Origin of the sequence: Peribacillus muralis (assembly GCF_001439925.1) — a bacterium.
GTDB classification, from domain to species: Bacteria; Bacillota; Bacilli; order Bacillales; family DSM-1321; genus Peribacillus; species Peribacillus muralis.
Genome location: NZ_LMBV01000004.1, coordinates 325,271 through 382,941, shown reverse-complemented (window position 1 = coordinate 382,941; position 57,671 = coordinate 325,271). Strand labels below are relative to the sequence as shown.

Sequence of the window (57,671 nt, the reverse complement as noted above, 5' to 3'; positions counted from 1 at the left end):
AGTAATGGTAGATGGAACGGTGGAAATGGGATTTGCTGAACATCATGTGATAATCATAGGTGCGTTAGGACTTGTTTCAGCAATCCTATACGCGCTGCCACAAACATCCATACTTGGTGCCATTCTTTTAACAGGTTTTTTTGGTGGGGTAATCGCTTCTCATATTCGTTTAGATAATCCTCTGATTTCACATACCTTATTTCCTGTTTATTTTGCAGTATTAACTTGGGGAGGTATTTATCTTAGAGATGAAAGGTTACAGACTATCTTTCCTATCAAGCGAAATAGGCCGACCATTGATAGAAATGACTCCAACGATATGAATATGAGTTGAAGTAGTTATATTTTTATATTTGGAATTAGCAATAAAACTTATGAAGATCTCCTTACTTCAAGTAAATGAAATGTGGAATGAGGAAAGTACGGTCTAATTTTTAAAATTAAAAAACAGTAGGCAAACTCCATTTTAAACGAGTTTGTCCACTGTCTCAAGCAAACCTTAGTTCTCTTTTGGATGGGGAACATTGGCCCCATAAAAAATTTCATCCATTTCGGTTTGGAGCCTTGCAATGATTTCCTGCCGTTCCTCTGAATTTAGTTTTTCCTCCGTATACCCGAATAAGTAATTATTGATATCGAACCTTTTCAGCTTACATTTTGTATGGAATATATTTTCCTGGTATACATTCACATCAATCATGTCAAATAGTCCCTTCACTTCTTCAGGAATATAGTTTTGAATCGAATTGATATCATGGTCAATGAACAATTTCCGGCCGTCTTTATCTCTTGTAAACCCTCTTACCCGATAATCGATGGTGATGATGTCGGTGTCGAAGGAATGGATAAGATAATTAAGGGCTTTAAGAGGGGATATCTCACCACAGGTTGAAACATCGATATCAGCTCTGAAGGTGCTTATGCCTTCATTAGGATGAAATTCAGGGTATGTATGTACTGTAATGTGGCTTTTGTCCAGCTGCATGACGACATTATCAGGTAATGGACCAGGTGATTCCTCATAAGAACCAGTGGGCACCTCGACGACAGGTCCTTCTGAAACAAGAATGGTAACACTGGCTCCCTGAGGTACATAATCCTGCTTGGCCGTGTTTAATACATGCGCCCCGATTAAATCCGCCACGTTATGTAAAATTTTCGAAAGCCTTTCTGCATTGTATTGCTCGTCGATATAATCCAGGTATGCTTCTCTCTCTTCCCGGGTTTTTGTATAGCAGATATCATACATATTAAAACTTAATGACTTCGTGAGATTATTGAAGCCGTGTAGTTCGATTCGTTGCTCTGGTGTCAGTTTCATGATCGATTCCCCTTATATATTTTTTTCCACTTCCCTTATAGTTACCCTTTTCCGTAAATATAAAACGGAACCAACCACTGCTTGAGTTGTACTGGATCGATGATCATGATGAACCACCCCGATTCCAAAGGGAAGGGACCCATGCATTAGCTGCACCGGTCCCTTTTTTCTGCTTTGTTTTATATCAAGCAGTATGAATCTTTTTCTTTTTTATCGGTGAAAGAGCTCGCTCGATCCACCCGAGCAATAGATCCGCAAGTATGGCCATCAATGCCGTCGGAATCGCACCTGCCAGTATGATTGCCGTCCCATTGGAAGCATTCGTTCCTCTGACGATGATATCGCCCAGGCCGCCTGCGCCAACGAAGGTACCGACTGCGGTGACCCCGATTGCAACGACAAGTGCTGTACGTAAACCAGCCATGATGACCGATAATGATAAAGGCAGCTCGACCATTCTTAGTAGCTGGAATTTGGTCATTCCCATTGCCTTGCCAGATTCTAAATAGGCATGGTCTATACTTGTAATTCCGACATATGTATTTCTTAGAATTGGAAGTAGCGAATACAAAAACAAAGACAAAATGACGGTATTTGAACCTAACCCCATAACCAGCATAAGCAGAGCAAGCATAGCCAGTGCTGGTGTAGTTTGTATCACATTCGTTATCGAAAATACCCATGTACTCAATTTCTTATGCTTAGCGATGAAAATCCCTATCGGGATGGCAACGATGGCGGCAAATAATACACCGTAAGCGGACATTAAAAAGTGACGATAAAACTCAGTAAGCACATACATCCAATTTTGCGAATAATACGTTACCAGCTGTTGTAAGGTTTCCATTCATTAGCACCTCCCGTTATTCAAAGTAGTGATGCGCTTTAAGGAATTCCGATGCCACGACCGATGGTTCCTTTAAGTTTCCATCCACTTCGTAGTTCAGCTCCTGCATCGTTTCCGTAGTAATTTCACCAATTAACTTGTTAAGCTCGTCTTCTATTGCCGGGTATCGCTTCAATAATGCTTCGGTAACCACAGGCGAACAGTCATAAGGAGGAAAATATTGTTTGTCATCTTCTAAAAGCTTCAAGTCATTAACCTTAATCCGGCCATCTGAAGAGTAGGCAAGGACAACATCCATCTGCCCACTTTTAACGGCATCGTATACGAGACCAATTTGCATTGGGTATGTTTCGCCGAATTCCAAGCCATATGTATCGACGAATCCTTTATATCCATCTCCCTTTCTCTTCAACCAAGCGCTATCGACACCCAATCTAAGTTCACCGGCATCCTTTTTTAAATCGGATATTTTCTCATAGCCGTTTTTCTCCGCCAATTCATTTGAAATCGTAAAGGCATATGTGTTATCGAATCCATAAGAATCGAAGAATTTAAATCCATATTGTTTCTTGAATTCCCTTTGTACAATTTTCAATGCTTTTTCTGGGTCTTTTTCTATTTTCTGTCCCAGAACACTTGTTAAGTCCGTACCTGTATATCGCGTTGCCGCTATATCGATATCACCTGTTTCCATCGCTTTTTGCTGAACGAAATTCGAGCCTAAGTTTTTAATGATTTTCGTATCGAGGTCCGTATTCCGCTCCAGCAATTGAGCAATCATGTTTGCGATGATTTCTGATTCGGTCAGACTTTGAGCACCGATCTTAACCGTAGTTTCTGACGATGACCCCAAACCAGGCAAGGAGCAGCCGCTGATGAATAATGTACAAGCTATCAGGGCGATTATCATTGAACTTCTTTTTTTATTATGCATGGTATTCCTCCTCAAGCAACTTCCTTCATACCCTTTAATCCTTTTGGAACGACTTTTCGTTCGATGATCGAGAACACATAATCGACGAGTATCGCCATGATAATGACTGGCACTGCACCAGCGATGATATATTCTGTTTGGTATAAATTCAAACCGATGAAAATGTAATCTCCAAGTCCTCCGCCTCCTATGAAGGAAGCCAATGTGGCCCAGCCAATTAAATAGACGGAAGCGGTGCGAATCCCCGCCATGATGACGGATAGTGCAAGCGGAAATTCAACGAGCTTAATTCGTTCCCAGCTGGTCATCCCGATGCCACGCCCGGATTCGAGCAAATTTTCATTTACTCCTTTAATGCCCGTGTATGTATTTCGGAGTATAGGTAAAACAGAATAGAAAAATAATGCAATAATGGCGGGTGTTTTCCCTACTCCGAGGAACGGAATGAAAAAGGCTAGCACTGCAAGACTCGGCAATGTCTGCATAATATTAGCAATCCCAATTATGAAGGAAGCGCTCCTTTTCATTCGAGTCAACATAATGCCAAGTGGGACGGCAACAATTATTCCAAGAAACACGGCGATCAAGGATATGTATAAATGTTCCCATGCCTTAAAAATCAATTCTTGCCAGTTCGTTTGTAAAAAATCGAACAAAGTTTCCATCTTATACACCTCCTAAAACATTTCAACCATTTCAGCTATTTGACTTTCTTCCTCCCCCCAGATGCTGTCATATACGATGTCGACTAATGTTGCCCTAGTGACAATTCCGACCAAATGGTTATGGTGGTCAACCACCGGCACGTATTTGAATCCCCGTTTCAATATCTTCTGAACGGAATCACGGATTAAAGAATCTTGATTCACCGAATAAACTTCTGTATTGATCACTTCACTGATGAATGTTGCTTTTTTACGGTATTCACTGATCGTTTCTATATCCACGTACCCCTTCAAGGCATTTTGCTCATCGACAACCAGTAAGGAATCCACCCTTTTCTCACGCATGATCTTGATGGCATCGGTAAGGGACTTATCCTCTGTGATGGAAATCGGATTACGACTCATGATTTGTAGCACTAACTCAAGATGCGGTCTTGTTTGAAGCAATCGGTCTTTACCGATGAATTCTTCGACGAATTCGTTCACTGGATTTCTGAGAATTTCATCCGGTGTCCCCACTTGAACGATTTCCCCAGCCTTCAAAATGACGATCCGATCCGCTAACTTAATCGCTTCATCCATATCATGAGTAACGAAAACAATGGTTTTGTTCAACGTCCGTTGAAGATGTTTAAATTCCTCCTGCAGGGCATCGCGGGTAATCGGGTCGAGTGCACCAAAAGGTTCATCCATTAAAATAAGCGGCGGATTGGATGCAAGTGCCCGTAGTACGCCAATTCTTTGCTGCTGACCGCCGCTCAATTCGTGTGGATACCTATCTAAATATTCAGGACCCATATCGACAAGCTGAAGCAATTCAAGCGCCCGTTCTTTTTTTTCCTCTTCCTTCCACTTAAGCAGTTTTGGAACGAGAGTGATATTTTCTAGAATCGTCATGTGAGGGAAAAGTCCGATTTGCTGAATAACGTATCCGATCTCCCTTCGTAACTGAACCGGATCTTTATCCATTATATTTTCCCCATTAATCAGGATCTGCCCTTCCGATGGTTCAATTAGACGGTTAATCATTTTCATGGTCGTCGTCTTACCACAGCCACTTGGACCAATGAAGCAGATGAACTCCCCTTTTTTTATGTCCAATGAAATATTATTTACAGCCTTTTTTCCTCCTTTGTAGATTTTCGATACTTTTTCGATTTTTAACATAACAAGCACCTCCATTTTTCGTACAATTACAAATTTTACAAAAATATTACCTTTTTATATGCACAGTCTGTTATACCCACAGAATAAAGGCTATAAACCTTTATATTAAATAAAACTAGTTCGTTGTAATTATATTGAAAAAATGGTATAAAAAAACCACCTTATTTTCATTAAGGCAGTTAATATATTTATATATTAAAAGATGGAAATTTTTATTGTTACGTATAGGTGTCCGGATCCAAGATGTACCTGCATGCACTTTTCAGATATTCGCTTTGACATCAAAGTTCTCCCATTCAAATGTTTACAGATACCCCTTAATTTATTTAAAATCTATTTAAGAGCATGTTGATAACTGCTTAAATGCTTTGCTTAGGATTTTATATCTTATATTCTGTCGAGGTTTTTGTTAAAATACAATTTTCCTTACTTTGACATGAAGTCGCTTCTTTTTTCATGAAATCCCCTTTGATTTGACTTAATGTAGTCTGCACTAACCACTAAAGAGGTAAATGATACCATTCACAGATGGTTATAAAAAAAGCCGAATTCCAAATGTGGAATTCAGCCGTATTGATGTATTGGGCAAAGAGGTTCTATTGATTGAATTATAACGTAGTCGGCCATTACACTATTTCTATATACCCTTCTGTTCCATGCACGCGAATTCGTTGCTTGTCTTTTATTAGTTTGGTAGCATTATCCACTCCAACAACAGCTGGTAAGCCATATTCACGTGCGATAACGGCTCCATGGGTCATCAGTCCACCAACTTCGGTAACTAGGCCTTTTATGGATACAAACAATGGTGTCCAGCTAGGGTCCGTAAAGGAGGTGACTAATATATCTCCATCTTCTATAACGGCATCTTCCATGTTTAAGATGACACGTGCTCGCCCTTCGATGACTCCGGAAGAAACAGGTAGACCTACAATAGCTTCGGCTGGGAGATTTTCTCGCTTGTACTCACCTACAATGATTTCACCATCAGACGTGATAACACGTGGCGGAGTTAGTTTTTCATATATTTTGTACTCGTCTTTTCGTTTGCTGATGATTTGGTAATCCAGTTTATTAGTGCGAACGGTTTCGTGAAGCTCTTCAAAACTGAGATAGTATATGTCTTCTTTTTCATGTATTACGCCTGCTTGTACGAGTTGTTCGGCTTCTTTCAGTAAAGCCTGCTTGTAAACGAAGTAGCGATTAACCATGCCGTATTTTGGATATTCCCTATACCCGCTGTAATTGCGGATTAGGTCGATCTTCCGTTTAGTTTCTTTGGCTTTTAGTTCACCATCCGGTAATTGCTTCAATCGATCCAATATCTCTTGTTCTTTTTTCAAAGCAACACGCCGCCCTTGCTCAAATTTCCGATTGCTAGCATTAGGCTCAAAGTTTTTGATGTTACCCAGAATCAATGGGATAAGTGTAATTGGTTTTTCGCTCCAACGTGTTTTTGTCAGATCGATTTCTCCAGCGCATCGCATTCCGTATTTGCTGAGATAGGCATAGATTGCCTCTTGCGTTTCCTGTCCGCCATCGAATTTAGCCAACTCATCCAAAAAGTTATCATCTTTTACATGTTGTAAATAATCAATTACTTCTGGATAAGGACGAATTACATCTGCGACATCCAATAGCTCCAGACCCATTTCCGAAGTAATATTGTGTGGTACAGATTGGGAAATGGTGTCAGCTGCGTTTTTTTCACCTAGCCACTCGTTCATATTTTCATTGATCCATGATGAAGCATCCATAGCTGCCATAAACACAGCTGTACTTTGTGGGTCAAATAAAATCTTCTTTAATATCTGGATATCTTCCATAATAAAATCAAAAACATCCGATCCTGATTTCGTTTGGATGTTTTGCTTTAACTCTTCTATCGATGTTTGACTCCTCATAATCAAATCAGAAACGATTGTCGGGTCGTTTTCGATTTGTGCCCTAGAATCCGTAGAAGACACACTTTTATTGCTTTTACCGGAACTCTGTTCTTGCTTTTCATTTGGTAAAGCTTCTAGGAAATCTCCTCGCTCTATTATGGTAATGAGTGCGTCTTTCGTAAGCGGATCATGTTGTCCCATGGCACCTAATAACATTTTTCTGCTGTCAGGTGAAGAAAGCATATGTGTGACATCAACAAACAGCCTTCCACCAGCTTTACGCATGGGGGCATTAGTCGTTAACAGGAAAAAAGACAATCCCAATGGTTTCATGGAATCGGTCATCATTTGTTGATGTCCGACAGAAACATAAACGTGATTTTCTTGATCATTCGCTTCAGGAATCGGATATAAAGTCGTGATTGGCCGACTCTGGAGAATAGAAAATGTATCATCACCCAAGCACCATTCGATATCTTGGGGGTAACCAAAATAAGCTTCGATCTGTCTTCCTATGCGTGCTAGTTGTAAAATTTGTTGGTCAGGAAGTGTTTGATTCTTTTGTTTATCGTGTTCGATCTGTTTTGTCTCTGTTCCGCCTTCTTCCAGTCCATGGATTGCCAATTTTTTGGTTGCTATCATCTTATCGACGATCTTATCATCACGTACTTTATAACAATCGGGTGATACTAAGCCAGATACCAGTGCTTCTCCAAGCCCAAAACTGGCATCGATTGATAGCAGTTTTCGGTTAGACGTGATCGGGTCAGCGGTAAATAAAATCCCTGAAGTTTGTGGGAATACCATCCTTTGCACGATAACGGATAAATATACCTGACTATGATCAAATCCATTTTGCATACGGTAAATTACCGCGCGATCCGTAAACAGGGACGCCCAGCATTTGCTGATATGCTGCAATATGGCATCAAGGCCGAGGATATTTAAATAAGTATCTTGTTGACCGGCAAAAGAGGCATGTGGTAAATCTTCAGCAGTCGCACTGGAACGCACGGCATAAGCATGTTTCTCGCCAAACTTGGAGAAATAGTGTGTAACTTCTTTCACTACATCGGAAGGAATTTCAACTTCCATAATGATTTTCCTAATCTTCCTGCTGATTTCTCCAATTTGATTTCGATTCTTTACTTTTAACTTTGTTAGTTGATCTAACAATCCGTAGAAGGCTTCGTTTTGTTCGAGGGCTTTTTGATAAGCTTCTGTTGTAACACAAAATCCTTCTGGTACTTGTATTCCTTGAATTCTTGATAATTTTCCTAAATTTAACCCTTTTCCGCCAACAAGCAAAAGCTGTGTGTTTTCTATTTCCTGAAAACCGAGAACCAAAGAACTCATTCTACATCTCTCCTAACCACTATGGTTCTATTGATTTTAGCAGTAGTACATGAGAATAAAAAGTCTATATTAACGATTTTTTACATGATATAATTAACTTAGGAAGAAATCAAAAAATGGCTTAACCTTATCATGAATTAAGCCAAAACCCCGGTTCAGCCCCCTTAAATAAGCGCATATGCCTTTTAGCCACAAGCTCCTAATAAACTAACCCTTCCGCTGGTATAAGTGCAATTCTTCATAATTTCCTTATATAGAATATCGATTGTGGACCAATGATATGGTGCACCCTTTATTATGATATTACATACAAAAGCGTATGGGGCAGTTCGGTATTCAGCCTAAAGCCGTTGTTTCAACAAGTATGCAAGCCTATCTTGCCCACCCTCCTATCTTTGTTTGCTTTTCTGTTCCTTTTCAAAGCAGACAAAGATAGGTTTATAAGGGTTTAATATTATAAAAAATAAAAAGCCGCAGAAATAAAGAAACCTGTTATAAACATGATTACCAAACCATAGCCCATGATATCCTTCGCTTTCAACCCTGCAATTGCTAAAGCGGGCAATGCATAAAATGGTTGAATCATATTCGTCCATGCATCTCCCCATGCTACAGCCATCGCTGTTTTTGGTAAAGAAACTCCCAGATTTTGCGCAGCCTCCAGCATGACAGGTCCCTGGACAGCCCATTGACCTCCGCCTGAAGGGACGAAGAAGTTCACGAGACCAGCACTCCACAGGGTGAACATGAGAAAGGTATCCTCATTTGATATCGAGATAAACGCATTGGATAATATCCCGGCTAAACCTGAAGCTGTTACAATCCCCATTAGTCCAGCGTAAAATGGAAACTGAATAATAATTCCGCTTGCACTTTTCACTGAACTAGTAACTGCTCCCAAAAATTGTTTAGGTGTTTTGTGCAGGATGATTCCGATAAAGAGGAAAAGAAAATTAACAATATTAAGATTAATGGATAACCCGTTCGAAGCGATATAAAAACCTAAAAAAGAAAGACCTAATATACCAATGAACAAGGACAATATCTTACTGTTTTCCAAACGGTCGGCAGGTGTCATTTCGATGTGCTCCACTGTACCCGCTTGGATATCTTCCGCATCCTCCAATAATTTGCGATCAATGAAAAAAGCTTGTTCCTTTGGGGGCATCATATATCGGTTGATAATTGGAACTAATATTATTAGTCCGATAACAATGGTTGCGTTAAATGTTGAAAAAAGAGTTTCACTTGTAGGAACAACACCTATAAGCTTTTCCGTAAAGTGGCCAGGCGTGGCGATGGTTAAAGCGATGGATGAAGAAAGCCCTCCGCTCCAAATAATAAATCCACTATAGGCACTAGCAATTAACAATCGATAATCGACTCCATCTATCTTTTTAGCAATTTCTTTTGCAAATAACGCTCCAATAATTAGACCAAACCCCCAGTTGATCCAGCATGCAATTAGAGCTACAAAGGTAACAAGGATAATTGACTGTCCGGGCGATTTTGGTACACTGGCTAAGTTTCCCAATAATTTCTTAAAAAACGGACTACTCGCCATTACATGTCCTGTTACGACTATAAGAACCATTTGCATTGAGAATTCTAAAAGGTTCCAGAAACCACCTCCCCAATATTCAAGAATTTGAACTGGTGTGCTGTCTGTCATAACCATCGCAAGTCCTATAACAAAAAAAGTAAGCACAATTACAAGTAAAAAAGGATCCGGCATATACCTTTGCATCAGTCTGTTTGAAAATGAAATCATTGCCTTCAATACATTTACCCCCTTATGTTTTCGCTAAGTTCTTCATTCCTATTAAACTGCCATTACTATTTTTGTAGCTCTTCAGTTGTAAGTTCCGAAAAAACGTTTGATTTGATTATGTAACCTTAATATAAAGATGCTATGATAATTTATTTCCCCCTTTTAAAAAACTGAATTATCCATTAATTAGAAGTTTACTACCTAGGTTTCTATAAGTAAAATAGATAAAAACCATTTAATAAAATATGAATAGAAAGGACTGTGCAAAAATATATCATCAGCTCTTTGCTTCATTTGGCTCTTTGTTCTTTCTCTATTTTTGTTGTTTAATTACTGGATATGTTTAGTGATGTTCAGATTGGTATCGAACTTCTTCTTTAAGCTACTCTCATAATTTCTCTACAATTCCATATAGATAGAAAAGCCCAAGGATAATCCTTGGGCTTTCACGATTACATTACGAATCATTTGGTTAATGAAGTACAAATTAATATCGACAGCATGGGTTTTACTCGTGAATTAGGGTTGCTCCCATTTGTTAGGGCACTTGAGAGTGTGATAGGCGTCCGCCTTTTTATAGTTTCCTAAGGTATCCACTTAAATCTTTCTCATCCTTGGAATGTGTATTCCATTTCAAAAAATCCACTTCACAAGATTCTATTCTTTTAATACGTAACATTTAACACAGGTGCAAAAACGGCATCTTCGCCACCGAAAATTTCGAGAACATCAGCTGAAAAATCAGCTGCTGTGGAGCTCTTAAGCCGGATTTGTGTTTTCCCGTTTTTATTAATGTGTACGAAAGCGCTTGAAGGTAAATCCACCTCAGCGTAAATGTTATCTCCTGAAGGAATGGATAATGATGCAATAGCCGCCGCTGATGCTGTAGCATTGTAATCACCTTGTTCCAAACTGCTGCTAGTTCCAAAAACACCCTTTTTAATGTCAACATTCATACCGCCGACTGTTCCTGATAAGGATTTACGATAAACTCTTAATTTTACACTGGTTATCATCGCTGTATCCGGAATTGAGCTTAAGTCAAAAGACAAGATCGTACGATACGTATCTGTATTGGACATTCCTTTATCGCCAATCTTATGAACAGTTGTACTTAAACTATCAGCGAGTAAACTCCCTACGAATCCATCTTCTGAAGCTATGGAACTAAAGGAAGCGGACTGGTTTGAATTAATCGTGTACACTTCCGTTCTAATACTTTCCTGGTTACCGGCTGAGTCTTTGCTAAAGAACTTTAATGTTTTGTCGGAACTGATTGTAATTGGACCTGTATAATTGTTGGAACTAGTAGTAGGTGTACTACCGTCAGTTGTATAATAAGTTGTTGCTGTTTCGCTTGCCGATAGGGATACGCTAACAGAATTGGTGTACGTTCCTCCAGCCGGTGAAGCTGTGGTTACTGGTGGACTAGTATCCGCACCTGTATTGATCTCATACACTTCCGTTCTAATACTTTCTCGGTTACCGGCTGAGTCTTTGCTAAAGAACTTTAGTGTTTTGTCGGAACTGATTGTAATTGGACCTGTATAACTATTGGAACTTGTAGTGGGTGTACTTCCGTCAGTTGTATAATAAGTTGTTGCTGTTTCGTTTGCTGATAGAGATACGTTAACAGAATTGGTGTACGTTCCTCCGGCTGGTGAAGCTGTTGTTACTGGCGGAACTGTATCTGCACTGTTTTTAGGATGATTTTTAAAGAAATCCCAACTGATTTGGGTAGCATTTGGTCCGTTAGGATCAGTATATGAACCTGCAGTGCTTCCACCAGACCAAGCATGTCCCATGCCGTCCACCATATATTTCTCCATTACTGTTGAACCGGCAGTATCTTTGTAAATATATTGCTTATAAGTTCGACCGCCTGGCACTGTTCCTGAAATGGTTTGCTCTGCAGTATCATCAATGTTATTATTATCGGTTCCATCGGATGCCTTATCATTCGTTTGGGCCCATTGTGAGATTACTTGATTTGCATTTACTTGATTTACGGTAGAGTCAGCAGTACCGTGAAAAACGACAACTGGCACTACTCTTTTAAAGGCTCCCATGGCATTGTAAGCAGCATCTCCTTGCAGACCCGGATTCGGTCCGCCATTGCTCATCGCGGTGTATGCGTTTGATACGCTTGTAGCTGCCTTATACTCTAAACCAGCTCCGACACTAACAGCAGCAAAAACATCTGGATAAGTTGCCCCCATAATAACAGCCATAGCTGCCCCGGCAGATAACCCTCCAGTGAAGACACGATTGTCATCAATGGTATAATTTTGTTTTATTTGATTCACTATGCCTGCTATTAAACTCGGTTCCCCGCTACCTCGGGTTTGGTGAGCCGGATCGAACCAGTTCCAGCATTTATTTGAGTTGGCAGAAGAAGGTTGTTCAGGATATGCGACAATAAACTTTTCTGACTCTGCAAGGTCATTCATTTTCGTTCCAGCAGCAAATTGATTAGGATCTTGTGTACATCCGTGCAACATGACCACTAGAGGTACATCCGTGCCTGATTGATATCCGCTTGGTACATAAACCTTATAGTTTCTTCCATTAAATGTTTTTGAGATAAAACTGCCTGCAGCCGAAGACATTGTTGGTACTATTGACATAAAGATCGTAAAAACCAATCCGATAATGAACCAATTTTTCAGTTTCTTCATAACAGTATTCCTCCCAAAGTTAATATCCTTCCCAAAGCTCCCTGGCTTAAAACAAAATAGGAAGCGTTTTCAATAATTCTCTTCATCATTCTTAGAGATTTAAATATAGTGGTACGGTTATTTATTCTCCGCTGAATTAGGTTCTTCTTCTTTACCAGTCTTAATATTGAACACTTTTGTATGATCCTGCGGTGTTGGAATTGATTTGCTGGTTGGTGCTTTTTCATGGTTTTCTACCCAGTCCACGAGCAAGTCAAAAGCTTGATGAGCATATGGAAGTAAAGGCTGCAACTCCTTATTTGGATCCGTTGCATTGTTCCACACCAAGCTGTCGACATGATTTCCTTTTTCAACGGTATAAAGTCGGTGTAATTTGCCTTTTCCCGCTTGTTTTACTAATTTATTATATCCCTCGGCATGGATGGTCGGAAAGATTAACGAATCCCAAGACCCCGCTAAACTGATTAACGGCACATCAATATCGCCGGTATTTTCTATAGCCTTAACATTGCGTTTAACATTGTTCGGCCGTGAACTATACGTATAATCTTTAAAGATGGAGTCGTATGTACGATCACGAATACCGTCTTGGTAGTTCAAATAATTTCTCCAATCGATTCTGTTTGGTGCGAATGGATCGAGTTCATCCCGATAAATGTTTAATGTGAGGAACCAGTAAACCTGGTCATGGTAACTCCAAAGTTTTTCAGAACCTCTCGGCAAGCCAGTTTTATATAATTCTTTCATCGCTTTCCGCTTTTCTTTACCTGTACTGTAAATAGCTTTCTCTGCATGATTGACAACCGAGGTTAATGAGCTAATTAGATTCGGTTCATTGGCTCTCCATAACACGCCTTCCCAATCGACTCCGCCATCAAACAAGGATGGTTCTCCAGTCTCATCTGGTCCATCGTGTTCAAGTGCATAACGAACGACATATCCGCCATTTGAGATTCCGATTGCATAGGTAGGCACTTTATGATTGGCGTTAATCAATTTACTTGCTGGATTTTTCTTATCCTTTACTTGAATAAGCTGATCGGGATAATTTTCAATCAAATATTTTTGCGCTGATTTGGTCAATTGTCTAAAGCGTTGATGCCACTCAGAAATACTGTCATCTCTATCAACTAACGCGTTCTTTGCTTTTGCCAGTGTATCATTAAGGTCAATTTCTCCTTGTGTCCCTTTATCAATAGCAGCAAAAGCATAGCCTTTAGCTAACACAAAATCGCTAAACAGCAGATCGGTAGCCGTTTCATTTCGAGTCGCTGGGATTCCGGATACAACCAATTTCCCATTCCAATTGTCTGGAACACGAATTAGAAATTTTGCATCTTCAAACGCCCCATTAACTTGTACACCCCTTACCGCTGCTGGATTGTACATGTTATACCAACCTGTTCCATCTTCCTTATTTCCCCAATTATAAGGAACTAATCCTACATTCCCAAAGACAGTCGCCGCTGCATATTGTTCCGGGTTTTTAGTCGTTAACCAGTCTCCGCTATTCCCATCAAAATTGGTCACTTTAACATCTTGTGCACCCGGGATGGCCGAAGAGTAGGCAGCGGCAGCTGAAGCACTTGTTTGCAAGAAGCACTGAGTAACAAACGGAAACATTAAAGCTGAAGCTGTAGCTATCGCCAACAGTTTGGGTTTAACCATAAAACCTCCTCCTATTCCATTAATCAATGAACAAGCTTTTTAAGGACCTTCTCCAGCACTTTCATTTCCTTCGTTTGTGAAGATGACTTCATCTTTCCTCTTTATAAATCGGAAACTTTAAAACTATTTAATATTGTAAGATGTACATTTGTCATAAAGACTTGTTTTTCCAATCTTCAACATTTCAGCGGCTAGCTTCTTATTCCCATTTGTTAAGCGCAATGCTTCAATAATAGCTTCTTTTTCTGCAGAAGCTATTATTTCTCTTAATGGTTGAATTGAAGTCTTTGTTATATGCGACATTACTTCAGGAGACTTAAGTTGAGTATAAGCAAGAGACGGACGAACATTGCCATCTTGAAGATATAGCGGCAAATGTGCCCCGCGAATTATTTTTCCATCCAAAACATTGACTGCTCTTTCTAATACATTTTCCAGTTCTCGTACGTTTCCCGGCCACGCATGATTTCGCAAGAGTTCAGCTGCTTCAACGGAAAGTTCAATTCCTTGGTTATTGAATTTTTCTTCAAGTTTTATCAAAAGCTTCAGTGCCACTAGAATAATATCTTCTTTGCGTTCTCTTAGAGGGGGGATTTCAATTTTCATCACATTGAGTCTATAGTATAGATCTTGGCGAAACTCCCCATCTTGGACCATTTTTTCCAGATTGCGGTGTGTCGCTGCGATGATGCGAACATCGACGGGAACTGGGGCCTGACCCCCAACTCGCTCAACCTCCTTTTCCTGCAGTACTCGAAGAAGCTTACTTTGCATGTGAATAGACATATCACCGATTTCATCAAGGAGAACTGTGCCATGTTGAGCTAATTCAAACTTCCCCTTTTTCCCTCCCCTTTTTGCTCCGGTAAACGCTCCTTCTTCATAACCAAATAACTCTGATTCTAATAAATTTTCCGGAATGGAGGCACAGTTCACACGGACAAAGGGAAAGTGCCCACGCGGGCTCATTTGATGGATAGCATGAGCAAACAATTCTTTCCCTGTGCCTGATTCTCCGGATAATAATATAGAAGATTGACTGCTGGAGACCCTTCTAGCCAGTCGTTTTGCTTCTGAAAATTCAGGGCTTTCTCCGACAAGATCCTCAAGACGATACTTACTTTTCAATTCTTTTTCAAACTTCGTCTTATAATATTTAAGTTCCTTCAGAAGCGGCTGAATTTTTCTTGAATAATTAAGCCATTCTTGAGGGTTCCGAAACATAACCGTTCCTACTGCTCCGACCAATTCATTATCGATATAAAGCGGATAGCGGTTGGCCACCATTTCGCTCCCCTTGATAGGTTGAACCACAGCAACTTCCGCTTGGCCGTTTTTTGCCACCATATGCATACGTGTATTTTCTATGACTTCTTGAACTGGTTTCCCTAAAGCCTCTTCCATAGTTGTTTCTAGAAACTCACAATATGCAGAGTTGATATACACGACAGTCCCTTTACAATCAACCACCACTACGCATTCTGCTGCTAAATTGATGATTTCTTCTAGCCATTTTTTTGGAAGAGTACTGATTCCTAATTTCATTGCCATCTCTCCTCGTTTTCTTCTCTTCACAATGCATAAAAGTATTTTCTCCAACGTCAAAATTAAATCTGGAGAAAAGCTCGTATGCTATTAATTATAATATTCTGGCCAATTGCATTGCGAGAATTAACGAAGAAAGTTGTGGAGCCTACCCATTGCTTTTCTGTTGTGCTTTATACCCTCCATCCTAGAGAAACGATCCGTTTAGCCCCCCTCTTTTTGAGAGCGTTTTCAAAATGTTTCAACCCTCCTAATGTTTTTTCATTAATGTTACTTGCAGTTTTCATGCCAATGTTACAATAGAATTTTTAATCTATGAATATTTGTGATTTATGAAGTAAAACCCCGTTTACCTTTATTATGAAAGATTCATGCAAAGATAACCTATTCCGGGATTAAGGAATTAACAAAGAAATAAATCTGCTTTAAATTCCGGAATCGCGGAAATTTCCGAGAGTTAGGAATCTATCAATATACTAGATGATTTGTATGGCCCTGAAGTCCCGAGAGAAATATCGTCTCATGAAGGAGTTAGTACAATTTCCGGGAGAATATCTTGTTTTCGTGCTTGGAAGATCATTTCGGGTAATTCTATATTAGAAATATTAAGTGGCATATATGTTGTGTTAGAAGTGAGTTATTAAAAAGATAAGGATTTGTCCTTGGAAGGTAGGGGAAGATTATATGTATCCGAAAAAATTTACTTTTTTTGCACTCTCGAATCCATAAAATTAAACGAAAGACAGTAAAACAATAACCTATATATTGTAGTTTTGGATTTTCAAAAGATAAAAGACTTCATTCTATAATTGGAATTTTCACATGAGGTGGAAACAAGGAGTTGTGTGATGCTTTAATAAAATGAATATGACAGGACTACCAAAATCGGAAGAAAGAATATCATCATTAAGCATGGAGGGGATTTTTTTTCCTATATTTAATCCTTCAGTGTGCAAACAAAAAAGCATGGAGTTGCATTTCGAATATTTAGCGATATATAGCTTAAAATACTAGTAACGTTCCTACTTCTCTGCGGCTCAGAAGCCGCATCAATTTATTTGTTTCATTTGAAGGATCCTTATGCAAATGTTTAAAACCTACTATTCATTAACCATTGTTACCATTCCTAAAGTTATCGTAATCAGTCTTAATGTAATGAAATACCTTAGCATTGCCATTATGGTCAGGATGAGTTATTTTTAATAAACCTTTATATCCTGCCAATACTTCTTTAACAGTTGCTTTTTTTGAAAGTCCTAATTTTTTATTATAATCATCTGTTCGAGCAGTTGGAACTGAATGGTTACGATCTGTTTGATTTTGCTTCGCTTTCATCAATTCATTTCGTAATTCAATATTCTCCGTTAATAAATCCTTCGCTTCATTTTGCAATTTGCTGTTCTCATTCCTTAGCATGACAACTTCCTTTTTATACATCTCTCTTTGCTGAATCAATTTTTTCTTTGAAGTCTCATGAAGCTCTTCCATTCCTTTTAAATGCGTATCTTGAGCTTGTATTTTTAATTTTAACCGTTGAATGATTTCGTCTTTATTTTGATCCGGAAGCTCATTTATAGACAGTTTGAAGGGTTTGTCATCAATTGAAGATTTAAAACTTTCCATATTTCGGCCGTCGTATTTTATTCTGCCCTCAACAAGCCAACGCCTGACCGTCTTTATACGATTGTTTTCTGAAATCCCTGCATCTTTCAACAAATCAAACGCTAGATCTGTGTCAGACACCGTAAATGCTTTTTCTCTATGCACGTTTCCTCCCTCATATTTAATCCGGCCTTCACGTAGCCAACGCCTGACAATTTGAATACTGTTACTTTCTGCTACACCTGCATCCTTTAAAAGGTCGAAAGCTTGATCTGTGTTCACATTTTTTCACCTTTCCTTTTTACTTTCCATGAAGTTATCTATTGTGATGCTGGGCAATCTATGGAAAACAAGTCCCTTCTAACTTAGTTTGGGTCGCGATATCGAGAAACTTCAAAACTGTTTTTTAAAACTATGCAAGTGCGCATATCTATTACATTTCCTCTAATGCGATGAATAATCACCTGCAGTTAATTCTATCCACATACTTGATAACCTTTTAAATAATAGCACAACTGCTTATCATACAAAGAACAAACAGATAAAGAATGGATGACAGATATCACAGGATGATAACGAAAGGGTTTCAACAACCAATATAAAGCCTCAAAAACCGTTAAGAATGGAGAACTGATAAGAATATTGACAAAGGGATCTATTGTATAAAAACCCCAATCTCTCAGTGCCCTGCCGTTCCATTCCGCTTTGCGTGTGGTATTTACTTAGACCGTGGCTTTCCACTGCAGGCGCTCCCTTTCCGCGGGCGGTTGGGGAGCCTCCTCGGAGCTTGCGCCTATGGGTCTCCCCTTAACCGCATTTCCCGCAGGAGTTTCGCACCTTCCGTTCCAATCCACTTTGCATCAAGATGAAGCTATCGCCTCAATTGCTCCCAGTGTTTTGTATTCAATCGGCTACAATAAGTGAAATAATATTAAGGACAAGTAGTCTAACGAAAATTTATAATCTACTATGACTATACATAAGCGTCGAACATTCACCAAAAATTCAAACTACAAATGGTACAACTATAACTAAATGGCAAGCCAAGCAAAATAATTATAAGAGAGTACCACCGGACTTTCACTTCACTAGATAAGAGCTTTAGTCAACAACGACTTAGATTCGTTTAAAGAAAGATTTAATTCAGCGAATTGAGCTTGAAATGATTTAATAAGAAAATCATTCCCAATTAAAGACTAACAAGAAAGGACAAACCCGATTAATATCGAATTTGTCTACAAATGTTTGGGTGTGTACCAGGCGCACTCGAGGTCCGTCCTCGACTTTATGCCTGCTGGAACTGTCCTAGAGGTGTCTTCTAAGCCAGATTCTCGCACCATGGACACCAATCAATTGGGATATAACTTTTAGCTTGTAAGACTTGAGGAATTGAAGTTTCTATCTAAACATGTTTCAATTTTGCGAGATCAAATTGAAATTATCTATTGATTAATGAATTTGTACCGGTAGCTTTCGAACGTTTCGCCCTAATACCTGAACCTCTGGCGAAGCAAAAGGAATTTCAAAAGTGGGAGCCCTTAACAATCATTCGAAGCTGCAAGCTTCTCGATATCATCAGAAGGATGAATGTGAAAGCCTGTAGTGGATGTTTGGGCCGCGATATACATAGCAGCGGCTACTTTTTTTGCTTCAATGGCACGATAGGGACGTAGTGGTCCTATGAAGATAAATTGGGCAATGGAACTCACTATACCTGAAATCTTCTCACCGACCCGGAATTCCTCTCGTTCGCCAAGAAGTAAGGAAGGACGAAATATATGGACCGATTTCAGAGCTAATTGTTGAAGTCCCCCTTCGACATCACCTTTTACACGACTGTAAAAAAAGGTTGATTTTGAATTGGCTCCCATAGCCGTTATGACAAGTAATTTCTCAACATTGCAGTTCTTAGCGATTTTCGCCGCTTTCATAACGTAGTCATAATCGACTTTACGAAACGCCTCTTTAGATTTTGCCTTCTTGATCGTTGTACCCAAGCATATAAAAACATCCGTGACGTTAAATAAATGCGCAAACGAAGTTAAACGTTCGAAATCTACGGTATGTACGGTGCAATTCGGTTCTTTGATTTCCACATGCCTTCTTGTCAGCAAGTGAATTTCTTCATATATATGGCTATTGCCTAATTCTTTAACGAGCTGGGTGCCGACCACTCCCGTTGCCCCCAAGACCATTGCCGTCTTTTTATTAATCATGATTTCCTTCTTTCTTTCATGAGCTGGTGAGAACAGCCAAGCCTATTCCTTTTATAGCATTATGATAAGTGATTGATTTGATTGAAGTCCTTTATGATCCAAGAATCGACCTCGAATCTTATCGTGCTCAAGCATGCATTGGATAAACGCATTTCATTGGATATAATTGATTGGTTGGACATCAATCGTAATATAAAATGAATGACGGCCCCATGTGCAACGAGAATTACTTTCCTTTCGGGATATTCCTCCTGGATTTCTTGAAGTCCCTTCATCAGCCTGCTCGTGAGTGACTGTTCACTTTCTTGGCCAGGATAGGCTTTATCTTTGAATGCCGCCTCCCTCTTTTCAGCTGTCAAACCCTCTGCGGCTCCAAAGTTCTTTTCAATGAATTCAATTTTTTCAATTACAGGAACATTGATGTTAAGAGCAATGATATCAGCCGTTTCCCTTGCCCTGATAAGGGGACTTGTAATGATTACATCCCAATTTTCTTTCATCAAAAATTCACCACATTGCCGTGCCTGTATTTTTCCAAGTCCATTTAAAGGGATATCGGTCTGCCCTTGCAGTTTTCCCTGTGCATTCCAATCAGTTTGGCCATGCCTCACTAAACAAATCGTCGTAATTGTCATCAAACCTTTCTATATTGGTTTACATTATTTTCTCTGTTCTTCCATGATGGAGTGTCCTTCGCTTTGCTCGAGATCTGACCATTTCCACCATTCATGTAATCGTATTCTGCCGTCATTCAATATTTCCGGTTTGGAGAAACAGCTGCCTCCTCTAATTTCCCCTTGTTCATTGATATGGTTGTAGCGGAATTGAAGAGTTCCATCTGGATTGACAAGTCCTATCAAAGTCCCTTTAATAATTTCGCCGCCTTGATAGCTTGCTGAAAGAATCGATCCTTCCTGTGAATAGTGAAAGGACGTACTGTCCGAAACTTCCCCGATTTCTGAATTGACTTTTGCTTTGAAAATCCGCCCATCATAATTAATCATGATCAATCCCCCCAATGAATGATTAAGGATAATGATACCAAATCTTCACAAAAAAGAGTATGTTGAAGTTCGTTTAATAAATAGGCTTTTTTTAATAGTATTGTTGTTTTTCAAGTACAAAATATGGGAACGTCCGTTTTGGACGTTCCCATTCTTATTCCTTTAAAGCACCTATAGAGAAATAACCGTAAAGCTAACGAAGCTTTTTAAAAGCTGCGCTTCGCAGGCCAAGCTCCTTGCATTTTACTTAGGAATACAATTTGTCCAATATGGTATGCGTCGTGCAACGCTAAACTCTTCAGTTCAAGCACTAATGAATTATCTTCTCCTGGGATCTGTCTATACAAATCTTCATGTTCAGATTTTGCTAGTATTTTTCCCAGTTCACGATGAACATGAAAGTATTCTTGTTTTGTTTCTTTCCAATTTTCTAACGTCTCAGTTGGGATTCGAAATGTAGCATCATTATCTTCTGCCTGTGGTTCATTCGCTGTTTCACCAAGAAATCGCATCAGAAATCTTTTTTCATAGAAAAGTAAATGACAAACTAATTCCCAAATGGAATTCATTGTCCCATCCGCTGGTTTCCAAAGTGCTTGTTCAAAAGTAACATCCTCTAGCACTTTTTCAAGTGGTGGAAACCATTCTTCTTTATCTAAGCAGTTTGCCCACTGTTGTAACAAAAGTGTCTTTACATCCATTTTCTATCCCCTCCAATTTAATCCCTATTATAGATCATACCTTTGGTCAGAATTCATTTGCGACGTGTTAGAGATTGCTCGCTAATTAATAAGATGTCATGCCAATTCTTTGTTCAATTAAACTGGCCGATAAAACGGTATAAGGAACGCTCCATTATTTGGAAAGTTCTGATAACAATAGTTTATCATAAGTTATGTTACCTGAGAAGAAACAAGTAAAATACATCAGTGAATACAGATTCTGTTTCTCTTTGTGCAGAACTCCTTCAATCGCTGCTGATGTATTTGATTTGGTTTGATTAAACCCACTACCGCCATTAAAACTCACTTGCTCTCAGTAATATCAGCCCATTCAGGAACGAGCGTTCGTTTTTAATCTAATAACAACACAATCTTTAACAAAGCCAAAAAATATAATTTGTTCGAATTCCCTCTCTATAAACATTCACACAAAATACATAATATTCCCATTGAATTCAGCTTATAAATTGTGGTTAGATTATGGAAGATGTTACATATGGGATGATGATCCCAAAAGCTCAAACATCGTAAAATAACTACAAGATATGGTGAGGTGCTGTTTTGAAAGAGATACTTCTAATACTACTATTGCAACTTATTTATGTACCGATTTACACGCTGCGAACCATTTTCTTAGTGAAAAATATCACCATCCTTGCCTCAATACTAGGCATTGCAGAAATGTTAGTATACGTTTTTGGTTTGTCTCTCGTATTTGGCGGTGACCAAAGCTTTCTTGCCATGGTTGTATATGCTGTCGGTTTTGGTATCGGTATTATTTTTGGAACGAAAATTGAGCAAAAACTCGCCATCGGCTATATAAATGTAACCGTAAATACCCAATCCAAAAATGCTGAGTTAGTCGATACACTAAGGAACAATGGATTCGGTGTCACCCTCTATACTGGTGAGGGCAGGGATAGCAACCGTTATCGAATGGAAATCTTGACGAAACGAAACCGTGAGCAAGAATTAATCGCAACCGTTGAAAAATTCGAACCGAAGGCTTTCATCATTTCATATGAACCGCGTTATTTCAAAGGCGGATTTTTATTGGATCGGTTAAAAAATAAGGCAAGCTAAAAAGCAAAAGGAGAAAGCCATCATCATAACAGACGGCTTTCCCCTTTTTATTTGGTTTTGGATTTTCTTATTTTGACTGCTTTCGTTGCCGGCTGTTTTTTAATCCACTTTATATATTTTTTTAAGGATTCATCATCTTTAAGCAATGCTATCGTATATAAGCGGATGGCTAGCTCCCTGTTTGAATACAGGGCGTGAATCTGTTTATGGCATGATTTACAAAGGGCTGCAGTTGGTAAATGACTGCCTCCCTCTTCTCTTGGTATTAAATGATGGACGGTCAATTCAATTCCATCCCTTTGACAAAGCTCACATGTACCTCTCATTTCCCACTACGTCCGTTAAGGCTTTACGGATTTCCCTTCCTCAACGATGTGAAACATCAAATGGGCAAGATGATGGATAGGCCCATATTCTTCATCATCACCTTCTTCATCTTCTTCACTATCATTCATGCCTTGCAAATAAAGGGCCATGAATTCATAAAAATCAGGTTTAGAAAAAGAATAACAATCACTTGGATCCTGATTATCTTCTGCATACTGTAAGACCAAATGAGATAAATCCCCCTCATCATCTTCAGCATCAAAAAAGACGAAATAGCCGATATTAGTATCTAAATCAAATAACCTGCGAAATCCACGGGACGTCGTTTTTTCAAATTCGGCGGCCGTCAGTTTTTGCACCTGCATGCTGTCTACATTATCTTCTTGATGGAAACTCACGATGAATGTCTTCATCATCCTACCTCCTACCTGTTTATCGGTAATCAATAGTATCCCCAATTAACCGAATTTATTCGAATGAAAGATTCGCTTCCAAGACGACGGGGCAATGATCGCTCCCCATGATATCACAGTGGATGTTGGCATCGATTAGAGAACTGGACAACCGCTTTGAAGCAATGAAATAATCGATTCTCCACCCGATATTTCGTTCTCTTACTTTGCTCATGTACGACCACCACGTATAGGCACCTTCCTGTAAAGGATAAAAGTGGCGAAACGTATCGATAAACCCTGCATCAAGCAACTCCGTCATCTTACCACGTTCTTCCGTTGTGAAACCAGAATTGCCGATGTTAGGTTTTGGGTTTTTCAAGTCGATTTCCTGATGCGCTACATTGAGATCGCCACAAAAGAAAACCGGCTTAATCATGTCGAGCTCCTTAAGATAGTCGATCATTGCTTCTTCCCATTCGAGACGATAATCTAGCCTAGTCAAATCCCTTTTGGCATTTGGTGAATAGACGTTCACGACATAAAAATTCTTGTATTCGAGGGTGATGATCCTCCCTTCTGGTTCCTCGGTCAAATCACCTACACCATATTTTATTGAAAGCGGCTTTTCCTTTGTGAATATGGCAGTGCCGGAATAACCTTTTTTCAATGCATAATTCCAATATTGATGGTACCCTTCAAGCTCAAGCGCGATTTGGCCTTCTTGAAGCTTCGTTTCTTGCAGACAGAAAATATCCGCATCCACATCTTTGAAGTAATCTAAAAATCCTTTCTTTACACAAGCCCTAATTCCATTTACATTCCAGGAAACCAATTTCATTTTCTCTTAAACTCCCCTTATTCCCGTTAATTTCGTTCCTTTCCACTATACTATTGATCCGTGTTTTTTCCCATTAGAGTACATTGGAGAACAACCTGGCAAATGATTCTTTTGACCGTTCAAGCATGCTTCGACTATTATATGTAATCGGGTCTAGTTTTTCACTATGCAGCATATCGTCCTTATAGTGAGAGATAAGATCATCGATGGAGCGGCTGCCCATAAGGAAGACATTGACTTCAAAATTAAGATGAAAACTCCTCATATCCATGTTTGCCGTCCCGATGGATGCGGTATCACCATCGACGATGATAAGTTTCTGATGTAAAAAACCTTTTTTATAGGAATATACCTCTACACCATATTGGAGCAGTTCGCCGAAATATGAGCGGCTGCCATATTGGGTTAAAAACCCATCATTTACTGCTGGAACCATTAGCCTAACTTGAATCCCTTTTACGGCAGCATGTTTGATCGCTGCTTTAATTGCTTGATTAGGCACGAAGTATGGACTAGCTATCCAAATTGATTCAGTAGCGCTAGTGATTAGCGCATAATAAAAATCACTCATGATTCCCTGCTGAGTATCCGGTCCGCTTGCCACCACCTGGACAGCTCCATCGCCTTTTTCACCTTCGCTTTTTAATTGCGGACGCTCTTGCAATACATCTTCGCCACTGACATATTCCCAATCCAAAAGAAACACGGTATGTAGCATATAGACCGCCTCCCCTTTAAGGACCATGTGAGTGTCCCTCCAGAATCCAATCTCTTTATTTCTTCCTAAATATTCCTCCCCGACGTTTAAGCCGCCCACAAAGCCAATCTCCCCATCAATGATGATGATTTTCCGGTGATTCCTGAAATTGAATTTTTGATTGAAGAAACCGTGTTTCAATGGAGAAAAAGGAAAGGCTTTTATTCCAGCATTTTTCATTCGTTTAATTTCATTATTAGAAAGTTTTAAACTGCCGGCTGCATCAAAAATGAATAATACCTCCACACCGGCTTCCGCTTTTTCTATGAGGATATCGATAATTTCCGTACCAAGCCTATCTGACCGAAAAATATAATATTCAATATGAATGAACTTTTCGGCTTTTTTTAACTGCTTTATAATTTCCGTAAATGTTTCATTTCCGTTTTTCAGAACTGCTGTTTTTGAAGCTGTACTTATTTTGGTCTCAGAAGCATTTTCGGCAAACGCCGCGAACGATTGCTGATGATTATTCAGGAACGATAAATCTGGCGATGATACATGTGATACGAGGTTCTTCCATTCTTCACGATCTCGTTTCCGTTTGCTTTGATACAAATAGCCTTTTAAATAAAGTTGACCTGAAAATAAATAAAACAGATATCCCAAAACCGGGAAAAACACGAGAACGTACATCCATAATAGGGTCTCGTGAGCAAATCTATTTTCGAGCATGAGGGAAATCATCGTTATGAACATGACAAAAATATATAATCCTCCAAAAAATAGCTTTAATTCAAAGCTAGCTTGTGTAAATAAGATCATATAAACCGCAGCTATTATAATAAATAAAAATACAATTTCCATTCTTCTTCTTTTCATCGTTTCATTCTCCTACACAGCAATATTTTATGTACATTTAAATATATACCCCTAATTGATGGTAAAAGAAACAAAACACTTACGAAGAATTTAATCTCGCAAGTGTTTTGTATATTTCCTATCCATTTATCGTTGCAAAACAGGAAGCAGGCTTTCATATAACTTTATATAAGCCAAAGATGATGATGACCAACTAAAGTCCTGCTTCATTGCGCCTTTCACTAGGCTCTTCCACCGCTTTGGCTGGAATTTGTACAGACCAACGGATTGCTCAATGGTATGAAGCATATCGTGTGCATTATAATTCGTAAAACTGAAGCCATTCCCTTCACCAGTGAATTGATTATAAGGGATGACCGTATCACGAAGTCCACCTGTCTCCCTTACCACTGGGAGGGTGCCATAACGCAGAGCTAGCAGCTGGCCAATTCCACACGGCTCAAATTGGGAAGGCATCAGAAACATATCGGAGCCTGCATATATTCGCCGCGCTAAACCCTCGTCAAAATATGTATGGACAGATACTTGATTTGGGTATTGTTCAGCTAAATGACGAAATGCTGATTCATATTGCTCCTCGCCCGTACCTAAAAGAATGAATTGGATTCCCTGGTTCATCATTTCATGAAAAACATGGAGGATAAGGTCGATTCCTTTTTGATCAACGAGCCTTGTTACCATGGATAGTACCGGAACATCTTCCATCACTGGAAGATTCAACGCTTCCTGTAACTGACGTTTATTCTCCATTTTCCCTTCATAGGAATCAAAAGGAACAGCAAGGAATTCATCTGTGCTAGGATTATATTCCTCATAATCAATTCCATTGATGATGCCTTTAAGATCACCATTTCTTTTTCGTAAAAAACCATCCAAATTTTCCCCGAAATAAGGGATTTGAATTTCTTCTGCATAGCTTTGACTTACCGTCGTGACGATATTCGAGAAAGCTAAGCCAGCCTTTAAATAACTGACATTCCCATGAAATTCAAGACCATCGATCGTAAAATATAATTCACTCAAATCCAGTAATTCTGCTAAAACCGTTTTAGAATAAATTCCTTGATAGCGTAAATTATGTATGGTGAATACCGTTTTAATATCCTCGTAAAAAGGATGGTTGTGATAATGTGCCTTCAATAATACACTGACAAGGCCAGTCTGCCAATCATGGCAGTGAACGATATCCGGCTTTTCTTCTAAGTAAGGCAAAGCCTCTAATACGGCTCGTGAAAAGAAGGCGAACCTTTCGCCATCATCGAAAAAGCCGTAACTCCCATGTCTTTTGAAATAATATTCATTATCCAAAAAATAGTATGTAATACCATTGGCAACAAGCTTTTCAATTCCACAAAATTGCTGGCGCCAGCCTACAGGAACTTCAATACTGGTCATATGCTTCATTTCCTGTTTGAACTGGTTAGGGAGATCCCCATATTTTGGCAGGATGACACTTACATGGACTCCCTGTTTTATTAGCGCTTTCGGGAGCGCTCCTATGACGTCTCCAAGCCCTCCCGTTTTTATAAAGGGGGCGCATTCTGAAGCAGCAAATAGTATGTTCATTGCCGCACCTCCTCTATTAAATGATATCCGCTTTTTTTATTACAGTCGGCTGTTTCAACCCAATAACCGTTTTTTCACTCGTTATTTTCACTTCTTTATCGGTTATCGTATTGTCGACGATAGCGCCTTCTTCAATCTCACCTTTTTGCATGATGATGCTATTCCTAATGATTGCACCCTTTTTCACCTTTACCCCTCGGAAGAGTATACTGTTTTCGACTGTTCCTTCAATAACACAGCCGTTTGCTATCAAAGAATTGGTAACCTTTGAAGATCCTGAATATTTTGTAGGTGCTTCATGCTTAATCTTTGTGTAAACATCCCATGTATCTCCGAAAAAGGAACGGATAACGGATGGATTGAGAAAGTTCATATTGCTGGAATGGAAACTTTCAATTGAATGGATGAATGGCATATCGCCAGTAAAATTGTATCCTTTGACTGTAAAACGATGAAGATTGGCTTTCACGGCATCTTTCAAAAAGTCATATTCGCCACTCGCTACACAGCTTTTAATCAAGTTAACCAATAGAGACTTACTTATAACGAAGGTTTCTAAACAAACATGGTCTCCAGGTCTTGGAATGGTATAAAAGCTAATGTCCGTGATATCTTCATCAGAATCGACCGAGCAGGTGTGATAGATCGGTTTTTCTATCAATTCGCCTACATAATCCTTATACACGACGGTAATATCTGCTTTATGTTTTTTATGATATGCAAGCACTTCATTGAAGTCCAATTTGCACACATGACATCCAGGGGAAATGATCACAGTATCCGCCGCTGCCCGCTCGAAAAAGCTAAGGTGATCATGAAATTGCTTCATATCGCCTGTTACGGTTTCATCCGGATGGATGGGTGGAAGGATGAATAGTCCCCCTGAACGTCGATCCAAGTTCCATTCCTTACCTGAACCAAGGTGATCCATGACCGAAAGATATTTTTCTTTCGGAAAAACGGCTACTTTTGATACATCAGCGTTAATGAAGTTCGACATCGTGAAATCAATCAAACGGTAGCGTCCGCCAAATGGCACAGATGCTACATTACGATGAGCGGTCAGCTCTTTTAAATGTTGTTTTTCATTGATCAAGTTAATAATACCCAACACATTTTCCATAGCATCTTCCCCTTTTTCTAGTTAAGAGTTATCTTCTTTTTGTTTGGATTCAAAATGGTCTGATTTTCGCCAATTAAGGTAATATCGGATGTAACCGCTGAATTGCCCACGACTGCACCATCTTCTATAACACAATTGCTGGCTATGATGCTTCTTTCTATATGGACGTTTTCACCAATCGTAACATTAGGCATGATGACTGAATCTTTGATGGTGGAACCATAGCCGACATGAACATTGTAGGATAAGACAGAATGTTCAATGTTACCGTGTATCATGCAGCCTTCATTGATAAGAGATTGACTGACCTCCGCGTTTGCTGAGATATATTGCGGTGGGTGATTTGCATTACGTGCAAATATTTTCCAATCCTGATTATCCAACTGGAACTTTGGTTTCTCCTCCAGTAAATCCATATGTGCCTGCCAAAGACTTTCCACAGTTCCCACATCTTTCCAATAATCATTGAATCGGTAGGCATATAACTTTTTTCTGTCTTCAAGCATCTTGGGAATGATGTTTGAGCCAAAGTCATTAGAAGAATCTGCATCTTTTTCATCATTTATCAAATATTGCCTTAGTTTCTTCCAATTGAAAAGATAAACCCCCATGGAAGCGAGATTGCTCTTTGGAAACTTTGGTTTTTCATCGAATTGGGTGATCTTATCTTCTTCATTGGTATTCATGATCCCAAAGCGGCTTGCTTCTTGCCAAGGAACTTGAATGACGGCAATCGTTGCCTCTGCATTCTTCTCGACATGATAATCCAGCATCTTGCTATAATCCATCTTATAAATATGATCGCCAGAGAGAATGAGGACATGCTCCGGATCATAGTTGTCAATATAATGGATATTTTGATAAACGGCATTTGCCGTCCCTTTATACCATTCGCCGCCTTCTTTCCCTTGATAAGGGGGAAGAACTGAGACGCCACCAACATCCAGGTCTAAATCCCATGCTTTCCCGTTTCCGACATAATCATTTAAAATCAATGGTTGATATTGGGTCAGCACTCCTACAGTATCAATACCAGAATGAGTGCAGTTACTTAATGGAAAATCGATGATTCTATATTTACCGCCGAAGGGAACAGCTGGTTTTGCCAAACCAATGGTCAGTTCACCTAACCTTGAACCCTGGCCTCCTGCCAATAACATTGCTATCCATTTTTTCGCTCCCATTATTCGTTCACTCTCCCCCGTCTTTTTTTTGTTTGCTTCATATAAATTGAAATGCCTAATGGAGGTACAGTTATTTCCATACTGAATGGTTGGTTATGATAAGGTTCTTTTTTAACGGCAACAGGTTGCTCGTTTACCTGACCAGATCCTCCGAAAGCTGGGGAATCACTACTAAAGACCTCAATATATTTACCTTGGGAGGGCACGCCGATCCTGTATTGATCATATGTCTGTGCAGAAAAATTACAGACCACAATACAATAATCCCCTTTGCGCTTGCCTTTTCTCATAAAGGTAATGATACTTTGACTATTATTATTTGGATCTATCCATTCAAATCCCTCCTGGACATGGTCGAGTCTCCATAACGCCGAGGTTTCACTATAAAATGCCTGTAGGGTTCGAAAATAATTGGACAGTTTTTCATGAGATTCATATTCCAATAGTAACCAATCCAATTGTTCCTCATCTTTCCATTCGATGAATTGACCGAATTCACCACCCATAAACAGTAACTTCTTTCCTGGATGAGTCATGAAATAACCAAGCAATAAACGCAGGTTCGCAAACTTCTGCCAATAGTCACCTGGCATCTTGTTTAATAATGACTTTTTGCCATGAACCACCTCATCATGCGAGAAAGGCAAAACGAAGTTTTCTGAAAAAGCATAGTAAAATGAAAATGTCAGAAGGCTATGATGGTATGGCCGCTCATCCGTTTCAAGTTTCATATATCGAAGGATATCGTTCGTCCATCCCATATTCCATTTGTAATTAAAACCTAGCCCTCCTATATCGGTGGGAGAAGTAATAAGCGGACGATCGGTTGCTTCTTCAGCCATCATTAAAGCATTCGGATATTTCTTGAAAATTGCTTCATTCAGTCTTTGTAAAAATTCTATCGCTTCTAGATTTTCCTCACCGCCATTTTGATTTTTCAATTTGACTGGCAAAGGATTGTCATGATTTAAATACACCATTGACGATACCGCATCGACACGTACCCCATCAATATGGTATTCATCCATCCAAAACATTACATTTGAAATGAGGAAACTGTTAACTTCCGGTTTGCTGAAATCAAAATTATAGGTCCCCCATAACGGACGATCTGCCCTATTATGATCGATAGGTTCATAGAGGGGTGTGCCATCGAAACGGGATAGGCCATGAGCATCTTTACAAAAATGGGCGGGGACCCAGTCAAGAATAACTCCTATTCCATGTTGGTGACACCGGTTGATCAAATACTTGAAATCTTCCGGAGAACCGTAGCGACTAGTTACAGAATAATAGCCCGTAACCTGGTATCCCCAAGATTTATCGAATGGGTGTTCCATGATCGCCATGATTTCAATGTGTGTAAATTTATTATCGATTACATAATCCACTAAATTATCCGCCAACTCGCGGTAAGAATAAAATTCGCCATCCTCTTTTTGTTTCCATGTACCGGGATGCACTTCATAAATGGACAGCGGCCTATGGTAAATGTTTTCTTTTTTCCGATCGGCTAACCACTTCGAATCTTGCCATTCAAAATTATCCAGCCTTTTAACGATTGAGGCCGTTTTTGGTCTGACCTCCGAATAAAAGGCATATGGATCGGCTTTAAGGATACGTTTATTTCCAGGTGTATGTATTTCGTATTTATATAGTTCCCCTTCTTGTAGTCCTGGTACGAACAACACCCAGATTCCTGAACCCTCGATCCGCTTCATTACATGATCGGAGCCGTCCCAATCATTAAAATTTCCGACCACTGATACTTGCTTGGCATGGGGGGCCCAAACGGCGAATCTAACTCCTTCTTTACCTAAGGATGTGATAATATGTGCCCCAAGCATTTTATAGCTTTCATAAAGAGTTCCTTCATGAAATAAATATAAATCAAAATCGCTTGGATGATTCTCTTGTAGCTGATCCAAAATAGTATTCAATAAAACCCCTCCATCAAAATAAACTCGATAACATTTCATCCATCCTTCCCCAATTATTATATATATTCGGTGAAAATGATGTTAATCCTTCAAATGGAGGAGAATTTATTGTAATAAATCCCCGTTTTTTTGAAGATTTAAACATTTAATTCTTAAAAATAACCAATTAATGTAAAAATAATGTTATTTCAATAAAAGCTCTTCCCATTTTTTAGGAAGAGCTCTATGTTACGTTATATGAATATTTCATGTTACTTGTTCACTGCGAATCTTTTCAGTCTTCGTTAAGAATAAATAAGATAAAGAAACTGACCATGCAAGCGGAGTATTTATATTAGGAATATTACGCCCTCCGATATACAGCTCTGGGACTTCCCAGTTTTCTGGAATGATCTTTTTCGTTTTATTTATATATTCCTTAACTTTGTTCATCATACCCAGTTCCAAATAGCATAAGCCGAGCCATGGAAGTCCGAAGCACCATTCCGCTTCTTGACCTTCATTATAATAAAGGTCTTTCTCATATCGTATACAGCCGTTTTTTCGCTCAAGGCGCCCCGTAACATGATTCAATATTTTAAGGGCAATGTCTCTATCGACGAGTCGGTAAGGATATATTAAGGATAAAAGCGCTAAATCCGTTTCTTTCGAATAACTTTCCCTTGGAAGCAGAAAACGGAGTGCCTCTTCTCCTTTTTTGATCAGTTCTTCCTTTACATTGACCAGCATCTTGACTGAATTCAAACCAGCAACGCAAGCACCAATACTTGAAGCATGGATTTCTATATTTTCTTCCCATATCCCGTTATCTTCCGACTGCCAATATTGCAGGCATTCCAAATAATGAACCAGTTTTTGAATGATTTGTAAATCGCGTTCATCTCGAATCACCTTTTTCCCATGCCTGTATCCTTCGCCGACACCCCATAAAAAAGCACCGATTGCATCATTTTGAGCATGCCCCCATTCATCGGGCAACTCCTTCAGTTCTGTCGAATATCGCGCATGAATATATTCAAATAGATACTGGGGTTTTTGTTCAGTATGAATATCAATCTTCCACTCATAGGCTTGAAATAAGTCGAATAAAGCGTGATATGCCTTCTCATAACGATTGGATGGGTCATTTATAAAAGGCAGTACTGTATAAACGATATCCCTAATCCAAACATAATTGTAATCAGAGGACACGCTCGCCGTATACGCACCATTAGGAAGCCGCATGCGGTCAAGAACCTCTAGGGCACCATTTATATTCATTTATCGAACACCTCCATGATTGTTAATTTCTTATTCCCATTGTTGACAAACTGCCGTATTCTAAACATCGCTTCCTTCAATAAAATTAAAAGCGCTTACAATTTTACCTGAAGTTACTTTTCATAATTTCTTTCACCCTAGTTTATGTCATCAAGGTCTTTTTTGATAATCAAGCTTTCCATGTTCAGTAAAAACCGTTAAATGCCTAGCCGAATTGAAAGTAAGAATTAGAAGCTGGTCTTTTTTTATGTCTGTTTTCACATACGTTGTCGCTATTCACCAAGTAATGCGGTGTGTTCAATCCCTCTCCTATTACCCTTAAATAATTTCGTTTTAAAAACAGCAAACTTTATGAAAAGAGCCTTTACTTAAAATAAAAAACCAGTAATGGTTATCCACTACTGGTCGGTTGGCAAACTCGATAAGATTGGAGTTTGTCAACCGTTGAGGTTTTATCATTTAACCGTTAATTTCGCCTGGTTTTATTCACAGATGAAAAGAAACGCATCTTCGAGTACATACATGGCAGCGAATATTAGTATCTTATGTATCGACAGTTTACGCAGTCCAATGCAACTCGACTTGAAGAGATCCAAATGTGACCTGAATAATGACCCCGGGTATGTCACCATTCCTTTCAGCTCATTCCAGAACAATCTCCTCTTTTTATAAATTCCGTTAATGTGCTTCCAACTTGTCGAGCAGGATTGGCAGCTCCCTATATATTTCGATGATATCTGCTATCTTCATTCTCACCAAGCCACTGGATGACGGGGCGACGAATTCCAGTGTTTCAACGGATAACGGGTCTTCTTGCAAACCCCAGGTTATCTGTCGCGATTGACGATATTCCTGGTAGACTCCCTTGCCTACGAAACAGACAATTTTAGGCTTATACGTCTCAATTTTGCTAGTTAATTGCTTCCTTCCCATTATGTATTCTTCCTTAGTAATTTCATCAGCACCTTTTGTTGGCCTGGAAACGATATTGGTGAACCCATAGCCTAAATCGAGCAAGGAATTATCTTCATGTGGATGATATTTCCTTGGTGTCAAACCTGACTCAAAGAGGATTTTCCAAAAACGGTTGTTTGGGTTGGCATAATGATGGCCAGTTTCCCCAGAACGGATGCTTGGATTGAAACCGACAAACAAAATATCGAGATTCACTTTTAAGTGATCAGCTATTCCTTCCATCTAGCAAACCTCCTTTTCATGTCTCTTAATTATTGTACAAAACCGACAAATAAATAACTACCATTACACCCATTCCACAAAAATTCATGAGCAAAACGTCCAATCCAGAACTGATCAATCTCGAGATTGCAAATAATAGATTTATGTATCGAGTTATCCAGGCACAAGAAAAAAACCACACATAAGTCTTTTCTTACCTATGTATGATTTGAATATTTTTTCTAAAAACCTTTTTCAAAGCCGGAGGAGCGGTACTTAATCGGTTAAAAGAAACAGCCACCTCAGACGGAAGTTAAAGATTATTATGCGGTTTGCAGACTAAGTGGTAGGTACAGGCAGGGTTGCTTTTTGAAGCGATGGCATGCGAAAGACCCGTCATTGCCTGTGGACATCACGGATACTTTGGCGAAGTGAATAGGAATAACTTTCAACAAGCTTGGGAGTGCTACTTTGGGGATCACGCTGCAGAACAGACGTGCAATCAAGTTATCCTTCATCGGGATTTACGTAATTTCCTCCGATCAGATATTGGCGTTCAAACAGGAAGGGACTTGCGGAAATTGGTATTAAAGCAATTCGATCGCAAAAAAAACATAGTACCGCTTATTGAATTATATACGAGCACTCTCCTATCCTTTGAACAGCAGCAGACCATAAATTAATGGCTCTGCCGCTACATATATCTTATATCGTTCCAATGGGCAAATAAACGATTAATTTGAAGAAGAACGTCACATGAAAACTTGAGGAAGCAGTCACTATTACACCCTATATGACAATGATTGACTGAACAACGCCTTCGACAATATCTCTATCGTTACGATACACGCTGCTGTTGTTCGAATTGATTACGTTTTTTTGCTTTGGACATCTTTTTGAATGTATGAAGGATTCCCAAAACCCATATCACCACAATGCCTGTATAGATATACATATGGGCTTCAACCGGTACCCATGAAGATAAAAGTGTTCGTACATTGATTAAGATAATGAAGCCCCCTACCAAAACACCCATCAATTGAGCAGGCAGCATCCGGACGAGCCAGGCTGCAATCGGTGCGGCAATCACTCCACCTATTATCAACGCTCCGACCCAAAGCCAATTAACAGCCTCCCAGCCTAGAGAAAGGATAAAACCAAGACTACCAAAAAATGCAATGGCAAACTCACTCGTATCAACAGTTCCTACTGCTTTTCTAGCAGTCATGCCTTTTTTGGACAATAAAACAGGGGTTGCAATCGGACCCCATCCTCCTCCGCCTGTTGCATCACAAAAACCTGCAAAAAGTCCTAATGGAATCGATTGTTTAGCTGTTAATGGCTTTACGGTCTCATTTTCATTTGAAGGTTTAAAAATAAATAAAAACCGGAACAAAACGTATATCCCCAGGCCAAATAAAAATATCGCAATATACGGTTTAGCTAATTCAGCAGGCAGATTGCTCAGGAAACATGCACCTACAAATGCGCCAACCGAACCTGGAATGATCAAACGGTAGACCATATTCTTATCCACATTCCCAAACTTTATATGTGAAGCGCCTGACACAGCCGTCGTCACGACTTCGGATAAGTGAACAGATGCCGATGCAACAGCAGGGGCGATTCCGAATGTCAACAATAGGGAAGTGGAGCTTACTCCATATCCCATTCCAAGTGAACCATCGATTAATTGAGCTAACAACCCGATAAAGGCTAAAACGATTAACTTCTTCATGACCTTCCCCTTTTTATTCCAAGATTGAATTTGGTATCACCGTATCAATATGGCGGCTACGGTACCTTTTAAAAAGCAAACAGGAATGCATTTCAGATACAAAGAGGCACCTAACCAAAACGAACATCATGTTGGTTAGGTGCCTTCAGTTTTTCTGATCAGCATTTTTTATTTTTTCGCAAACGTTGTTGCCATTCACAAGCAATAAAATCGTTTCGTTTTAAAAACAACCCTTTACGAAAAGAACTTTTATTTCATTCAGCTTCTACCGGTAGCAGCCTCGCTAAAAAACGATATCTTTCTTTAGTGGAATGCTTGTAAATATCCGATATTGAATCTTTCAATAACTTGGACTTTTCTTCTTTTGAGAATGAACTTTTTTTAATAATCATCCGCGCTTCCAAAAGAAATTCAAGATATTCTTCATATGAATCATCATAGATTTCCCCTAAGTCATTTCGGATTTTTTTGGCCAGCTCCGGACTTGCTCCTTTAGTAGAAACACTTATGGAAAGCATGCCTCTTTTCAATGTAGCTGGTATATGAAAATTACCCCACTCATAATTACTAATTACGTTAACCAATTGACTACGTGAGGCATTTTTATACACCCGTTCGTTCACTTCTTCAGAATTTGTAGCAACGATGATTAAAAAAGCATCTCTATAGTCAGCTTCTTCCACTTCTTTTAAAGAAACGAAAATCTTACCTTCCTTTTCCAACAGTTGGAAACCTTCGCATATCTCAGGGCTGACGACCGTCACTTCCGCTCCAGCTTCCAATAAGGGACCAGCTTTAAAGTAACCGATTTTGCCACCACCGATGATGACACACTTCCTGTTCTCCATATTAAGCGTAATTGGATACATAAGCTCCCTCCCCCACTTCTTGAATTCTTTCTGATATTGCTTGTCCAATCTTTGGATGATAACCTAGATATCGGCAAAGAATGAATTTATTCTTCCGCTTATTTTCAACGTTATTTATACTGTTTTGGATGGACTTCATTAAGAGGCCGGTAAACAATAGGTAAGGAATGATAAAAACTTGGTTTGATTGAGAGACTTCAGCCATTTCCAATGCTTCGGTAAAACTTGGTGATGCTGCCGTCAGATAACATTCTTTCACCTGGCTGTTTGGTAACCTGTTCCGAAGTAAGTCAGCTAATTGGCCTAAATCCCGTTTGACATCAGGATCACTGCTGCCCCTACCAACCAATAACACCAATGAATTCTCCATAACCCTTACATTAGTTTCCTCCAACCGTTCCACTAAAATGTCAACCATTTTATCACTGACACCGATAGGCCTTCCGTAATTCAAGTCAACATTTGGGTACCGTTTTTTCATTTTGGTCAAAATGGCTGGAATATCATGTTTAGCATGTACAGCTGTTAGCAATAGTACTGGAATGGCGATGATTCTTGTCGCACCTTGTTGTACACATTGTTCGTATGCGTCTTCAATCGTAGGTGCTTCCAATTCTAAAAAGCAATACTCCTGAATCTTATTTGGCTGTGCCTTCATACAAACATTTATAAACTCAATGGCTTGGGCTGAAGCTTCTTTAAGGCGGCTACCATGGCATATGTATAGAATCGCTTCCATTAATAGGCCTCATTTGCCAACAAGTCATCGGTTTGTTTTGCTTCAAACCACTTGATTTTTTCGCGTAAATTGACCACATCGCCCACCACTATCATGCACGGGTTGGAAATCTGTTCGTTATGTGCTGTTTCAATTACATTAGCCAGTGTACTGACAGCCGTTTTTTGAGTTTTTAACGTTCCCCAATGAATAAGGGCTACCGGAGTCTCTGGATTTTTCCCATGCTCTAAAAGCTTCCCTTGAATATATGGCAGGTTTTTAACTCCCATATAAATGGCTAATGTATCGATTCCTTTTGCTAACGACTCCCACTTGATATCATCCTCTTCATCCTTTTTTCGATGACCGGTAACGATCGCAAAAGATGAAGCATGATCTCTATGGGTAACGGGAATTCCCGCATAAGCTGTAGCAGCGATTCCAGCGGTTATTCCTGGTACAATCTCAAAACTGACCCCACTTTTGGCAAGAGCTTCCGCTTCCTCTCCACCTCTACCAAACACAAATGGATCTCCGCCTTTCAAACGGGTTACAACTTTTCCTTTTTTTGCAAATTTAACTAGAAATCGATTGATTGTCTCTTGCTGCAACAAATGATAATCCGGCAGTTTACCTGCGTTGATCAATTCCACACCAGGTTTTGCATAATTCAATAGCTCTTTATTGACAAGTCGATCATATAAAATGACATCAGCTTCTTGAATGCATTTTAATCCTTTAACTGTAATTAAATCTGGATCTCCAGGACCGGCTCCTACTAGATAGACTTTTCCCATATTTGCAACCTGCCCTCCCTTAGAGAATGGTTTCAAAATCCGTTAACACGAAACCTGCTCCATTTTTAATTTTCCTTTTTTCATATAAAGAGATATCATCCACTTCAGGCATCTTCAAATAATGCTTTTCCAGTTCGATATCAACAAGCTGAAACGCCTGTTCATCCGATTCGGCGACAATGACAACATGGATTGGTTCTTGCTTGATCGTGACTTCAAAACGGTATAAATTCATAGATTTCATGCATCCCCTATTAAACGGCAACTTCTGTTAATATATCATCAAGTTTCCTTTGTACCTCACTTTTTCCTACCCTATCTACAAAATCAAGGAAGGTTTCGGAGAGAAGCTTGGTTTCTTTGAAAAATAGGATAAGCTCTTTCAGAACTTGATAGAGCTGTTCAGCCTCCACTTTCCCTTTAAGCTTTTCATTGAACTTCCCGCCCTCATTCAGTGTTCCACCGACGTATATTTCAAAAGCTTCCACCATTTGTTTTTGTTGGTTTTTCATTTTAATGCCTTGCAGCCCAATTTCGGCAATTGCTCTTTGACCACAATTATTAGGGCAACCTACCATATGCATCCTTACTGGGACATCAAGATCAATTTCCTTGTCCAATTTTTCCGAAATGGTCCTCATCCGTTTTTTTGTTTCGACGAGTGCCAGGTTACAATACTCAATGCCTGTACAAGAAACGGAATAACCGATGAATTTCTTTGGTTGGTACGGAAATCTCTCAAAAATGGGTTCTTGTTTTATTTCATCAAGTTTAGCATCAGGCACATTTGGTAGGATTAGATTTTGCGAATTACAGTTACGGATTTCACCATTTCCATATTTTCTGGCAAGTTCGGCAAACTCCATCACTTCATCCGGAGTTAAACGGCCGACTGGAATATTGATTCCAACATAGTTGAGTCCCTCCTGCTTTTGTTTATGGATGCCGTAAAAATAACCAGCATTCCATCCCTTCACTGCAGCTTGTCCCTTTTCAGGAAGCGGACCCATGTATTCCAGCAATTTTTCCTTGAATTGTTCAGGACCCCAGTCAGCGACAAGGAATTTCAATCGAGAGCGATGACGCTTTTCACGGTAGCCAAAGTCACGGAATATTGTCGTGATTGCCGCTGCTACTTCAACTGTTTTTTCAGGTAAAATGAATACATCAAGTTCTTCTGCCAGCATCGGAACGGAGGACAGTCCACCTCCTACCTTTACATGAAAACCAACTTCCGTTACTCCATCTATTTCCTTTGTAGCAGGATTGAAAGATACGCAGTTGATTTCAGCATTTGAAGCATTGTGAATATTAGCACTAATGGACATTTTATATTTCCTTGGAAGGTTTGAATAGTCTTCGTTAAGGCGGAAGTACTCAAATACATCATTAAGGACATCACGTGTATCAAAAAGTTCGTCAGGATCGATGCCAGCTAAGGCATTCCCGATGATATTACGTGTGATATCGCCACAAGCTCCAGCCGTAGTTATTCCAACCTGTTCTAAACGGTTTAAGATATCAGGGACTTGTTCAATGGTCAGCCAGTGAAATTGAACGGCTTGACGGGTTGTGATGTCATAAACATCCCTACCGTAATCTTTTGCGATGTTAGCGAGTGCGATTTGTTGATCATATGTAAGGATTCCTCCAGGTATAACGACACGCATCATCCAATACCCTGCTTCTTTTGGACGTTGCAGGTAAAGGCCTGCCCACTTGAACATATCCCAATTCTCTTTAGGAATGGAATCAAAGCCATTTGCAGCGTAATGTGGAATATCTTCGAATATCTTCAGTCCGTCTTTTTCCAATTTCCAGATTTCCGTTTTATTTTTGGCGATTAGTGGATTTTCCGACCAAAACTTCTCATAAACCATTACATTTCCTCCTTGATTAAATCGCTTTCTTGGCTGTCAAAAAGCTGATTACCTGCTCAACGCACTCTTCAACACTGTAAAGGCTCGATTCTAAAATGAGCTCCGGTTGTTCAGGTTCTTCGTATGGCGAATCGATTCCAGTAAAATCCTTTATGATCCCTTTTCGCGCCTTGTCGTAAAGACCTTTTGGATCACGCACTTCACACTCTTCGATTGGGCACTTTATGTAAACTTCTATGAACTCCCCTTCTTCAAGCAAATCACGTACAATCTGGCGATCAGCCCGGAAAGGGGAAATAAAGGCGGTCAATACGAACTGGCCACTATCCACAAATAGCTTGGAAACCTCACCGATCCGCCTAATATTCTCGGTTCGGTCGGCTTCGGAAAAACCTAAATCTTTATTTAAACCATGACGGATATTATCGCCATCCAAAACATAACTTCGAATACTGCGGTTATATAACTCTTTTGCGACTGCGTTCGCAATTGTTGATTTTCCGGAACCTGAAAGTCCTGTAAACCATAGAACTGTACTTTCATGTCCGTTCTGCTTTCGGCGAAGCTCCTTCGTCAATGACGAATCATGCCAAGTTACATTAGTATTTTTATTCATTATGATCCCCCTCTTATTGCATTACTTCGACTTCATTATTTTTTAGACCACGAATCAATACCTCGATAACTTCTTTACGGCTGAATGTAGCTGGAGGGATTTCACCATTACGTAACATCTCCCTTACCTTCGTTCCGGAGAGAATGACATGGTCTTCCTTGCCATGCGGACAAGTTTTAGCGGAAGCCATGTTGCCACATGCTTTACAATAAAAACTATGTTCAAAGAATAATAGCGTAATTCCTAATTCATCAGCGTTAAAATTGGCAAAGATTTTTTGAGCATCATATGTGCCATAATAATCGCCGACACCAGCATGATCACGCCCGACAATAAAATGGGTGCACCCATAATTTTTTCGGACCATCGCATGGAAAATGGCTTCCCTCGGTCCTGCATAACGCATGGCAGCTGGAAAAACGGCTAGAGAAACGCGATCCTTCGGGTAATATTTCTCAAGCAGCACTTTATAGCTCTCCATTCGTACATCTGCTGGAATGTCATCCGATTTAGTGGCACCTACTAGAGGATTCAAGAACAAGCCGTCGACAATCTCCAATGCTGTCTTTTGAATGTATTCATGTGCACGGTGAACAGGGTTCCTCGTTTGGAAGCCGACAACCGTTTCCCAGCCTTTTTCTGCAAAAGCTTTCCTTGTCTCAGCTGGGTCCAAATAGTGATTTTGAAATAACGGACGCTCGATTCTCTTAACTAATTTTATTTCTCCCCCAACATATACATTTCCGCGGTTTAATAAGTTTTTCACACCCGGATGCTTCTCATCATCCGTTTGGTATACTAATGTCGCCTCCAATTGTTTATCAGGAGTGTAAATGTCGGAAACAAGGAGAATTCCAAACGTTTCACCTTCATGATTCAACTTTACTTCTTCTCCGATCGTGATTGTTTTTGCCGACTCCTCGGTTAGCGGCAGCGTAATCGGAATGCTCCATACATGACCGCTGTTAAGCCTCATTTCCTTGACAACTGACTCATAATCACTTTTTGTAAAAAAACCTTTAATCGGACTGTACGCACCCGTGCCTATCAGCTCAAGATCACTTAATGCAATTTCATCAATTTCGACTGTTTTTGTTATTTTACTAAAATCATATGTTGGTTCCCAAAGATCGATTAATGTTCCTCCGTGCGGTAAACTGATTGTCATGCTCATTTCCCCCTATGGTTTAATTCTATTTAACTAAGATAAATGCAATCCACATTCTGTTTTAGTGCCTTGCCACCGACCTGAGCGTAAGTCATCAGCATTGATGGCAGGTGACGTACACGTTTTACAGCCAATGCTTGGATATCCATTATCATGAAGGATATTATATGGAAGTCCATTTTTGTGGGCAAAACGCCACACATCTTTCCAAGTCCAATGAATGAGTGGACATATTTTAATGGACTTGAACTTATTATCCTTATTGATATACTCGGTTTTTGCTCTTGTTTCTGATTGTTCCCTCCTAAGTCCAGAAAGCCATGCAGTTGCCGTTGAAAGCACCTCTGTAAGCGGGATTATTTTCCGAATATTACAACACTTATTGGAATCACTTCGCCATAATTCATCCCCATATTCCGCCGCTTGTTCTTCAAGCGTCAAAGCGGGTTTCTTCATTTCTATCGATAGTTTTGGATAGCGTTTTTGCACCTGGTCGATCAATTGGTACGTTTCTTCAAAATGAACATCGGTATCGAGGAAAACGATCTTGGCGGAAGGATTGACCTTAGCCAGTAAATCCGTAAGCACGACACCTTCTATTCCAAAGCTGCATGCATAAATGAGTTTGTTTCCATATTGTTCATTTGCCCATTGAAGAACTTCTAAAGCACCTTTTGTCTCGCTATCTTCAGGAAAAACCGGTAAACCTTCCGTGTTGAAATTGTCATAGTTTATTAATGCAGCCAACTTTAAAGCCCCCTCTAAAAACTTGCTTGCGTTCCCCTGGCTAGCGTAACGGGTTCGTCACCCACAGTAATTTTAAAAAGATTCCTTGATTGTTAGGAAAAAGAGACGAATTTAACCAATACTCTCTTTTATATTAGTTAAACACGCCTCTAGTTTTTCTAGTCAGCAGGAATTTTATTTAATTCTCAGTTTTTCATTTCTTTCCATTTGGATTATTTTACCATCTTGAATAATGAGTGTTATCGATCCATATTTCATTGAATGAAGCATTTCTTGAAGTCGTTCATATATTTCTTCAAGCTGATTCTCTTTATCCAAAATTGTTCCTCCCCTAAGAAAATCCTTGAATGATTTACTTTTCTTATATTATTTTTGCTAATAATTTTTCGAAAAATGAAAAATCTTTCCAATTTGGAAAGATTTCAAGGTAAATATGCTTTACCTTATCTTCCAAAATGGTGAACCATTTTGTTGGATGTAGCACCTTGCATCCATCATGCAGGTTGCTGGACTTCAAAGGGCCAATTCCCTCCGTCGCTCTGGATAAGTTTTATTATTTTAAATATTAACATATATTTAATCCTTGTCAATGGAGTTTTCTTATAAAGTAACTTGGATTAATTTTATGGGTGAATTGTCAGTATTATACATAATATTCGTATTATGATTTTATGTTACTGACCTGCGAAAATGGACTCGATTTTTTGGACAAATTCCCCAAAACCCGGGTCCATTTTCACAAACAGCTTAGATGAACATTTACAATCCAATGAAATAGTGTAGCAAAAAAAGTTACTTGAAGTCACCCATTCCTTAATTGAATGGCCTCTACGAATTCTTGAACCTGACCCTGAACGCGATCAATCAAGTTCAAATCATGAATGGGGTTTTCTGGAGCTGTTTTGTCTATTTCCTTATCGACGAAATAAATGCCCTGTAATGGCTCGCCCTTTAATATGGATATCAATGGTTTAAGCGCATAGTCTATCGCTAATAAATGCCTGTGACTTCCACCAATCATGATCGGCAGCACCGGCTTTCCCTTAAACGCATTTTCCGGCAGCAAATCTATCAATGCTTTCAAAACTCCAGTGTAGGAGGCTTTATATACAGGTGATCCGATGATGATTCCCCTGGCTTTTGAAATGTTTTCTGCTAGCTTTGAAATTTCTCCACTATTATATCGGCCTTGGAATAAATCATCTGCTGAAAAATCCGTTATTGAATAATAAGCTGTGCTAAACCCCTCTTTCTCTACCAATACTTGAATATGTTTAAGTGAAATGTCCGTCCTTGATGGGATCGCTGGACTTCCTGATAATATAACAATATCTTTCATGTACATGTCCTCCGATTCTTATAATTTCGAATTCGCCCTACCCTTCATGCACCTTTTGCCACAAACTTATCTTAATAGTCTGAAAAATTCAAGTCAACAACAAAGCTCCAGCTGCTGTCGTTACTTACCATATTTTTAGCAATGAAAACGAAAGTAACGGAACATGCGGGACTGCCGCTCGAAAATTGAAATGTCAACATTAAACTAGACCCATAAGGTGTAAATGCTTGTTTTCTTTTGGACTCACATACCCCATCTTCCACGATTCGCAATGGCGCTTTTTCAACAACTCTGTCTTACTAATTTTTAAAGATTTTCTGCCTCCGCATTATCTTATGGCAGCAATTCATACTCAAAGAGCGCTTCAATATTCACTTCCGCGTAATAACTGGATCTTGTATGTGTTCGTTAGTTTACTAGACCTATTAATCATTGCCTAACTTAGTGTTGCCAATTCATAAGCTAGCGCCTGCAGTGGAAATCACCAATTTAAGCTGCTAGCTCTCCTAAAATGAGGGCAATGGCCATGCAAGCAGTAATTAGAATATTGAAAGACTCAAAAAAATATAGACAAACTCGATGAAAATGAGTTTGTCTATATTCTGAACTCGCTTATTGGCAGCTGCTCTTTAACAAATTTTCAAATCCGCCTCTTTCAAGGATGCTTTTACCATATCGATAAAAATCTTCATAAAACGATCATCACCCGTTAATTCCGGATGAAAAGCACTGACTAGAACATGTTCCTGTTTTGCAGCGACTACTTTATTGTCATATTCAGCCAAAATTTCCACATCTACCCCAACTCCATCAGCATATGGCGCCCGGATGAAAACGGCTTTGAATGTTTCTTCCATTCCTTTGATTGAAAGGTCCGCCTCGAAACTATCACGTTGACGTCCAAACCCATTTCTTTTTACGGAAATATCCATTAATTCAAGATAAGCCTTTTCATCACCAGATAACTTATTGGCGGCCAATACCATTCCCGCACATGTACCGAAGATCGGTTTCTTTTGTTCGAAGAAAGTTTTGATTGGCTCCATAAAGCCGTAGCGATCCATAAGCTTTCTCATCGTCGTGCTTTCCCCGCCAGGTATGATCAAGCCATCAATCTCGTTTAACTGTGACGGTTTTTTTACGATAATTGCTTGCACACCGGCTGAATCGATTTGGTTCACATGTTCTTCAACTGCTCCCTGTAATCCTAAAACACCGATCGTTATCATCTTACCAACCACGTTCCTGCATACGTTCTGCTGGAGCCAGTTTAGAAATGTCAATCCCTTTCATTGCGCTGCCTAATTCTTTTGACAAGCGGCCGATCAACTCATAATCAGTGAAATATGTAGTAGCTTGAACGATTGCTGATGCGAATTTTTCTGGATTATCCGATTTAAAAATACCAGAACCTACAAATACGCCATCTGCTCCTAATTCCATCATCAATGCAGCATCTGCTGGTGTGGCGATTCCGCCGGCTGCAAAGTTGACTACAGGCAATTTACCTGTCCGTTTGATTTCTCTTAAAATTTCAAACGGTGCCCCTATATTTTTTGCTTCCGTCATTAATTCGTCATCACTCATTATGCTCACCTTGCGGATTTGGGACTGGACTTTTCTCATATGACGCACGGCTTCCACGATATTTCCAGTACCTGGCTCTCCTTTTGTACGTAGCATTGATGCTCCTTCACCAATCCGACGGGCAGCTTCTCCTAAATCACGGCAGCCGCAAACGAAAGGCACGGTGAAATCACTTTTTAAAATGTGGTATTCCTCATCGGCAGGAGTAAGCACTTCGCTTTCATCAATATAATCCACACCCATTGATTCCAAAATCCGCGATTCAACAATATGTCCAATTCTAGCCTTAGCCATGACAGGGATGGAAACGGCATTCATAACTTCCTCAACGATTCTCGGATCCGCCATTCTTGCTACTCCACCAGCAGCACGTATATCCGAAGGGACCCTTTCCAAAGCCATAACCGCAACTGCACCAGTTGCTTCAGCGATTTTTGCTTGTTCCGCATTGATGACATCCATAATGACGCCACCCTTTTGCATTTGTGCCATTCCTCTTTTTACTGTTTCAGTTCCTAATAATTTTTCCATGATGATTCCTCCTAATATTTGCATTTTTTAGATTTGTTATTTAGTATAAAAAATAGTTGACTGTATTGAAAGTGTCAGTTTTAAATATTTTAATGGGTTCAGTGATTTCAAATAAAAAAGGCGGGAACTAAATGAATATGCTAACGTGTGATTTAAATCGATTTAGTGACGTACCATTGTACGAACAGCTCTATTCACATATTAAAAAAGAAATAATCGAGGGCCGGCTTCCTTTTGGTACAAAATTGCCTTCCAAACGGAAATTAGCCGAATTCCTGCAGATTAGCCAGAATACCGTCGAGACTGCATACGAGCAGTTGACTGCTGAGGGATACGTTGAGGTCATCCCAAGAAAGGGATATTATATTCAAACTTTCGAGGACTTAGAGTATACGCAGACAAAGCCTGTTGCGCTCGAACCATTTAAAGTTAAAGAAGGCGATGTGCAGTATCATTTTCACCCAAGCCAAATTGATACAGAGAACTTTCCTTTTGAGAAATGGCGAAAATATATGAAAAATAAAATAGATATGTCTCGCCAAGAGCTTCTATTACTCGGCGATTCTCAAGGGGAATATGAATTGCGCTGTGAAATAGCTCATTATTTGTATCATGCCCGTGGGGTTCAATGTGTTCCGGAACAAATCATCATTGGCGCCGGAATGGAGATTTTATTGCAGCAGCTCGTACTGCTTTTCGCCAAAAATACCATTTACGGCGTGGAAGACCCAGGTTATCACCTAATCCTGCGTATTTTACGCAGCTATCCAAATGAAGTGCTTCCTCTAGAAATAGATGAAGAAGGGGTAAAGGTTAACCCGATAGAAAATTCCAACATCGATGTCGTCTATGTCACCCCGTCCCATCACTTCCCCTATGGAACGATTTTATCTGTTAATAGACGAACACGATTATTAAATTGGGCGCAAGGCGGAGAAAATCGCTATATTATCGAGGATGATTATGATAGTGAATTTCGTTATAGTGGAAAAACGATTCCGTCCTTACAAAGTATGGATGCTGGCGAAAAGGTGATTTACTTGGGATCATTTTCGAAATCATTGATGCCCTCCATTCGAATCAGTTATATGGTACTTCCCGCCCCCTTGTTAAAAAAGCATCAGCAAGAACTATCCTTTTACCATTCAACCGTTTCAAGAATTGATCAGCATGTACTGACACAGTTCATGAAGGAAGGAGATTTCGAAAAGCATTTAAATCGGATGAGGAAAGTGTACCGTCGCAAGCTGGACAAAGTGATGGATTTGCTTAAACCTTATAAAGATATATCCATCATTGGTGAACGCTCAGGACTACATATCGTGTTAATCGTGAAAAACGGCATGGACGAACAAACACTCATCCAAAAGGCCACTGAAAAGCAAATTAAAATTTATGGCCTATCCGCGTATTCGATTGAAAAGATGGAAGAGTATCCGCCAACGATCATATTGGGCTTTGCAGGCATCCCTGAAGCTGAATTGGAAAAGTCGATTCATCTTTTATTGATGTCGTGGGGTTTATAAAGAAACAGAAGTTCACTATCTTGAAGCATAAAAAAATTTCGCGGACGGTCGATTTATGCTTAGCACAGGTCGAATTATACGCAGTCTAGGTCGAAATTACTCCCTGAACGGTTCAATTATGCGCGGGCTGAGTACAGCTGGGACGTTCTTTAAATAAAAATACTGTAGACAAACTCGATTTTCTCGGAGTTTGTCTACAGTTTGGTAATTTCACTATTGTGGTTTTTTTAACTTTGAGATAAATATTGTTCCATCATGTCTTTTGGCACCATGCTCCCGCCTGTCGCCCAGATAATATGCGTGGATTGGTTCATTTTATCCAGAAGTTTTTGATCTTCAAGATATTTTCGCCCTGTTGGATGGGACATAAGTTGTACGGGGCCATTTGCTCCGGCGAGGGCGGATGGCTCTAAATAATACCCTTCCGTCTCAGCCATTTTTCGAAGCAACTCAAACAATCGCTTATCTTCTATGGTATAGCTGCCGCTTAACATGGAGGTCATTAACCTGGAAACTAAGCGAGACGGCCTTCCGACGGCGAGTCCATCCGCTTCCGTTTTATTATCGATTCCGAATTCCTGTACCGAGGCCTCGTCATGAAGACCTGTCAGCAATCCTATTGTCATGCATGGCGAATGTGTCGGCTCTGCAAAAAAGCAATGAACATGTTCGCCAAATGCTAGCTTGAGACCATAAGTGATGCCTCCGGGACCCCCTCCGACTCCGCAAGGCAGATATACAAACAAAGGATGGTCTTTATCAACAACAACTGAGCGCTCTCTCAATTGATTCTGCAGGCGCTCTGCAGCCGTCGCGTAACCGAGAAACAAGTCGATCGAATCTTCATCATCAATAAAATGGCAATTAGGATCAAGAGAGGCTTCCAGGCGGCCTTCTTCGACAGCCCTACTGTAATCATCATTATATTCCTTTACAACGACACCGAGATTTGTTAGCTTATCCTTTTTCCACTGCTTCGCATCTCCTGACATATGTACGGTAACCCGGAAGCCCAGCTTTGCACTAATGATGCCTATGCTCAAACCTAAATTCCCGGTTGAACCGACAGCGATTGAGTAGGTTGAGAATAACTTCTTGTATGTATCGCTTGCGAGGATTCCATAATCGTCCGTTTGCTTTAACCCACCATGCTTCATGGCAATATCCTCTGCCCGCTTCAAGACTTCATAGATGCCTCCGCGGGCCTTGATGGATCCAGATATGGGCAAATGACTATCGCATTTAAGCAGAAGCTTCCCAGGCAATTGAACATCATAGGATTTTTCCATGTTTTTTTGCATGGAGGGAATCTCCACTAGTGGAGACTCAATAATCCCTTGCATTGGCCGGGTTTCAGGAAATGCCTCGACAATATAATTTGCGAATCTATCCAATCTGTTTTTTGCCGAGTTAACCTGATTATATTGGACGATCGTATCATCCAACTCAGTACCGTAATCTGGATTGATCCAGAACACTTCATCAAGTTGTATTAGATTATTAAGTAATCGATGCTTTTGCTGCCACTCCAATAACGATAAACCTGCGATTGTTTGCATACCAAAACAGTCCCTTCCAGCTATAAGTATCCGCATTCATCCTCTACCAACATCTATTTCCGTTAGCCGCTTTCCTGTTTTATCAAAAGGTTAAATGGACTTTCAACATCCCTCTCACACTATTGGTAAACCATATTTCCTCAGCCATGGTCAAATCATCCTTTGAAATTACCCTTTCCTTAATGATGTTCCTCGTGATTAAGTCCTGACGAAAGGTGCCTGCAAGAAGCCCTGCTTTGATCGGAGGGGTAAAAAGATCACCCTTGATCTTCACCACTACGTTTCCGTTCGTGAATTCCGTAATGAAGCCTTCTTCATTCCAAAGCAGTACGTCAAAGAAGTCAGGATTATTGGCTTGAAATTTTTCATATACTTCCCGATTGGTCGTCTTATGATAAAGAAATGGATTTCCGCTTGCTATCGGACTTTCCGCCAATTTGACTTGGATGGGAATTTTTGAATCAAAGGGCTTGATTGCTTGACCGGAAACTTCAAAGACTCCCTTTTCATTAAGCAGGACCCGTACTTTTTGCATCCCCGGATGTGACTCGGCATGTTTTAGGAGCTTGTTTCTAAGATTATCTTCAGGAAAAGGGAATCCAAAATAAACCGCAGATCGTTTCATCCGCTCGATATGCTCATTCAAAAAATCGTACTCGCCATCATCGAGCTTCATCGATTCCAAAAGCTTATAGGCAGGACGTTCCACCGACAATAGTTTGGCCTTTAAAAAAGCTTCGTCATATTCTTCCGTCAATTCGGAGTCCCACGTGATTCCCCCGCCCACTCCATATTCTGCTTTACCTGTTTCCGCTTCAATCACTACGGTTCGGATCGGCACATTAAAAACCGCTTCGGAATCCGGTGTGATATACCCAATTGCACCACAATATACCCCGCGCGGTGAGTTTTCGATTTCGGAGATGATTTCCATCGTTTTAATTTTAGGTGCCCCCGTTATGGACCCACAAGGGAAAAGCGCCTTGAATATATCAATAATCGTTGTGTCTGGCTTCGTATTGGCTGTTATGGTGGAGGTCATTTGCCAAACCGTTGGGTATTTCTCGATTTCCTTAAGTTGCGGCACGTGTACGCTTCCTTGCTCGGCAATCATTCCAAGATCATTCCGAAGCAAGTCAACGATCATATAGTTTTCCGCCTGATTTTTTTCTGAAGCTGCTAACCAGGCAGCGTTTTCCTGATCCTTTTTCAGTGTCAATCCCCGCTTTACCGTTCCTTTCATCGGACGTGTAATAAGCTGTCCATCCTGCCAACGGAAAAATAACTCGGGGGAGGCTGAGAGGATTCGATGCGTTCCTACGTTCAAATATGCACTATAATTCGATTGTTGTGCTCTCTTTAAGCGATCGAAGAAAGCGAGGTCGTCTCCTTCGAACATGGATTGTAAACGCATCGTATAATTCACCTGATACGTATTGCCCTGCTCAATTTCTGATTTAATCTTTTCAAAGCCAGCATGATAGAATTCGGCATTTTTTTCTGCCTTCCAATCAACCAATTGGAAAGCTCCAGAAGATTTTTCCGATAATTCTCCCGGCTTCTCAAAAATACCGAACCATAACAGGGGCATCGTGCCGCCATCTTTTACTAGAAAAGAGCTTTCAAAAGCAGGTGCTGCTTCGTAGGTTACATAACCTGCTGCATAATACCCTTGATCGATCGCTTCCTGGACTTTTTGAAATTGAGGAAGCACTTCCTCGATGCTATGGGCGCTATAGACTTTTATCGGGTTGGTGAAAGATAGCGGCCTGCTGTCACCTTGTTTATCAGTAAAGTGAAATAAAAGGGATAAGTCTTGGTTCATTCTTTTCTCCTGCCTTTTGTTAATGGGTCAATCGGTATGTATTTGATAAAAAAGCTTGCAGATACTTAATCTGCAAGCTCATTCGCATAGGCACTTATTTCATTCCAGTAACTTCTGCAATGATTTCAAAGGAACGAAGGCGTGCATCCTGATCATAAACGGCGGAGTTAATGATCATTTCATCCGCTTGGGTCTCATCTAGAAATTTTTGCAACTGTTCTTTTACTTCTTCCGGATTCCCTATGATGGAGGCATTTAGCTGTTTCATGACAATGCTTTTTTCATATTCTGTCCACACGCCTTCCATCGTATCAACTGGAGGAGCAAGTTGTCCAGGAGTATTCCGGATCAAATTCAAAAACTGTTGTTGATAAGAAGTAGCAATCCTGTTTGCTTCTTCCGTCGTATCAGCGGCAAACACATTGATCCCTACCATCACATACGGTTTTTCAAGAACCTCCGATGGTTTAAAATTATTGCGGTAACGGGCTAAAGCCGGTTGAGTGTTCTCCGGGGAAAAATGGCTTGCAAAGGAAAATGGCAGCCCCAGCTGTGCTGATAATGCAGCACTGAAACCACTTGAGCCAAGCAGCCAAATCGGGATATCCTGTCCTTCACCAGGGATGGCCCGAACCCGATTATGTTTTGAATCCGCATCTAAATAACTCCGGAGTTGTGCTAGTTGTTCAGGGAAATCCTGTCCATTATTACGTTCAGCACCCCTTAGAGCCATGGCGGTAAATTGATCGCTTCCCGGAGCACGTCCCAACCCCAAATCTATTCGGCCGGGATACATTGCTTCCAATGTCCCGAATTGTTCCGCGATAACGAGTGGGGCATGATTCGGCAGCATGATTCCACCAGAACCGACCCGGATTCTTTCTGTCTTTCCAGCAACATGGCCGATAAGCACGGATGTTGCAGAGCTAGCTATACCAGGCATGCTATGATGTTCAGCAAGCCAAAAGCGTTTGTAATTCAATTGCTCCGCATGCTTAGCCAATCTGACTGTATTTTTAAATGCTCCGGAAACTGTACCACCCTCAACGATCGAAGCAAGGTCCAGAACGGAATAAGAAATGTCACTCAGTTTTTTTTCATGTAAATCGGCATTCATATCTTCAACTTCTTTCTCTCAATTATGATTAATTGGACGCAAAGTCATCATATAGAAAATGCAGAAAAAATGCACACAAAATGCTCGAAGCGTATTATCCATCTAGTAGCTCCTTGGCAATCAAGCGATACGAATTCAGCTTGTCCATCAACTTGTGGGTGATGGTCATGATCATGATTTCATCTGCTTGATAATTCTCCTGAATCTCCAAGAGGCGTTGCTTCACCTGAGAAGGTGAGCCAATGATCATTTTTTTATGATTCATCCCGAGCAATTCTTTTTCTTTTTCATTCCACATATGTGTTCTTACCTCTTCCATACTTGGAACCTTTTTCTTTTCTCCATATCCACTTTGAATGTGCCAAAGCGTATTGCTAAGGGCGATTTCCTTTGCATACTCCTCTGTTTCCGCACAAATGACCGCAACTGTAACAATCGTTTTTGGTGCCTTCAGTTCCCCTTTCATTTGGAACTGTTCCCGGTATTTCTGAAGGCTCTCCACTCCATCATTTTCACTCATGAATTCACCAAATGCGTAGGCAGTACCATTCTCTGCAGCAAGCATTGCGCTTTTTCCGCTTGTTCCCAATATCCACGGTTCCGGTTGGATGCTTGGAATCGGAGCAGCAGAAATCTTTGAGAATAGATGGTCTTTCGGAAAATCGTCTCTAAGGAAACTCAATAATTCTTTTATACGTTCCGGCATTTTGTATACATTCTGCAGAAAATCATCATTTAATGCCATCGTTGCCTCAGCTGATCCACCGGGAGCACGGCCTATACCAAGATCGATTCGACCTGGAAAAAGAGCGGCAAGCATATTATAGGTTTCCGCTACCCGATACGGTTTATAATGCGGTAGCAGCACTGCTCCGGACCCAATTCTAATATTCTTCGTTTGGGCACCGACATAGCTTATCAGGACCTCCGGGACCGAGCAGGCCAAACCAGCCAAGTCATGATGTTCAGTAAACCAGATGCGATGATATCCAAGCATGTCTGCTGCTTGTGCAAGCTGCAGTGAAGCCTGCAAAGCTTCTTGAGCGGTCTGACCCGATGCAATCGGGGATTGATCTAGTATGCTCAGCTTCATTTTCTTCCCTCACTTCTAGTCTCTAGACTTTCATCTCTTCATGGTAAACCTAACCTTGTCGGAAGTCGCCTATAAAGCTTGTTCCATTCGTATTTAGTTTGCAGCCCTTAGCCGAAAATATTAGAAGTACATGAAAATTTGAGAGTTATCGATCAATATATATTCTGACGAGGTCGTTGTTTAAATACAATTATAGTAAATTATTTTATTTAACTGTTATTCTAGCGGGGTTATTTATGGAAGATAACTTTAATTAAACGGTATCTCTGTTTGTTTTTTATGAGATCATACGTAAAAAAGGGATTGGAATTGAAGAATTCCGAACCCCTTTTTTCTACAAAGCCACCCGAATGTTTGGCGGATTTTTCATTCATTTTTTTTGAATTGAAAAAGTAATTCATCAGCCATCATTTCCGACTCCAAGCGAGCTGCCACATATGGAGGCTGAACACGATCGTTGGACTCAACGGGCAACCCTAGCCAGACAATTCGTTTATCGATGATAAAAAAAGCAAAGGAAACGGGTAAACAAACAAACTGATCTGAGATGATTTCAGGATTTCTTTTTGCTGATATGATCGTCAAGTTCACTTTTGGGTTTCGCTTGAGCAAGTGCTGCTGCCATTCTAACGGCAAACTCGTCATATCCGGTACAGCCATGATTACCTCTCGTTTGGCGGTTTGGATATCTTCTAAAAAATCACCCAATTTACGTGCATGCAACCATCGTAACTTCGGATGCTGGTGATTGACCCATGTCCCAATGTCTTTCTTGGTTACAAGCTGATCATTTTGTGTTTGATGGTCGACAAGCTGACGAAGTGTCTTGCTACGGTATACATGTTTGTTGACGAATGACGTATCACATACATGAACGAATTTTCCTTTCGTCCTGGTTATCGCCACATTAATGAGCCTTTCACTTTCTCTTCCCGTCAACAACATCCCAGCCCGGTTTTGTGGGTAACTGTCAACTGTATCGAAGATCATCATATCTCGTTCACTACCCTGAAAACGATGTACAGTTGCAGCGATGATATCAGCCGTTTGCCTTTCTTCAGCATATAAATCGTCCAATAATTTTCCCATCATGTCTGCCTGAGCACGATAGGGCGCAACATAACCGATAGACCTTGCCCCACCGACATAAGCTTCATGAATCAGTTGAAACGATAAAAGCAGCTGCCAAAGATTCATTCTTGAGTGGGAAGTACGTTCGGTCATGCAATATTCCCCTGACGAGCTTGTATCGACAAGCACTGCGGCTTTATTGGCGAACGGTTCTGCCTGCATGATTTCCTCCCTGCTGGTCGCTACACTTTCATGATCACCAACGAAGTTGTTATAGACGACTCGATTCGTAAAGGCTGAAATATCCGGATGCATCCTGCGCTGTTCTTTCAATAAGAACAAATGAGGGTGAAGTTCCCCCTCCTCGACTGATTGAGCGACACCGGCACGATGAAAGATGTCTTCCTTCAGCCAAAGCTTCACGAGTGAATCACGAGCTGCCGCAATGGGCGGCAATTGTTTGAAATCACCGCAAACGATAATATGCTTGGACAATGCTGCCGCAAAAGCCACTTGCGGTACGTATGCCATGCTCGCCTCATCCAAAATGACCAGGTCGTATTCCTTTTGATAAATCGTTTCGTCATTTGCAGCCTTAGCCAGGGTCGTTCCAATGATTTTTGCTTCTTTTACGAATTGGACTTCCTTTTGCCGGATTTTTTCCAAGACTTTTGCCAATTTCTTCTCCAACTCGAGTAATTGATCTGTATCCCTTCTGCTGAAAGAACCGGCCAAGTCGTATTTTAGTAACCGCTTCTCTTCCGATAGCTGCTCTTTTTCTTGCACTAATAACGGCTCATGCTTACCTAACAATTGCCCCGTAACGATATCCTCATGACTAGACAGCGTTTCCCCGATTTGAGAACCATACCTAAGAACATCGCCTTCCTTGAAACGTTCTTTCTTTTTTATGAATGAAGAAATTTCGGCCATCATAACATCGACAGCTTGGTTGCTATGTGACAAGACCAGTACTTTTTTTTCTTGAAGATAATGATTGGCAACGGTTCGTGCCAATGTATAGGTCTTGCCTGTACCAGGTGGTCCCCAAACAAAAGTGACAGGATTGAACTTCGATCGTGCATACAATTCTTTGACGCTGCTTTGCTTTTCGATTTGGGGATGTTTTGGCAGCATGGACGGATCCATCAGCCTCTTGATCCGGAGCCTTTTCTTTTTGCTTCTCTTGATTTCATCCAAGCGGATAATCAATTGCTCAAGCAATTCCCAAGGATCATGGTATAAAAACGCTTCGCCGATCATATCGCCTAACGAGCGTTCAAAGACGATGATGATACTTTTCCCTTCCGATGAGAGGATTCTTCCATCCTGTTTGATTCCTCCCCATTCCAGTCGGACGACGGAACCGACAGGGATTTTTATCGATGCGCCTGTTTCGAAATAATAGCTAAAAGAACCATCACTATTGAGCAGATGGCCATTTGATACGAGGTATTTAGTGCTGCCGAATTTTTTCAAATGCAGAATTTCCAGCTGTAGTGCCTGCTGCCATTCTTTTATATAATTTACTGTCGAATTCATTTTTTCACTTTCCTCACAAAATATGCCGTTGATAAAAGAAACTGGCCGATTGGATCGGCCCTGATGTATAGGATACCCTAACTTGCTTTGACATTTTTTCGCACAGGTCAATGTTTCTTTCATATAAAATAAGGCCCAATCAAAAGATTGGGCCTCTCATATGCCAAAACTAACTATAGCATTTTTTTAGCACATATACCATGGGCTCTTTTGGAAGAAATGGCTTAGATTAGCCCTCTGTCAGCTCCGTAAATTGTTCAACCAATTCACTGAAGATCCTCATCGCATTTTCTATTGGTTCCGGTTTGGTTAAATCGACCCCTGTCTTCTTAAGAAGCTCTAGTGGAAAATCGGAACTACCGCTCTTCAGGAAAGTCAAATACGTTTCAAGTGTTTTTTCATCACCTGAAAGGATTCTATCCGCTATCGTAATGGCGGAAACATAACCTGTAGCATATTTATACACATAAAACGGGCGATAAAAATGGGGGATACGTGACCATCCAAATTTTACTTCTTCATCAAACATTATTTCTTCGCCATTATAGGTGCGGAAAATCGTTTCATACGCTGTATTAAAAACCTCGGCATTGAGCGGTTCATCATTTTCAGCTTTTTCATGGACAATTCTTTCAAATTCCGCGAACATCACTTGTGTGAAGAATGTTCCCTTGAAACTGTCAATGAAATGGTTATATAAATGCTTTTTCTTTTGCACGTCTTCTGTAGTCTTGATTAAATGGCGAATCAACAGGATTTCATTCACTGTCGAAGCGACCTCTGCTACAAAGATGGAGTAGCCTGCCGTTATTTGCGGCTGATATTTCGAGCTAAAGTAGGAATGCATCCCATGCCCAGATTCATGGGCTAAGGTGAATACGCTGTCTAAATCATCTCGGTGATTTAATAAAATGAATGGATGCACACCATAAAGACCTAAATTATACGCTCCCGAACGTTTACCAGGCGTTTCCCTGACGTCTATATACCTTTTTTCCTTAAAGGTTTTCAGGATGGAAACATACTCTTCACCAAGGGGCTTCAATGCCTCCACCATCAAGGCGAATCCTTCATCATACGAAATCACCTCTTTAGCACCTTCGACCAATGGGACACTTAAATCGTAGGCACGCAATTCTTCGACACCTAGCAGCTTCTTTCTTAAATGAATATATTTGTGCATCGGGCCGATATTTTGCTTAGTAGACATAATCAAATTATCATATACCTCCTTCGGCACTTGATCACCGAATAAGGATTTTTCCAAAGCAGACGGATAGTTTCTTAGTTTGGAGAGGTTGACATTGTTTTTGATTGCTGTGGAAAGTGTAAAGGCAATCGTATTTTTCAGCTGTAAGTATGGTTGATAATGAGCGATATACGCTTCTTTCCTTTTTTCACGGTCATCATCTTCAATTAATTTGGCATACATCCCCCGGGTAAGCTCCACTTTTTCTCCGTCTTCATTCGTGACCTCTCCAAATTTAATATCAGCGTTGTTAATCATGCCAAATGTTTTTTGCGGTGCTGAAAAGGCTTCACCGATTTGGGAGAGGACCTCCTCTTGCTCTTTCGCTAGCACGTGCTCTTTATAGCGATATGAATCAAGTAAATCTTCTTCAAAATATGTTAAACCCTCGACCTCTTTTATGTACCCCTTTAATGTTTGCTCCTCGAGGCTTAAAAGAAATGGCATGAAAAAAGCGGTTGCGTTACTGATTTTTTGCCCTAGCTGTCCTGCTCGATCGAGTAATGCCTGTGAGGATGTAACCCGTGTATCTAAATCCGCATGCAGCATGGCATAGACATAAAGCTTGTTATAAATGTAACCAAGCTCCTCGCTTAAACGTAAATACTCAAATAATCGTTGAGCGGACTGAATTTGCCCATCAAACGTTTTTAATTGTTCTGTCATCTTCAAGACTTCTTGATAATCTTTTTCCCAACTTGCCTGATCGTCAAAAATATCATTCAAATTCCATTTTTCTTCTTCTTTGATTTCATCACGTGATTTAAATGACTCCATACCGGCACTTCCTTTCATGCTTATAGGCTTCCCTCTTATTATAAGCGACTTTCTGAAAAATCTGCATAA

48 protein-coding genes and 1 riboswitch (1 of these 49 cut by a window edge) are annotated in these 57,671 nt (G+C 40.1%); of the genes, 4 read left to right on the top strand and 44 right to left on the bottom strand.

The annotated features are described in order from the left end of the window. Positions 1 to 334 carry the 3' portion of a DoxX family protein gene (locus ASU00_RS08280; RefSeq protein ID WP_201786279.1) on the top strand. It extends 107 nt beyond the left edge of the window, so 334 of the gene's 441 nt are visible here — the last part of the coding sequence; the start codon falls outside the window, past its left edge; its stop codon occupies positions 332 to 334. Between the two features lie 165 nt (positions 335 to 499). Here the strand turns inward: ASU00_RS08280 and speD are convergent, their stop codons facing one another. The 15 genes from speD to ASU00_RS08205 all read right to left on the bottom strand — a co-directional run bounded on the left by speD (position 500) and on the right by ASU00_RS08205 (position 21,361). Then, a complete protein-coding gene (speD, locus tag ASU00_RS08275; protein WP_057912961.1) occupies positions 500 to 1,321 on the bottom strand; it encodes an adenosylmethionine decarboxylase in 822 nt (273 codons plus the stop codon). A gap of 184 nt (positions 1,322 to 1,505) precedes the next feature. Beyond that, the gene (locus ASU00_RS08270) at positions 1,506 to 2,168 is read right to left on the bottom strand and encodes an ABC transporter permease (RefSeq protein WP_057912960.1); all 663 of its coding nucleotides are present in this window, start codon (positions 2,166 to 2,168) and stop codon (positions 1,506 to 1,508) included. Positions 2,169 to 2,184: 16 nt separating this feature from the next. After that, entirely contained in the window at positions 2,185 to 3,102 is a 918-nt protein-coding gene (locus ASU00_RS08265) for an osmoprotectant ABC transporter substrate-binding protein (RefSeq protein ID WP_057912959.1), read from the bottom strand. 11 nt (positions 3,103 to 3,113) lie between these two features. After that, the gene (locus ASU00_RS08260) at positions 3,114 to 3,767 is read right to left on the bottom strand and encodes an ABC transporter permease (protein ID WP_057912958.1); all 654 of its coding nucleotides are present in this window, start codon (positions 3,765 to 3,767) and stop codon (positions 3,114 to 3,116) included. A 12-nt stretch (positions 3,768 to 3,779) separates the two neighbouring features. Then, positions 3,780 to 4,934, bottom strand: a complete 1,155-nt coding sequence (locus tag ASU00_RS08255) for a betaine/proline/choline family ABC transporter ATP-binding protein (RefSeq protein WP_057912957.1) — start codon at positions 4,932 to 4,934, stop codon at positions 3,780 to 3,782. 626 nt (positions 4,935 to 5,560) lie between these two features. Next, positions 5,561 to 8,176, bottom strand: a complete 2,616-nt coding sequence (gene ppsA / locus ASU00_RS08250; RefSeq protein ID WP_057912956.1) for a phosphoenolpyruvate synthase — start codon at positions 8,174 to 8,176, stop codon at positions 5,561 to 5,563. 454 nt (positions 8,177 to 8,630) lie between these two features. Beyond that, positions 8,631 to 9,956: a short-chain fatty acid transporter gene (locus ASU00_RS08245; RefSeq protein ID WP_057912955.1), complete on the bottom strand. Its 1,326-nt coding sequence runs from the start codon at positions 9,954 to 9,956 to the stop codon at positions 8,631 to 8,633. 656 nt (positions 9,957 to 10,612) lie between these two features. Beyond that, positions 10,613 to 12,625 carry an extracellular catalytic domain type 1 short-chain-length polyhydroxyalkanoate depolymerase gene (locus ASU00_RS08240; protein WP_236712656.1) on the bottom strand — a complete coding sequence of 671 codons (2,013 nt, stop codon included), beginning with the start codon at positions 12,623 to 12,625 and terminating at the stop codon, positions 10,613 to 10,615. A 117-nt stretch (positions 12,626 to 12,742) separates the two neighbouring features. Then, complete coding sequence (locus ASU00_RS08235) at positions 12,743 to 14,293, bottom strand: alpha/beta hydrolase (RefSeq protein ID WP_152983709.1); 1,551 nt, start codon at positions 14,291 to 14,293, stop codon at positions 12,743 to 12,745. 123 nt (positions 14,294 to 14,416) lie between these two features. Beyond that, positions 14,417 to 15,838 carry a sigma-54 interaction domain-containing protein gene (locus ASU00_RS08230; protein ID WP_057912954.1) on the bottom strand — a complete coding sequence of 474 codons (1,422 nt, stop codon included), beginning with the start codon at positions 15,836 to 15,838 and terminating at the stop codon, positions 14,417 to 14,419. A 1,107-nt stretch (positions 15,839 to 16,945) separates the two neighbouring features. Continuing rightward, positions 16,946 to 17,722, bottom strand: a complete 777-nt coding sequence (locus ASU00_RS08225; RefSeq protein ID WP_057912953.1) for a hypothetical protein — start codon at positions 17,720 to 17,722, stop codon at positions 16,946 to 16,948. A gap of 1,256 nt (positions 17,723 to 18,978) precedes the next feature. Next, positions 18,979 to 19,656 carry an NAD(P)H-binding protein gene (locus ASU00_RS08220; protein WP_057912952.1) on the bottom strand — a complete coding sequence of 226 codons (678 nt, stop codon included), beginning with the start codon at positions 19,654 to 19,656 and terminating at the stop codon, positions 18,979 to 18,981. Between the two features lie 59 nt (positions 19,657 to 19,715). Beyond that, complete coding sequence (locus ASU00_RS08215) at positions 19,716 to 20,291, bottom strand: histidine phosphatase family protein (protein ID WP_330219526.1); 576 nt, start codon at positions 20,289 to 20,291, stop codon at positions 19,716 to 19,718. A gap of 24 nt (positions 20,292 to 20,315) precedes the next feature. Beyond that, positions 20,316 to 20,660, bottom strand: a complete 345-nt coding sequence (locus ASU00_RS08210; protein WP_057912951.1) for a hypothetical protein — start codon at positions 20,658 to 20,660, stop codon at positions 20,316 to 20,318. 206 nt (positions 20,661 to 20,866) lie between these two features. After that, complete coding sequence (locus tag ASU00_RS08205; RefSeq protein WP_057912950.1) at positions 20,867 to 21,361, bottom strand: DinB family protein; 495 nt, start codon at positions 21,359 to 21,361, stop codon at positions 20,867 to 20,869. Positions 21,362 to 21,943: 582 nt separating this feature from the next. On the opposite strand from ASU00_RS08205, the gene ASU00_RS08200 reads away from it, so the two are divergent. After that, positions 21,944 to 22,465: a DUF2179 domain-containing protein gene (locus tag ASU00_RS08200; protein WP_057912949.1), complete on the top strand. Its 522-nt coding sequence runs from the start codon at positions 21,944 to 21,946 to the stop codon at positions 22,463 to 22,465. A gap of 47 nt (positions 22,466 to 22,512) precedes the next feature. Here ASU00_RS08200 and ASU00_RS08195 read toward each other — a convergent pair whose 3' ends face one another. The 10 genes from ASU00_RS08195 to ASU00_RS08150 form a co-directional block, all read right to left on the bottom strand. After that, entirely contained in the window at positions 22,513 to 22,791 is a 279-nt protein-coding gene (locus ASU00_RS08195; RefSeq protein ID WP_057912948.1) for an HNH endonuclease, read from the bottom strand. A gap of 15 nt (positions 22,792 to 22,806) precedes the next feature. Then, entirely contained in the window at positions 22,807 to 23,205 is a 399-nt protein-coding gene (locus tag ASU00_RS08190) for a hypothetical protein (protein WP_057912947.1), read from the bottom strand. A gap of 55 nt (positions 23,206 to 23,260) precedes the next feature. Next, complete coding sequence (locus tag ASU00_RS08185; RefSeq protein WP_057912946.1) at positions 23,261 to 24,025, bottom strand: exodeoxyribonuclease III; 765 nt, start codon at positions 24,023 to 24,025, stop codon at positions 23,261 to 23,263. A gap of 73 nt (positions 24,026 to 24,098) precedes the next feature. After that, positions 24,099 to 25,604 carry a cardiolipin synthase gene (cls, locus tag ASU00_RS08180; protein ID WP_057912945.1) on the bottom strand — a complete coding sequence of 502 codons (1,506 nt, stop codon included), beginning with the start codon at positions 25,602 to 25,604 and terminating at the stop codon, positions 24,099 to 24,101. A 126-nt stretch (positions 25,605 to 25,730) separates the two neighbouring features. Continuing rightward, entirely contained in the window at positions 25,731 to 27,170 is a 1,440-nt protein-coding gene (gene glgA / locus ASU00_RS08175; RefSeq protein WP_057912944.1) for a glycogen synthase GlgA, read from the bottom strand. Positions 27,171 to 27,186: 16 nt separating this feature from the next. Beyond that, positions 27,187 to 28,293: a glucose-1-phosphate adenylyltransferase subunit GlgD gene (glgD, locus tag ASU00_RS08170; protein WP_057912943.1), complete on the bottom strand. Its 1,107-nt coding sequence runs from the start codon at positions 28,291 to 28,293 to the stop codon at positions 27,187 to 27,189. A 17-nt stretch (positions 28,294 to 28,310) separates the two neighbouring features. Continuing rightward, the gene (locus ASU00_RS08165) at positions 28,311 to 29,477 is read right to left on the bottom strand and encodes a glucose-1-phosphate adenylyltransferase (RefSeq protein WP_057912942.1); all 1,167 of its coding nucleotides are present in this window, start codon (positions 29,475 to 29,477) and stop codon (positions 28,311 to 28,313) included. Then, on the bottom strand, positions 29,477 to 31,417 hold the full coding sequence (gene glgB / locus ASU00_RS08160) for a 1,4-alpha-glucan branching protein GlgB (RefSeq protein WP_236712654.1): 1,941 nt from the start codon (positions 31,415 to 31,417) through the stop codon (positions 29,477 to 29,479). The genes ASU00_RS08165 and glgB overlap by 1 nt, the downstream gene beginning before the upstream one ends. Positions 31,418 to 31,663: 246 nt before the next feature. Then, positions 31,664 to 32,677 (bottom strand): glycoside hydrolase family 15 protein, encoded by a 1,014-nt coding sequence (locus ASU00_RS08155; RefSeq protein ID WP_057912941.1) that lies wholly within the window; start codon positions 32,675 to 32,677, stop codon positions 31,664 to 31,666. 678 nt (positions 32,678 to 33,355) lie between these two features. Further along, the gene (locus ASU00_RS08150; RefSeq protein WP_057912940.1) at positions 33,356 to 33,874 is read right to left on the bottom strand and encodes a mismatch-specific DNA-glycosylase; all 519 of its coding nucleotides are present in this window, start codon (positions 33,872 to 33,874) and stop codon (positions 33,356 to 33,358) included. A gap of 356 nt (positions 33,875 to 34,230) precedes the next feature. Here ASU00_RS08150 and ASU00_RS08145 point away from each other — a divergent pair, with 356 nt between their 5' ends. Then, positions 34,231 to 34,536 carry a glycosyltransferase gene (locus ASU00_RS08145; protein ID WP_152983708.1) on the top strand — a complete coding sequence of 102 codons (306 nt, stop codon included), beginning with the start codon at positions 34,231 to 34,233 and terminating at the stop codon, positions 34,534 to 34,536. Positions 34,537 to 34,691: 155 nt separating this feature from the next. Here ASU00_RS08145 and ASU00_RS08140 read toward each other — a convergent pair whose 3' ends face one another. The 13 genes from ASU00_RS08140 to pdxS all read right to left on the bottom strand — a co-directional run bounded on the left by ASU00_RS08140 (position 34,692) and on the right by pdxS (position 45,843). Beyond that, on the bottom strand, positions 34,692 to 35,591 hold the full coding sequence (locus ASU00_RS08140; protein ID WP_057912938.1) for a sulfite exporter TauE/SafE family protein: 900 nt from the start codon (positions 35,589 to 35,591) through the stop codon (positions 34,692 to 34,694). A gap of 254 nt (positions 35,592 to 35,845) precedes the next feature. Next, the gene (locus ASU00_RS08135; protein WP_057912937.1) at positions 35,846 to 36,460 is read right to left on the bottom strand and encodes an NAD(P)-binding protein; all 615 of its coding nucleotides are present in this window, start codon (positions 36,458 to 36,460) and stop codon (positions 35,846 to 35,848) included. Further along, positions 36,441 to 37,199: a sirohydrochlorin chelatase gene (locus tag ASU00_RS08130; RefSeq protein WP_057912936.1), complete on the bottom strand. Its 759-nt coding sequence runs from the start codon at positions 37,197 to 37,199 to the stop codon at positions 36,441 to 36,443. The genes ASU00_RS08135 and ASU00_RS08130 overlap by 20 nt, the downstream gene beginning before the upstream one ends. Continuing rightward, the gene (cobA, locus tag ASU00_RS08125) at positions 37,199 to 37,975 is read right to left on the bottom strand and encodes a uroporphyrinogen-III C-methyltransferase (protein ID WP_057912935.1); all 777 of its coding nucleotides are present in this window, start codon (positions 37,973 to 37,975) and stop codon (positions 37,199 to 37,201) included. The genes ASU00_RS08130 and cobA overlap by 1 nt, the downstream gene beginning before the upstream one ends. Positions 37,976 to 37,994: 19 nt before the next feature. After that, positions 37,995 to 38,210, bottom strand: a complete 216-nt coding sequence (locus ASU00_RS08120; protein WP_057912934.1) for a DUF3906 family protein — start codon at positions 38,208 to 38,210, stop codon at positions 37,995 to 37,997. Between the two features lie 19 nt (positions 38,211 to 38,229). Then, positions 38,230 to 39,855 (bottom strand): nitrite/sulfite reductase, encoded by a 1,626-nt coding sequence (locus ASU00_RS08115; RefSeq protein ID WP_057912933.1) that lies wholly within the window; start codon positions 39,853 to 39,855, stop codon positions 38,230 to 38,232. Positions 39,856 to 39,871: 16 nt separating this feature from the next. Further along, a complete protein-coding gene (gene cysC / locus ASU00_RS08110; protein ID WP_057912932.1) occupies positions 39,872 to 40,471 on the bottom strand; it encodes an adenylyl-sulfate kinase in 600 nt (199 codons plus the stop codon). A gap of 13 nt (positions 40,472 to 40,484) precedes the next feature. Further along, a complete protein-coding gene (sat, locus tag ASU00_RS08105; RefSeq protein ID WP_057912931.1) occupies positions 40,485 to 41,639 on the bottom strand; it encodes a sulfate adenylyltransferase in 1,155 nt (384 codons plus the stop codon). Positions 41,640 to 41,672: 33 nt separating this feature from the next. Next, positions 41,673 to 42,374 (bottom strand): phosphoadenylyl-sulfate reductase, encoded by a 702-nt coding sequence (locus ASU00_RS08100; RefSeq protein WP_057913021.1) that lies wholly within the window; start codon positions 42,372 to 42,374, stop codon positions 41,673 to 41,675. A gap of 186 nt (positions 42,375 to 42,560) precedes the next feature. Beyond that, the gene (locus tag ASU00_RS24415) at positions 42,561 to 42,704 is read right to left on the bottom strand and encodes a YezD family protein (protein ID WP_236712652.1); all 144 of its coding nucleotides are present in this window, start codon (positions 42,702 to 42,704) and stop codon (positions 42,561 to 42,563) included. A gap of 122 nt (positions 42,705 to 42,826) precedes the next feature. Then, positions 42,827 to 42,936: riboswitch (SAM riboswitch) on the bottom strand. Positions 42,937 to 43,188: 252 nt separating this feature from the next. Further along, positions 43,189 to 43,725, bottom strand: coding sequence for an NADPH-dependent FMN reductase (gene ssuE / locus ASU00_RS08095; RefSeq protein WP_057912930.1), 537 nt, complete (start codon positions 43,723 to 43,725; stop codon positions 43,189 to 43,191). A 629-nt stretch (positions 43,726 to 44,354) separates the two neighbouring features. Further along, positions 44,355 to 44,954, bottom strand: a complete 600-nt coding sequence (gene pdxT, locus ASU00_RS08090) for a pyridoxal 5'-phosphate synthase glutaminase subunit PdxT (RefSeq protein WP_057912929.1) — start codon at positions 44,952 to 44,954, stop codon at positions 44,355 to 44,357. A 1-nt stretch (position 44,955) separates the two neighbouring features. Continuing rightward, positions 44,956 to 45,843 carry a pyridoxal 5'-phosphate synthase lyase subunit PdxS gene (gene pdxS, locus ASU00_RS08085; RefSeq protein WP_057912928.1) on the bottom strand — a complete coding sequence of 296 codons (888 nt, stop codon included), beginning with the start codon at positions 45,841 to 45,843 and terminating at the stop codon, positions 44,956 to 44,958. A 131-nt stretch (positions 45,844 to 45,974) separates the two neighbouring features. Here pdxS and pdxR point away from each other — a divergent pair, with 131 nt between their 5' ends. Then, positions 45,975 to 47,369 (top strand): MocR-like pyridoxine biosynthesis transcription factor PdxR, encoded by a 1,395-nt coding sequence (pdxR, locus tag ASU00_RS08080; RefSeq protein WP_057912927.1) that lies wholly within the window; start codon positions 45,975 to 45,977, stop codon positions 47,367 to 47,369. 227 nt (positions 47,370 to 47,596) lie between these two features. Here the strand turns inward: pdxR and ASU00_RS08075 are convergent, their stop codons facing one another. The 6 genes from ASU00_RS08075 to pepF all read right to left on the bottom strand — a co-directional run bounded on the left by ASU00_RS08075 (position 47,597) and on the right by pepF (position 57,602). Further along, positions 47,597 to 48,928, bottom strand: coding sequence for a D-serine ammonia-lyase (locus ASU00_RS08075; protein ID WP_057912926.1), 1,332 nt, complete (start codon positions 48,926 to 48,928; stop codon positions 47,597 to 47,599). An 82-nt stretch (positions 48,929 to 49,010) separates the two neighbouring features. Then, positions 49,011 to 50,753 carry an aminodeoxychorismate synthase component I gene (gene pabB / locus ASU00_RS08070; protein WP_057912925.1) on the bottom strand — a complete coding sequence of 581 codons (1,743 nt, stop codon included), beginning with the start codon at positions 50,751 to 50,753 and terminating at the stop codon, positions 49,011 to 49,013. Positions 50,754 to 50,847: 94 nt separating this feature from the next. Further along, the gene (locus ASU00_RS08065; protein ID WP_057912924.1) at positions 50,848 to 51,870 is read right to left on the bottom strand and encodes an LLM class flavin-dependent oxidoreductase; all 1,023 of its coding nucleotides are present in this window, start codon (positions 51,868 to 51,870) and stop codon (positions 50,848 to 50,850) included. A gap of 94 nt (positions 51,871 to 51,964) precedes the next feature. After that, complete coding sequence (locus tag ASU00_RS08060) at positions 51,965 to 52,963, bottom strand: LLM class flavin-dependent oxidoreductase (RefSeq protein ID WP_057912923.1); 999 nt, start codon at positions 52,961 to 52,963, stop codon at positions 51,965 to 51,967. Positions 52,964 to 53,329: 366 nt separating this feature from the next. Next, positions 53,330 to 55,576, bottom strand: coding sequence for an AAA domain-containing protein (locus tag ASU00_RS08055; protein WP_057913020.1), 2,247 nt, complete (start codon positions 55,574 to 55,576; stop codon positions 53,330 to 53,332). Positions 55,577 to 55,805: 229 nt separating this feature from the next. Further along, complete coding sequence (gene pepF, locus ASU00_RS08050; RefSeq protein WP_057913019.1) at positions 55,806 to 57,602, bottom strand: oligoendopeptidase F; 1,797 nt, start codon at positions 57,600 to 57,602, stop codon at positions 55,806 to 55,808. Between the last annotated feature and the right edge of the window lie 69 nt (positions 57,603 to 57,671).

What these genes read in the sequence shown, in the direction of transcription:
- speD (WP_057912961.1), bottom strand. Translation starts at nt 1,321, where the DNA reads ATGAAACTGACACCAGAGCAACGAATCGAACTACACGGCTTCAATAAT.
- ASU00_RS08270 (WP_057912960.1), bottom strand. Translation starts at nt 2,168, where the DNA reads ATGGAAACCTTACAACAGCTGGTAACGTATTATTCGCAAAATTGGATG.
- ASU00_RS08265 (WP_057912959.1), bottom strand. Translation starts at nt 3,102, where the DNA reads ATGCATAATAAAAAAAGAAGTTCAATGATAATCGCCCTGATAGCTTGT.
- ASU00_RS08260 (WP_057912958.1), bottom strand. Translation starts at nt 3,767, where the DNA reads ATGGAAACTTTGTTCGATTTTTTACAAACGAACTGGCAAGAATTGATT.
- ASU00_RS08255 (WP_057912957.1), bottom strand. Translation starts at nt 4,934, where the DNA reads ATGTTAAAAATCGAAAAAGTATCGAAAATCTACAAAGGAGGAAAAAAG.
- ppsA (WP_057912956.1), bottom strand. Translation starts at nt 8,176, where the DNA reads ATGAGTTCTTTGGTTCTCGGTTTTCAGGAAATAGAAAACACACAGCTT.
- ASU00_RS08240 (WP_236712656.1), bottom strand. Translation starts at nt 12,625, where the DNA reads ATGAAGAAACTGAAAAATTGGTTCATTATCGGATTGGTTTTTACGATC.
- ASU00_RS08235 (WP_152983709.1), bottom strand. Translation starts at nt 14,293, where the DNA reads ATGGTTAAACCCAAACTGTTGGCGATAGCTACAGCTTCAGCTTTAATG.
- ASU00_RS08230 (WP_057912954.1), bottom strand. Translation starts at nt 15,838, where the DNA reads ATGAAATTAGGAATCAGTACTCTTCCAAAAAAATGGCTAGAAGAAATC.
- ASU00_RS08220 (WP_057912952.1), bottom strand. Translation starts at nt 19,656, where the DNA reads ATGATTAATAAAAAGACGGCAATGGTCTTGGGGGCAACGGGAGTGGTC.
- ASU00_RS08215 (WP_330219526.1), bottom strand. Translation starts at nt 20,291, where the DNA reads ATGACAATTACGACGATTTGTTTAGTGAGGCATGGCCAAACTGATTGG.
- ASU00_RS08210 (WP_057912951.1), bottom strand. Translation starts at nt 20,660, where the DNA reads ATGATTAATTATGATGGGCGGATTTTCAAAGCAAAAGTCAATTCAGAA.
- ASU00_RS08205 (WP_057912950.1), bottom strand. Translation starts at nt 21,361, where the DNA reads ATGGATGTAAAGACACTTTTGTTACAACAGTGGGCAAACTGCTTAGAT.
- ASU00_RS08195 (WP_057912948.1), bottom strand. Translation starts at nt 22,791, where the DNA reads ATGAGAGGTACATGTGAGCTTTGTCAAAGGGATGGAATTGAATTGACC.
- ASU00_RS08190 (WP_057912947.1), bottom strand. Translation starts at nt 23,205, where the DNA reads ATGAAGACATTCATCGTGAGTTTCCATCAAGAAGATAATGTAGACAGC.
- ASU00_RS08185 (WP_057912946.1), bottom strand. Translation starts at nt 24,025, where the DNA reads ATGAAATTGGTTTCCTGGAATGTAAATGGAATTAGGGCTTGTGTAAAG.
- cls (WP_057912945.1), bottom strand. Translation starts at nt 25,604, where the DNA reads ATGAAAAGAAGAAGAATGGAAATTGTATTTTTATTTATTATAATAGCT.
- glgA (WP_057912944.1), bottom strand. Translation starts at nt 27,170, where the DNA reads ATGAACATACTATTTGCTGCTTCAGAATGCGCCCCCTTTATAAAAACG.
- glgD (WP_057912943.1), bottom strand. Translation starts at nt 28,293, where the DNA reads ATGGAAAATGTGTTGGGTATTATTAACTTGATCAATGAAAAACAACAT.
- ASU00_RS08165 (WP_057912942.1), bottom strand. Translation starts at nt 29,477, where the DNA reads ATGGGAGCGAAAAAATGGATAGCAATGTTATTGGCAGGAGGCCAGGGT.
- ASU00_RS08155 (WP_057912941.1), bottom strand. Translation starts at nt 32,677, where the DNA reads ATGAATATAAATGGTGCCCTAGAGGTTCTTGACCGCATGCGGCTTCCT.
- ASU00_RS08150 (WP_057912940.1), bottom strand. Translation starts at nt 33,874, where the DNA reads ATGGAAGGAATAGCTGATCACTTAAAAGTGAATCTCGATATTTTGTTT.
- ASU00_RS08145 (WP_152983708.1), top strand. Translation starts at nt 34,231, where the DNA reads ATGGCATGCGAAAGACCCGTCATTGCCTGTGGACATCACGGATACTTT.
- ASU00_RS08140 (WP_057912938.1), bottom strand. Translation starts at nt 35,591, where the DNA reads ATGAAGAAGTTAATCGTTTTAGCCTTTATCGGGTTGTTAGCTCAATTA.
- ASU00_RS08135 (WP_057912937.1), bottom strand. Translation starts at nt 36,460, where the DNA reads ATGTATCCAATTACGCTTAATATGGAGAACAGGAAGTGTGTCATCATC.
- ASU00_RS08130 (WP_057912936.1), bottom strand. Translation starts at nt 37,199, where the DNA reads ATGGAAGCGATTCTATACATATGCCATGGTAGCCGCCTTAAAGAAGCT.
- cobA (WP_057912935.1), bottom strand. Translation starts at nt 37,975, where the DNA reads ATGGGAAAAGTCTATCTAGTAGGAGCCGGTCCTGGAGATCCAGATTTA.
- ASU00_RS08120 (WP_057912934.1), bottom strand. Translation starts at nt 38,210, where the DNA reads ATGAATTTATACCGTTTTGAAGTCACGATCAAGCAAGAACCAATCCAT.
- ASU00_RS08115 (WP_057912933.1), bottom strand. Translation starts at nt 39,855, where the DNA reads ATGGTTTATGAGAAGTTTTGGTCGGAAAATCCACTAATCGCCAAAAAT.
- cysC (WP_057912932.1), bottom strand. Translation starts at nt 40,471, where the DNA reads ATGAATAAAAATACTAATGTAACTTGGCATGATTCGTCATTGACGAAG.
- sat (WP_057912931.1), bottom strand. Translation starts at nt 41,639, where the DNA reads ATGACAATCAGTTTACCGCACGGAGGAACATTAATCGATCTTTGGGAA.
- ssuE (WP_057912930.1), bottom strand. Translation starts at nt 43,725, where the DNA reads ATGAAAGATATTGTTATATTATCAGGAAGTCCAGCGATCCCATCAAGG.
- pdxT (WP_057912929.1), bottom strand. Translation starts at nt 44,954, where the DNA reads ATGATAACGATCGGTGTTTTAGGATTACAGGGAGCAGTTGAAGAACAT.
- pdxS (WP_057912928.1), bottom strand. Translation starts at nt 45,843, where the DNA reads ATGGAAAAATTATTAGGAACTGAAACAGTAAAAAGAGGAATGGCACAA.
- pdxR (WP_057912927.1), top strand. Translation starts at nt 45,975, where the DNA reads ATGAATATGCTAACGTGTGATTTAAATCGATTTAGTGACGTACCATTG.
- ASU00_RS08075 (WP_057912926.1), bottom strand. Translation starts at nt 48,928, where the DNA reads ATGCAAACAATCGCAGGTTTATCGTTATTGGAGTGGCAGCAAAAGCAT.
- pabB (WP_057912925.1), bottom strand. Translation starts at nt 50,753, where the DNA reads ATGAACCAAGACTTATCCCTTTTATTTCACTTTACTGATAAACAAGGT.
- ASU00_RS08065 (WP_057912924.1), bottom strand. Translation starts at nt 51,870, where the DNA reads ATGAATGCCGATTTACATGAAAAAAAACTGAGTGACATTTCTTATTCC.
- ASU00_RS08060 (WP_057912923.1), bottom strand. Translation starts at nt 52,963, where the DNA reads ATGAAGCTGAGCATACTAGATCAATCCCCGATTGCATCGGGTCAGACC.
- ASU00_RS08055 (WP_057913020.1), bottom strand. Translation starts at nt 55,576, where the DNA reads ATGAATTCGACAGTAAATTATATAAAAGAATGGCAGCAGGCACTACAG.
- pepF (WP_057913019.1), bottom strand. Translation starts at nt 57,602, where the DNA reads ATGGAGTCATTTAAATCACGTGATGAAATCAAAGAAGAAGAAAAATGG.